Source organism: Spirosoma litoris, from assembly GCF_054776755.1.
Map to the genome: position 1 here is coordinate 57,672 of NZ_BAAHBI010000066.1, position 55,925 is coordinate 113,596.

Consider the following 55,925-nt stretch of genomic DNA (forward strand, 5'->3'; position numbering starts at 1 on the left):
ACCCGTATTGTTGGCAATTAGCAAAGGGGCTTCGGCCAGCAGGCTAATTAATTGTCCAATGGTTAACTGTCCAGCCAGATTAATGACTGGTTCCTCGTCAGAATACAGGCGGATTTGTTCCTGAATCCGGGCAGCCAGACGTTCTTCATTCGCACCTCCCGTCAGCACTAGTTGACAGCCCAATTCCTGCCTGAGCCGAATAAGCGCTTGCGCAAAATCGTCGGCAGGATACTGTCGTTTGGTTTCACTAACACCCGGATGCAGCACTAACCAAGGGCGATCCTGATCGCACCCATTCGCAGCCAGCAGATTTCGTACGTATTGTCGGTCAGCGGAAGGAATCGTTAGTGATAGTTGTTGGTCAACAGTCTGACAACCAATTGCCTTTACTAAATCCAGTTGGCGTTCTACCTCGTGTCTCGTGGCCATCAGTACTTCCTGGTCGGGAACCCAATCAGTCATGAGCTGGTAGGGGTTTTCCCGACAATAGCCCAAAACCCGTGGAATATCAGCCAAATAACACAGCATCGCTGTTGGTAGCGGGCTCTGACTCTGAACGGTAAAGATGATAGCAGCATCGAAGGCAAACGCTTTCAACTGAGTGGCCAAGGGGAGAAGCGTGTTTCGGGCGTTGGTGTCGCTACTCACCCACGGGACATCAAACCGAATGATGTTGTCAACCTCAGATATGTATTCGGCAATAGCCGCCCCTGCGGACGACGTTAATACGGTGAGCTGACAGTTGGGCCAGGTTGTTTTCAGTGCCCGAAAAGCGGGACTTGTCATGACCACGTCGCCTAAATTGTCCAGCCGAACGCATAAGATACGAAGACCATCTCGCCAAAAGTCCGGATTCCTCATACGTTCAGTGGTTGTTTCGTTTTTGCTGTTAGATCGTTATGCGCTACTATATAGGTAGTGGCATCCCATAGGCTTTGGGCTCTGGCATCCGGAAGTCGATGTGGGGTAATTAACCATTCCGTTTCGTTACCACGATCAATGAACATAGTACGGCATCCAGCCCGATTACCAGCCTCTACGTCGTTTAAAATATCGCCTACCATCCAGGAGGCTTTTAGGTCAAGCTGATGCTCCCACGCGGCTTGTAGTAGCAAACCCGGTTCCGGTTTCCGGCACGAGCAGAATTGAGTATAAGCCTTTACCGATCCGTTGGGGTGATGCGGACAGTAATAAAAGGCGTCGGGTTCAGCACCGAAAGGACTTAATAATTCGGTAAGTCGATGCCACACGTCTGCTAACGCCGTTTCGGAAAACAGCCCCTGGGCAATTCCGGCCTGATTGGATACCACAATTAGCTTAAACCCCGCATCCCGAAGTCGGCTTAGGCTTTCCCCCGCATCGGGATACAGCGTTATCCGACTCGGATTGACATTATAAGGGATATCAGGAATCAGCGTACCATCCTTGTCCCAGAAGACGGCCTTATTCATACGTGTTTTTTGGGTTGATAAAGGGTGGGGAGCTGATTCTGACTAGCGCCCAGCCAGATGCCTGTTCGAATTCGCCCATTTGTTATCAGATCGTATAAATCGCTCGTTTGACGTGCGACCTGCTGCCAGGTATATCCGGATTGAACGTGCTGAATGGCGGCTCGGCTGTATTGGTCACGAAGGGTTTTAGATGATAGCAATATGGCTAACCGGGCTGCTAAAGCAGCCGGATCGTTGGGAGGGACTAAAAAACCGGTCTTGTTGGCCAGTACGGTATGTTTGATTCCGCCTACCGCCGATCCAACAACGGGTGTTCCGCAGGCCATCGCTTCCAGGGGCGTAATACCAAAAGGCTCATAAGAAGGCGTCGTGACAAAGGCATCAGCCGCGCTGTAATAATAACGGAGTTCATGACGCGTGCGACTGCCCGTAAACGTGACCTGTTCCTCTATGCCTAAATCCGAAGCTAGTTGCTGTAGGCGGCCAATTTCGGGCGTTAAGGCTGCGTCTGCACACCTGGAGTCTCCGCCAACGATCAATAACTGAGCAGGTATCGCCTGTTTTTGGTTTAGCAGCGCCAGTGCCTGAATAACCGTAGCAATTCCTTTTCGGGGAACCAGGCGACCCAGTTGAAGCAGAAGGGGCGTCTTTGGGTCAAGACCCAATTGTTGGCGAGCTATTACCTGACCGACCGGAAAAAAATCCGCTGGATTGTAGCCATTGGGTATGATGGTCGTTTTACTGGGTGATGCACCATACAAAGTAGTCAGGTCGGTACTGTCCTGCGGGCAAAGGGCTATAATGCCATCAGCGTCCTGTATAATTCGTTTTTCAAGCGTAATACGTTCAGCAGGAAATCCGTCATCAGCTCCTTGGTGCATTCGCCGAACCAGGCCCAGAGCATGAAAGGTGATCACAAAAGGTAACCTGAATTGCTGCTTCAACTTAAGGGCGACTAAACCCGACATGAAAAAATGTGCGTGTACAAGCCGGTAAGGCGTAGCTTGCTCCTGAATAAAGTGCCCCATGTTCTGCGCAAATTCATCCATATAGGGGAGCAGCAGTTCCTTAGCGAAATATTGTTGTGGGCCAGCCACAATGTGAATGATCCGAATGCGAGGTTTCCAGAACACAATTTTAGGTTCACTGGATGAAGTTGATCGGGTAAACACATCCACGCTATAGCCTAGTTGAGCCAGGCCACAAGCTAGTTCTGCCACGGCGATGTTCTGTCCACCCGCATCAACGCCCCCGATTGCAGCCAGGGGAGAGGCATGTTCGGAAATCAGGGCTAGTCGTTTCTCCATTACACTTACTATCACAGGCTAAGATTTATCCCGTAAAAGCAAGATCGTAACTTACCCTCAGCAACGAAGGGCCAACACAAGAGACTATTTTGTGAGACAACGGAACATTTATAAGACAACGGCCCCTGTTCAGTCTAACGAGTTCAAATTCAGTGAAGTCATTAAACTGTTGACTCCCTTAGCCGTTGGAGTTCTTGATTTATCTAACCAACAACCCGGTTCAGCTCCAGGGAGGACAATTTCATGGAACCACTAAATATCTTGATCTGGCATATTCACGGAGCCTATCTCACGGCCATCACCCAAACGGTTCATAACTGGTACGTACCGGTTAAAGCGGAGGGAGGAGAAGGCTATGTTGGCCGGGGAAAAGACTCGACGATGCCTTCATACGTGCGTGAAATTCCGGCAGAAGAAGTACGTAATCTTAAGCTGGACCTTATTATTTGCCAGACTCCCCATAACTATCAATCAGATCGCTTTGAGATTTTGTCCGTAGAACATCGGCGCCTACCAACGATTTACCTGGAGCATAATGCGCCGGAGCCACATCCAACCGATTCACAACATCCGGTTGCTGATAACCCTAACGTTATGTTAATTCATGTGACCCAGTATAATAAACTGATGTGGGATAATGGACAAACTCCTATACGGGTCATCGAGCATAGCGTTGCCATAGATCCGGCTCTTCGGTACGACGGCCATCTTCGGGAGGGGATCGTAGTTGTTAATGAATTGCAGCGTCGGGGCCGAATGGCCGGATTTGATTTGTTCGAGCAAATGCGCCAGCGCGTACCCCTTACGGTAGCGGGCATGAAATCGGCCGACATTGGCGGTATTGGTGAAATCCATTATAGCCAGCTACATCGTCGCGTAGCCGAATATCGGTTTCTGTTCAGTCCCATGCGGTACAGCAGCCTTCCGCTGGCCGTAATTGAAGCGATGACCATGGGTATGCCAATCGTTGCTCTGGCAACGACTGAATTGCCGACCGTCATTCAAAATGGTGTCCACGGATTTGTATCCGCTGACCCGGAGGAACTAATTGACCGAATGCAATTTCTACTCGACAATCCCATTGAAGCAAAGCGTCTGGGCGATAACGCTCGCCATTTAGCCTTGAGTCGGTTTGGAATAGGTCGTTTTATAGAAGACTGGAATGCTGTTTTCGTTGACGTAACTGCCGCTACAGGCTATAACTGATCATCTACTTAACGTCATGATACTCTTTATCAACGGAATTATATACGGAATCCAGTGTAGCCATCTTGGCTACTCGGTTCCCAATCATGAGTCGGCATTCGAGCTGTTGACTCAGTTAGTTGCTGACGGCTGGATGGTGCAGGAGGCCGTGATTGTTGATCGGCAGGAACGCTTTAAGGTACCTATCGAAGCGTTTGACGGACAACCAATTCTGGCTCATATAAGTAACTTACAGCAACAGTGGCATCAGCTTTTGTCCCAGCAACCAACGCCGTCTTATAAGCCTGACAACCAGGAGTTGAAAGGGTGGTATATTCAATTAGAAAACTACTATGAGCAATTAATTGGGCATTTAGAAACCACAATCCTGTTAGCAAAGGCCCGGCTCGTTACCTATCCCGATAAGTCGTTACGCATTCAGTTCCAGAAACAATATAATACCTTTTTGGCCAGTAATCGGCGTATGCGTGATCAAACAAGAAAGAGTCGCCAACTAAACAGTTACCAGCTAAAAAAGCTCAACAACGGCTTGTAGCCTAGACATAAGCAATCAAGTAAGATTAAAGCGACGTATATTTTGTGTGACCCCGATGGGGTCAAATGTTTATAGTAAATAGAGTCTATCTATAAACATCTGACCCCGTCGGGGTCACACAAAATATAGCTTAGTTCAAATTTACATGATTGCTTAAGTGGCTTTGATTGCTTAAGTGGCTTTCTGGATTAAAGCTTATATTGAAGTGGTGGTAGCGTAACGGTTTCCCACCAGTAGGTGCGTAATTCTCTGAAATACGAAAGCCACTCCTGAAAATCAATCGGTTTCACCAGATACGAGGAAATGCCAAGTTCGTAAGCTGTTCTAATGTTGGTTTTACTCATGGATGAGCTAAGCATGACAATTGGAATACGATTGAATGGAGGTGGCATATTTTTAATTTGTTGGAGTAAATCCCATCCATCACTATCCTGGGGTAGATATAAATCCAGAAGAATCAATTTCGGAATTTCCCATTCCTGTGTTTGCCATTCCTCTAATAAGGTGAGTGCCTGGGCTGGTGCCGAAACCCGGACGGTTGTTAGTTCGGGTAAAATCTCCGTAATGGCTTTTTGAATCACTAGCCACTGATCATCATTGTCCTCGATGGCCAATACTTTAGCTCGCCTGAAATTTGCTTTATTTTGCAGATAATCATCGTTACTTTTCATAGTATACAGGGAAGGGGTGATTTATTAAAAGGAATAACAACTTGCTGGGTAGATAGTTACATTAGGCTGTTAACTTTTATTTTTGAAAGACTTAGAGGTTGTCTACTTTGCTGATTAAGGTACTAGTTTGTAAAAAGCACCCCACTAAAAAGCCGTATTGGCTTAGGCTAATACGGCTTTTTAGTACTAAAATTGACACTAGTGTTTTGGCAAACTAGATTCTAGGGGATTCTATAGATTCTCGGGGCCGCCCGCGCGGTTGGTCCTATTGTGCTGATAATCAAAGACGATAGAACCTAAAGAATCTATAGAAACTAAATTGGACGAGTACTAGTGCAGTATTTACAGCTTACTGTCAATTTGTTTCGCTATTTTCAGGGGCGTTTTTACGAGTGGGTGAGCCGCTTTGCCAATTCCTTTCAGACTGGCATCCGACGCAGTCGATTCTACCGTCGACATCACTTTGTCGAGCTTCTTGTGGCCTTTTACACCACTTTCATCCATATATAGCTTGTCCAGAGAGGATCCAGAAGCCCCCTGCTACATCTATTAGGGTGGTGTCGGTTTTGAGAAACCGACACCACATCGGTCATGGCCTGTTATCAATTGGTGTAATGTTCCACCGAAAAAAAGTTTTTGGTATATGGGTGATGCGGCAGGCCAGATCGCATTCTCCCGAAGCCACGACGTAATAATCTCCCGCATCGACCATACCCGTTGTAAAGACTACGTCGGACAGATACAGTTGGTCTTTTATGGGTTCGGTTAGGGCCGAGTTTGCTTCGAGTACGGGTGTTGTATCCTCCAGGTGCAGAATCTGACTTGGATTCTGCGCATCCAGCAATGCCCAGAAGGTGCGGTAAATGCCAACTACTCCCCGTAATTCAACACCGTGATAGAGCATCAGCCAGCCTTGGTCGGCCAGAATGGGCTGCGTACCTCCGCCCAGTTTCATGGTCGAAGCCGATCCTTTACGGGCTCGGATAAACGGCTCATCGAGCGGTTTCCAGTGCAACCCATCGGGCGATTGCGCAACATTGATCGTTGGTCCGGCATAGTACGAACAGCCTGGTGGCGTGGTAAAATATAAATCACCCAGAGGGCGTGTCAGGGCAAAAAACTTTCCATCGACTTTCCCCTCAAAAAAGACCATATCCTTATTCTGATGATCCAGAATAATGCCCTGCAACGCATACGTTAGTCCGTCGGTGGAAGTGTAGAGCGTTGTTGAGTGTCGCTCCGAACTGACCGAGCAGGTGGTCATGTAATACGTACCCTCAATCTTCGTGATGCGGGCATCTTCAACGCCATACTCCTGATACGTTCGCTGGGGCGAAATGATCTTATCGTAGTGAATTTGAAGAACGCTGGTTCCGTCAGGCGTCAGTTCCACCGGCAATAGCCACGATAGGGAAGTAAGGGCCATCACCTTATACAGGTTTCCCAGGAGTTGAAACTTGCGTGGGTCAGCTGCATTCACACTGCTAAGCGGGTAGGTGTCGAGTTGATACCCCACGTCGGCGTCCCAGCGAATGGCATGGATAGTTTCGCCAATGATAGGCTGATTGAGCGCTTCGGCCACCCGAATCATTAGCAACAGATTTCCATTGGGTAACCGCGTCAGTCCCGGATTAAAAGCGCCCAGTACATACGTTTGAGCCTGGATTGTCTGCCGCAATGGCGAGAACTGAAGGTCAATGTCGTTGGGAGTGAAAATGAGCTGATCGGTCGAAAAAGACATACTAACTGCATTTAAATAAGTTGTAGATGGGGGCGGATCTGCACCGAAACAACATCGCAGCGTTGCGGTTGGGTCAGGATGTAATGCACACAAACGGCAATGTCTTCCGCCCGGAGCATATCCCCTTTCTGCTGGCCTTCGCGTTCTGCTTCGGGCGTCGTCTCCTGCATATCCGAACCCACTGCGCCCGGCTCCACCAGGCTCACTTTAATACCCATCGGATTGATTTCCTTCCGTAAACTCTCGGCAAATCCCTGAATGGCGGATTTGGTGGCTACATATACCGAGCTGCCTTCTTCCCGCACGTCGGCGCTCATAGACCCAACCAGCACAATGTGGCCGCGCTGTTGAGGTTTCATCCGGTTCAGGGCCTCTTTGGTCGTGGCCAGATAGCCCATCAGATTCGTTTCGATAACGTAGCGCCAATCGGCATCAGCCATTTCGTCGATGGATTCAGCACCGAGGGCAGCACAGTTAATCAGAATATCCAGCCCCCCCAACGTTTCGTCGACCAGTTGGAAGACGCGCTGAATATCATCCGCTTTGGCACTATCGGCCACAATACCTTCCGCCCGGCTGCCCATTCCCCGAACGGCTGAGAGGACTTCGTCTAACTGCGCCTGATGACGACCAAACATAACAATGCTGGCTCCGTAAGAGCCTACTAAATTGGCAATAGCCCGTCCAATGCCTGTAGTACCACCAGTAATTAAAATCCGCTTATCGGCCAATGACTCGACGGCGGTGTGAAAGGTTGATTGCTCCATAACGTTGGTGATTGATATAACTTCTGCTTATCTAGTTCTTCTTCGACCATTCTATCCGAATTCGAAGGTTGCCTTTTACCTCATATTCCTGATAGGTCTTATCCTGCTCAGTGGGTTTGAAAGGCTTTCTGGCCAAATCATCTTCGTCCATGAGTTGCACCCTGGGCAACTGCCTGCCTTCAGTTAGTAAGCGTACCCGGCAACGATAGTCGGTGGTACCACTTAGGCGCAAAACGGCATACCCACTGTCTTTATCGGTGAGCTGGTATTCGGCCTGATAAACAGGGTATTCACTATAGATAATAACGGGTACACCTTCGAATCGCTTGTACGCATAGGTGGCCAGAATATAGGCCAGAGCGCCCCCGTAAACTTCCTGACCAACCGTTCCGACCTGCTTCCAGCCCGTTGCCATGTCTTCCAGCGGGATGGGCAGCTCCGGAATAATCCGTCCTTCACGGGGCTCCTGGCTGAGCATATCCGACGTAAGTTCGGTTGGAAAATAGTAGCGTCCCCGGTGCAGCAGGTATTTTGTAAACTCGGCGAAAAACACCCGAATCGGTTCGGGGGTATCCATACCTACTTCGTTTAGGTAATTGTGCATGGTTGCCATAATTTCCGCTTCTTCGTAAGCGGCCAGGTATTCGGCGTCCTTGAGCGGAGCTACGCCCATGAACGTACTCCGCGCCTGACCGGAGCCAAAGCTGCATTCCCAGATCCACAATCGGGCAATTACGTTGGCAAGGCTCAGCCGACTCAGGTCGAAATAGAGTCGGTTATCCGTAATTTTCCAGAGTTTGACCAGCGTCAGTGCGCTCATGATGGTTATGTTTGACTGGTAAAGCAGTTCAAACCCTTTACCCCGCAGCCGCTCCGCCGATTGTTTAGCTTCGTCCAGGTAACGGGAGTCTCGGGTCAGCTCATAAGCCTGAATCATCACGTGCGTATATAGACCTGCTACATCCAGTTCGCCACCTTCTCCTTCACTCGTTTCAGCCTTAATAACGGCCAAGGTTCGGCTGTCGTAAAAAACCGGCCAGTTATACTTGAATGTATGGGCGGCTGTTATGACAAATTCCAGTGAGTGAAACAGCAGGTCCTTAGCTTCCTGATCGCCTTTTTCAGTCAACCGGCCCAGGTTCATCAGCGTGTGCAGCAGGTACCAGGAGTCAATTTTATTGTGATCTTCCTCTTCGCTATTCTCTCCCTCCGCAAAGGGCTGACCTGGTAACCACCGCATCAGGGTCGCCTTTTTGTCGTCATAAAAGGTTGGTATGTTTTTCTGCAACAGGTCTACCAGCGGCACCGTCTTTCTGGCCCATTGCTGATATTCCCACAAGGGCACCAGAATGGCCAGTTGCACCATGCTTTCGGGTGGCTTCCTGGTGGCGCTTACATAAGCATTCACGTAAAAGTGGTTTTTAATCCGCCGGCCACAGTCGGGTGATTCTTCCAGAGCCTTAATGGTTCGTTCGGCGGCTTTGGGCCAGTCGTAATAAGCCGTTTCGGGCTTAGGCAACTGGCTGTAAATGCAGGCAACAGCTTCCAGGAAACAGTCGGCTGCTTCAAATTCATTGGCGGGGATAGTTTCGCTCAGATACAGAAACGCATCGGACAGCACGACTTCTTTGCCCGCTTTCAGCGGTTGTTCGGCGGTTGGCAGTGAAAACCCGACCTCGGGCCACTGGGCTGTCACGCTACCCGATGGGTCGGTATGGGTCATCTGGCAATAGTCGTTGAGCGCCGTCAGGTTCTGGAAATAAAGTAGCGTTCCTTCAACCGGTTTGGTTACGGACAGATAGGCCAGTCCAGCCGTGGGGCCGCTCTGTGTTACATAGAGCATGCCTTCGGTAGTTGTAGGATTATACTGCTCATCGAGAACATACACATCCCTAGGAAACGCCTGAACGCTAAAATCCTGCTTAGGTTTCAGCGACGTAGTGTACCGGAGTACCATCGGCTCCTCCAGGCTATGTTCGATGTTGACGCGAAAAACGCCCAACGATCCGTCGATTTGGTATTCGGCGGAGGAATCTGTTGTTCGGGAACGTTTAACAGACTGAATGGTTTGTGGATCGAAACAGGTACGGATCGCCAGCTTTCCCGCCGTTCCGAATGAGTAAATGATCCAGAATGAATTGGGTGTCAGGCTAGTCTGTAGCTGGCCCCGGCCAAACTGCCAGGGAACATCCTGTACGTCTGTTGCCTGTTTAAAATGATCTTGAAGGCCGACAACCCATTGAGAGGCTTGTTCTGGTTTAGTGAGGGGCTGCCAGTAATCAGCTTTATCTGTTGCTGCCATTTAAATAAGAGGTAATTTGATAACTGCTTAACCCACTGACCCACCTGTCTGTACTATAAAGTAAGACAACGGCCATGTGAAGTAATTATCAAGAACTGACAGGCTCCTACAGTTTGCCTAAGCGTACGTGATTTGTACACAAAGGTCTACTCCCTCACTATTGACCGTAATCCTGCCAATGTTTTTCCCACTGTAAGTTAAACGGCAACGTGTGAGTCCGTTTAGACGCTAAACATCGCGTTTCAGCTCCGGCAGGGTTTGTAGATGTATCCAGATGTCTTTACTGTTCTCACTAAAATCAGGTTTAAACTAGTACTCGTCCAATTTAGATTCTAACTGTTTCTATAGATTCTTTCAATTGCTATTTTGCTTATAATCAGGAATGATAGAATCAACCGCGCGGGCGGCCCCGAGAATCTATAGAATCTAAATTAGAACAGCACTAGAAGCCCACGAAAAAGGTCCTAAATCAGCTTATTGGCCAGCAGGATAGTGCGCTGCTGAATAGCAAGCAGAATAATACTTACGCCTAAGCCACAGATAAAGGAACCAATCAGGGTAGTTGAAATAGCTTCATCGTCGGACGATAGTATTGCATACGCAATTCCACCACTCAGGAGGACGTTAAACATATGAAGTAGATTGCCCAAAATGTTTCGAGGTTGTTTTCCACCCAGGAGCATGAAAATATAGATCGCCTGCACCACGTGGATAAAGGCATACACCACCGCCCAGAACCCAAGAATATCGGCAGAGCGAGGCTCGCTACCTGCTGAAAAAGCCAGCAACGCGATGCCAAAGCCAATGTCGAAAACACTTCTAAGTAACTCCCAGAAATAGTTTCGATCAGTTCGTAGTATGTAAACGGCATAAATACACCCGCAAAGCCCGGCTGCAATCAGCAGACCGCCAGGAAGTTGTGCTGATTGATTGGGGAAGGAGCCAGTGCGGATCAGTATGCTGCCTCCCAGCAGTATATAAAGTAAGCCTCGTAGTACGAGTAACCACCAGTGCTTTACCGGGCTTGAGCGATTGATGTTCATTGCTGAAGGGGTTTTCGGGTATTGTTGTGGGTCAGCCCTTCGGACTCCATGGCCAGCTGGCGTTTTCTCTTGCCTCTCTTTTTTTTAGTTGGCCGATTCGTAGCCAGGAATCCGATCTGAACCATGCGTTAGGTAGGTTAGCAGCATTGAAACTGGCTTCACCAAGTGAGTAGCCAGAACTTCCGCCAATTGTGAGGTAAGGGAACGTACGTAACGTAATTATTCATCGAAAGCGATAGCTGACTGAACCGTGCTGTATTTCGCCAGGATCGGGTCACCAGCGGTGACCCCCCGGCTGTAACTACAGATCAGATACCCCAGATCATTTTTAAAGATGGCGATGACGATTTCGCCTGTAAGGGGGCAGGGATGACCCACCGTATCGGTAACCAGTAGCTCATCGCGGTAAAACACAACCTGGTACATCCGATTTTTCAGGGGTGAAAAACCCATACCGATCAGGCGTTTTTCAACCCGCTGACAGATTCGTTCAGCCTGTTCAGTATTCGTAGAGAAAGGAACAAAAAACTTCATGTGCAGAAAGGTATAGCATGGTGATTAGTCGCAAGTACCATTGGCAGGCCAGGGGATAACCTCTGTAACGCTAGCGACATTAATTCCCAGGAAAACGTATTAACAGTATGGCCCGGAAAGTGAAGTAGAGGATTAGTGAGGAAGCGGACTAAATGGATAAATACGCAAACGATTGGTGTGCTACCGGAGCTAGAGAATTAATTGAGTCATAGGCTTGCCTATGATCAATACCTCATCAACTAACAGCCGTTTCCTTACTTTCCGATCAACTTTTCAGCCTTTTCACAAAAGGTCTGTTCCTCCCTAAACGCGGTCCTCTGCTAATGCCGATGGCAGAGACCCATCAATAATGGGCTAGTCGATAGTCATGAACTCAACGTTTTATCCGATTATGAACAATCTACAGAAATGGTTAAACCACTTTACTGCCTGTAAACGAGCTTCTTTTGTCCACTACCTCATGTGCCTCCTGCTGCCTGGGGCAATTATGGCTCAACCCATTACGGGGAAAGTGACCAGTGATGCCGGGGAAGCGCTTCCCGGCGTAAGTGTTGTGATAAAGGGAACTTCGTCGGGTACGGTCACCGATGTGAACGGAAACTATAGCCTTAACGTGACGGCCGCCAATGCGACACTGGTGTTTAGTTATATCGGCTTTATATCGCAGGAAATCCCCCTGAATAATCGCACAACACTCAACGTAACGCTGGGGACCGACGTTCACGCCCTGAACGAAGTGGTTGTGGTAGGCTATGGCACCCAGCGACGGCAGGAATTAACCACCGCCGTTACGTCGGTGAGTAGCCGGGCCCTTGAGCGACAGCCCGTTGCCGGTTTCGATCAGGCATTGCAGGGGCAGGCTCCAGGCATTCAGGTGACGGCGCCTACCGGCCAGCCTGGTGCGGGTATCAACGTGCGTATTCGGGGCAACAACTCCATCAGCTTGACCAACTCACCCCTGTACGTGATCGACGGCGTGCAGATTCTGCCAACCTACGATCAGGAACTGGGTATTGGGAATCAGCGACCAAATCCGCTCAACAGCATCAATCCCAATGATATTGAATCCATCGACGTGCTGAAAGACGGAGCGGCTTCGGCGATTTATGGATTACGGGCGTCCAACGGAGTGGTCGTGATCACAACTAAACGGGGCAAGTCGGGGAAGGCGCAGGTTGGCCTGAGCGTGTACTACGGGGTCCAGCAGTTACGTCGGAAAATTCCAATGCTCAATTCCCGCGAATTTGCTCAGTATTTCAATGATGCCCAGGCTGCTGCCGGAAACCCGCCCGCGTTTGCGAACCTGGATTCGATCCCGTACAACACCGATTGGCAGGATGCCATTTACCGATCAGGGCCGATTCAAAACTATCAGCTTAGTGTAAGTGGAGGCAATGAGCGGACAAAATACTACATCTCTGGAGGCTATTTTAAGCAGACGGGTATTATGCTCAACTCGGGCTTCGACCGGTACAGTTTTAAGCTTAATCTGGATCAGCAGTTGAGTAACCGCTTTCGGGTGGGTACCAGCCTGACTTTGAGCCGCACCTACAACAACACCAGCGCCCGGAGTGAACTCGGACTCCAGAACTCCGGTACGGTACTGGGCGCTTTGGCGCAGATTCCAACTATCCCGATCCGAAACGCGAACGGTACGTACGCTATTAATCCCTTTCAGCAGCTGGATAATCCTGTAGGTAACCTGCTGGAAACGCATAATGCGGCTACCATTTATCAGGTGATTGGCAATTTCTACGGAGAAGCCGATATTCTGAAAAACCTGACGCTTCGGAGTGCGATCAGTCTGGATTTTCGGACGCAGTTGGAAAACCAGTTCATCAGTCGCGATTATCCCGGCACCCAGAACGCCAGTTCGGCCACGCGGGGAAGTGCTCGCACGGGTACTAATCAGCAGGTAGTTTGGCTGTGGGAAAACACACTGACCTACAACCCTGACTTAGGTCGAGATCATGGGCTAACGCTGCTGGCGGGCCAATCCGTTCAGGCATCGGATCGGTTTACGTCCAGTGCCTCTGTAACGGGTTTCCCGTCGAATGCGGTGCCGTACCTATCGGCGGGTACGCAGTTTACGCAGCCGTCGAGTTACCAGGATCAGTGGGGGTTGATGAGTTATTTTATCCGGGCGATTTATAATTATCAGGAACGGTATCTGGCTACACTCAGTGTAAGGGCTGATGGCTCCAGCCGATTTGCGCCGGGAAGCCGATTTGGTTATTTCCCAGCGCTGTCGTTGGGCTGGCGCCTGTCTCGTGAAGCCTTTTTCCCAAAAACAAACTGGTTGGGCGAAACGAAACTGCGGCTCAGCTATGGGGCCAACGGCAACCAGGAAATTGGGGCTTATCAGCGATTCAGTACGTATAGTTCAGGCTATAATTATGCTGGAACGAGTGGAATTCAGGGAGGCATAGCGCCGAGTCAGATTGGAAATAATCAACTACGCTGGGAAACCACCGGGCAGTACAACGCGGGTTTGGATGCCTCGCTGGTGAATAACCGCATTACGCTGACCTTCGATGCCTACCTGAAACGTACTACCAACCTATTGACCAACGTACCGTTGCCCTTTAATGCAGGAGCGCAAAACCCTCAGATTATTCAGAACATCGGTACCGTGCAGAATAAAGGAATCGAGATTGGTATCAACAGCACTAACGTGCAGAGCCAGGAGGGCGGGCTTAACTGGACCACCAATTTCAATTTCAGTCTGAACCGAAACAGTGTTGTCGATATCGGTACACTGCGGAACGAACAGGGGCAGGATGTCGACCGAACGATCATCGGCGATTATACCATTACCCAGAAAGGAGCACCCCTCGGTTCATTTTATGGCTATAAAGTGCAGGGTATTTTTAGCTCGGCGAGTGAGATTTCGCAGGCGGCCACCCAACCCAACAATCCACAACCGGGCGATATTCGATTTGCTGACCTGAACGGTGACGGCGTTATTGACGCCAATGATCGGACCATCATCGGTAATCCAAACCCGAAATTCTTTGCGGGATTAACCAATACATTGACCTATAAAGGTTTTGAGTTGAGCGTGTTTTTCCAGGGCAGCTACGGCAGCGACATCTACAACCAGAACCGGGTCAACATTGAAGGGATGTCAGACCCATTTAATCAGACAACGCGTGTCCTGAACCGCTGGACACCAACCAATACGAATACCGACATTCCCCGCGCCGTTCGGTACGACCCCAACCAGAACAACCGGTTCTCGACTCGGTTCCTGGAAAGCGGTACCTATACCCGCCTAAAAAACCTGACCGTTGCCTACAATTTTCAGTCGAAGCTATTGCAACGACTGAGCATCAGCAGTGCCCGACTCTATCTGACTGGGCAAAACCTGCTCACCTTCACCAGCTACACCGGCTACGATCCCGAAGTAAGCGCCGATCCTTTCTCGTCGGTCGGTTTCGGCCGTGACTACGGTGTATACCCACAGGCCCGTACGTACACGGTTGGGGTTAATGTCAATTTTTAAGAAAACGGTTCTAAGTTCCTAAATGCCCTGAGAGGAGGGCTGTTATAGCCCCTCTCCCGCAACGGCGGACCGCCCAAAACGGGAGAGGAGAGCAAAGCGGATTTAGGAATTTACAGAGCCCAAAAACGATACTCAACAAGATATAAGTCATGAAAAATTTAGCGATTATATTTCTTCTTTTCGCCGGTCTGGCAAGCTGTACCGTGCTTGACAAGAACCCATTACCCAGTATTACTCCGGAAAACTTTTTTCAGAATGCCGATGATGCCGAATCGGGTCTGACGGCAGCCTATGATGCGTTGCAACAAGCCGGGCTTTACGGGCAGGATCTGAACGTAGTGGGCGAAATGCCGTCAGACAACACTACCAGTACCAATGGCGACGTGAACGCCATGGAACGGATTATCTGGACACCGCTGACCAGCCAGGTAAACAACGTGTTTCAGGCGTCCTACATTGGTATTAACCGGGCCAATGCGGTGCTGAAGTACGTTCCTGCCATCTCGATGGATACTGTTCGGCGGAGTCAGATTCTAGGTGAAGCATATTTTCTGCGGGCGTTGCATTATTTCAATCTGGTTCGTTTATACGGTGGAGTACCCTTACGTTTACAACCCACCGAGTCAGGTGAAGGGAGCGTGGTTACGTTGGCGCGTGCATCGACGGAGGAAGTCTATGCTCAGATTCTCAGTGATTTGCAGCAGGCTCAGCAACGAACGAATAGCAACTATGGCAGTCAGTCCGCTAATCGAACGCGGGTTATCAAGACGGCCGTTAATGCCCTGCAAACCAAAGTCTATCTGAACCAACAGCGGTGGGCTGAGGCTATTGTTGCCGCTACGCCAGTGATCAACAGTTCATTGTATCAACTGGCACCGACGTTTAACGAGTTGTTTCCGCCTGAAAACAAAATTGAATCCATTTTTGAAGTGCAGTTTGCGGGTGCGGCCGACGGCGGATTCATCCTGCCCGATCTCCTGCTGCCGTCGCCACCCGCTACGTATTCTTTTCCCAAATTTAACATCCCAACGGCCGAATTACTAGCCTATGCCGATACACTCAACGATCAGCGCTGGAAGTTTACGGGTGAGGTAACGCAGGCGGGGCGTAATCACGCCAGTTTTGTTATGAATCGTTCTACGAGCGCGAACGACAACGGCCCGTTTGTCTACAAATGGCGGAGTAATCCCAACGCCTTCAATAGCCCTGACAATTACTACGTAGTGCGGCTGGCCGATGTGCTCCTGATGTATGCTGAAGCTATGAACGAACAAAGTGGCCCAACCCAGGATGGACTTAACAAACTGAATATGGTTCGTACACGGGCGGGCTTACAAGCTTTGCCGTTGTCAGGTGTTGGAACGCAACAGGCGTTTCGGAATGAAGTTGACCGACAACGGCGGCTTGAACTAGCCTTCGAAGGTGAGCGCTGGTTTGACCTGCTCCGGTACGCTCGTCAAACACTGGCAAATCCCAGTCAGGTACATTTAGTAACGGCGCTGGATATTATTCAGCAAATGCGTGGCAGCCGAGATGCCAATTATCTGCTGTTCCCTTTTCCGCAGACAGAGATTAACAACAACACGTTGCTCAAACAAAACCCAGGCTATTAAGGATAGACTATTGTCAGGAATGGCAGGGGTATGGTCAATATAATACAACAATTTGTTTTGGCCCATTAGGGCCTTCACAGCGCAGCGTCGGTAGGGAGTTCGGTTTCAAATTTCTACCGACGCTACGCTGTGAAGGCCTTACGGGCCATTTTTCATCCCGAACCTACGTTAGTTAAAAGAGAAAAGGCCTGGTCGATTATTATTGGCGTTTAAAGCGGCCAGCGTTCAACTGCGTTGGCTATTGTTGGCGCTCACACTTTCTTCTTTACAATACTAATTTCCCCATTTCGCTCAATAAATGCACTGTCTATATCGTCCAGAGTGGCTTCATTACTCATCAGCCGGATAGCTGCGTTTAGGTCTTGTTCGCTAACCTGCATACGGGCCAAATTTCTCCGATGGAGTTGGCCATTCTCATATAGCACGTTGGTGTTTCCACCTACCAGACGGCTTATGAAGCTGCTATGGAGGCATATGTAGGCCAGCAATCGATGGAGGATAACTAAGAGGAAACAAGCTCCCAGGGTACCCGTAAAGGAAGAAGCCCCGACAATACCCCGACTGAGTGTGGCTCCCAGTAACAGTGAAATAACGGAATCAAAAGGAGAGCGTAAACCAAAGGCCCGGCGGCCAGCCAATCGAACCAGAATAATAGCCAGTAAGAAGGTAACCAGGGTTCGACAAGCCATTTGCCCATCGGTTAGTGAGTCATCTTTGTGAAATAAATCACCGAACAGTTGGTGTACCATACACATAGAAAGCTAGTACTGGATTGCCCAGTTATGGTTTATCACTCACCCGATAAATGACGCCGTTGTTGTCATCTGAAAAGAGCAAAGAACCATCTGGCATTGTTGTAATCCCGACCGGTTGCCCAAACTGCGACTGGTGTCAAATGGCTCATCTTTACTACAGGCAATTTATTCACGCTGAGCAGATGCTTTTGATACTGAAGCTGTTTAAACTTTTATAAATAGACCTAAAATTGATTTTTTTGTCATTCCGACGCAGTTGAGGGATCTTCGGTAGAGTGTTAGTTTATGAATTCTACCGAAGATCCCTCCTGCGTCGGAATGACAAAAACGCTAGTAAAAAGAAAAGTACTAACAGTCTATACGAGTACCTACAGAATTTACAGATGCACCAGATAGTCGGTCAGGAGTTTCCACTGAATTTTTTGATAAAACAGCCAGCCCGTTTCGGCGATAATTGTATTGATAACCCCTCGCTCGCCAGCCTGGGGTTGCTGGTTATTGATAGATTCATGCTGGCCAATTTCAAACGCGCTGAGTGTATTGCCGGATAACTCAACCCGAAAGGTGCTGCGGGCCTGTTCGGAGAAAAAATGGTCAATCTTGTCTGGCTGATTGGTCAATGGGTCTGCGCAGGGTTGAACCGTAAACTCAACTCGTTTCTCGTCAGCACTGGTATGAATAACCTGTACCCAATTGTCAGGCGTAGGGCCGGGTAAGTTAATCTGAATAAAATCCCCCGTCTCGACGGGGCCAGCGGGTTTTGTCCTGCCAACTGGATCATACAATATGAAATCGGAGGAAAGGCTTGAAAGATCCGACCAGCTGTTCACATTCAGTAACTTACCTACCGAACTCGCAAATGCCTCTCTAGCCGCCGACTCATCTGGGTATGAATGATGGCTTTCATAGACCATATCCTTAGTAGCCTCCCCCTGTATAACTTTGCTTTCGTATTGAATCTGCTCAACAATACCTTTCAGGTTCATAGGTAGTTAGCTTAAGTAGGTACTTATTGTTGTTTAGTTGGCTTTGCGGAAGTGCTCCCTTTTTTAGGGTTGTCTTTATGCCCAACACTCCTTTCTCGCTGAGAAACGTGGCTTCCGGGAGTCGTTGCCTTTTGTGCTGTATCAGATACATCCGGTCCACTGCTAACCGAAGAAGGGGGGATCGGGCCTTTTTTGCGATTGGCAGTTGATTTGCCAGACTGTTGTTTATCCTTAGTGTAGGGTACTCCCTTTCCTTTAAGCTGACTGTTATTCGCCCTACTGGCCTTGTTTACGGATGACGAATTCTTCGTGTCCGTATTGCTCGATGAGTTCGTGCTTGACTGAGCCCATACGCTCGAAACGCTGGCCAATAGGCTTAAGCCCGTTATTATAAGTAGCTTTTTCATACGTTGAATTGAGTTTCTGTTTCTGGAACCTGTATGTATAACGCAACCAGTTTGCTGACTATCAACAGAAACCAAATGGAAGTAAGGAAACGGTACCTCGCTACTGGATGGTAGTCTGTAAAAACTCACTTTCCCAGTTTTCAAAGACGGCTTCGATGCAATGGCCACTGGTCAGGTAAGCTGGTAGCGTGATAGCGGGCTGCCCATAATCGCTCAACTCGTCATTAAATTCGTGCCAGCCTACGATGATCTGACCGGCTAGGGTTATTACTGTCAGGAAAACAAATAAAAGCGAAAGGCTATTCTCGCGCAGAAATTTCTTCATTAGATAAAAAATAGAATGACTCAGCCCTGTACTACGCCATGCAGTGATTCTGCCTCGGCTAATTCTGTGTACAGCGTTAACGCCTACGCCACGACCTGATGTAAAGTCAACATAGAGCCTCAATGAACGGGCCTGATAACAGGTTGGCCTGTGAGGAAACGGCCATGATCAAGGTCACGCTCTTAAGCCAAGCTGTTTTTCAATAGAAAAAAGCCGTGACATTGTAAACTGACCACGGCTTCATTGGATGTGCACTAACTGATAATTAGTTATTTGATGCTACTCGATGGAGGCTAATCGCTCCCCTCCAGTTTAACTAATTTATTGTAGAGGCCCAATAGCAGAAAAGGGGCCGCCCACTGGCCCACAAACAAACTACGTTTTGGGTTAGTAGTAAACTGTAAATAGGCTGAAACACCCATGGATGCCAGAGCCGCCCATAGAAATAGATCTGACGGGAGCTTAGCGGTTTGTTTTTCAATGGTTTTGGCGACGGGGCCTTCTTTGTGTTCTGGATTTTTCGAAGTTGCCATACGAATTTAATTTAAGTAATTACCTGGGGGTTTATTGACTACTTATTGATTTTTGCCGGTTCCCGCCGAAGCACTTCCTGGCTTAGTCCCCGATTTCTTGCCCGATTTTGTATTCCCCTGACCCGATGGAGCCGAACCACTGCTGGTTGAGGAGCCACTAGCGGCTGACGTTCCGCCCTTTGGTTCTGCACGGCTCTGCTGCTGCTCCTTGTCTTTTGAGTAAGGCACCCCTTTACCCTGTGTCTGGCCTGTGTTGGCTTTTCGGGCACGGCCTACAGGGCCAGCACCTGCCTGCCCTTTGCCCGCTCCACCCGACTGAGCCTGAACATTGGCTTGCGCTGTCAGGAAAAGCAAGACGATTAGAATTGCAATCTTATTCATACGTTGAGTTGTCAGTCTAGACTGATAATTGATTGTGCGCTATTCGTAAACTACCTTTCAGACGATTGAATGGGGCTATGAAAAACAAAGAAGTAAGGGAACGGGGCCAAGGATTAACGTATACATGGCGCACTAGACCAATGGCATAGACTAACAGCAGGAACTAGCTAATCTTTCTTGAAATCGGCCAGGATTCCTCGAATTACGGTTCGCATCTTGCTATTTTTGAATGACAGATTTCCGCTTTTGTCGATTAGTTTACAGCGAAGCGTTACCAGAAAAGGCGTGTCCTTTTTGTCAAATAGCATTTTGGGGAATAACCTCAGCGTTTGACCGGGCTTGACCGTAACGGGATACAAAACTGGCGTGGTAGCCTGCTTTTTAATCAGAATCGGTTCGGGCTGATAACCCTCAGCAATCTCTTTTCCGTCAATCGACACGGTGTAATGGGTATCGGTAAACGTGAACGGAAAGTTGTTTTTGTTCGTAATGGCTACTTTGGCGGCAACATCGGTTCGTTTTAGGCCCAGTTTGCCAAAATTAAGGTCCTCAATTTTGATTTCTGGCAGGTAAACCGTTGGTAGCCGACGGGTAATAGTTGGGCTAAACGTGCGCTCACCCAGAATGGGAATATCCAGATTAAAGCGGTAACGGATTGTCGATGAGCAGCTTTACGTTCATATTGATCCGGTCGTCATCGATCTCAGTAATTGCCAGGGTACTCATCTCTAGCCGGGGTTTGAGCGTATTATCATACGCACCGCCTTCGGCCGCAGCGTTATTTTTCAATCGGTTGTACCAGATATAAGCGCCAATAAAGCCAATCAGCAGGAGCGCCAACGCAATAATCCATCCCTTTTTCATCCCGTTTCGTAGTCGTAAAATGGCGATATGCCTTTATAATTGATCCATCAACGTGTAGTCGCCAACCTGTTTCAGATATAGTAAATGGCCCAATACACCATGCAGGTTGGCAACCCGTTGCTGAGCTTCCGGGAACGTGGCGATGTGTAGATGCGTGTGTTCATTCTCACCTTCATGGCCCGTCGATTTACCCTCCAGGGCTTTAATGGCAGCTAACGCCAGCCTGTGCTCATAGTAGAAAAAATGCAGGGCTTCATCGCTGGTGGCTGTAGCCGAAAACAGTGGCCGGCTGAATAGCGGTTTTACGTCGGCAGGGTTGACCGCTAAACCTGTTTCTTCTTTCAATTCCCGCACCGCTACCGCCTGGGGGGAGGGGTCGTCCTCATCAATCATCCCGGCGGGGTGTTCATACGTTAATGACCCGTCGCAGGTGCGTCGCTGGCGAACCAGAAGGACATATTTCTCTTCCGTTTCCTCATCGATTAAAACGACCAGAATGGATACGGCATCGCCCTTTAGAAAACAGATGGGATTTAGTTTGGTCCCTTCGGGCGTTTTCCCATCCACCTGAAGCAGCGCATATAAAACGCTTCCGTCTTGCTGGGCTCGATGAACATAAATCGGATCGATACTGTCCAGTATAATTTGATTTTCTTCCAGATGTCGATGCCAGTTTTGGTACTTCGCCATCTGATTCAGGGGTTTTGATTCACTCATGCCCAGCCAGTTTTGCTTTACTTTCCATGCTTGTTCGTTCTGCCTAACGGGCCTCCCGTTGAGCCGCCTGCACTACTGCTCCCTTTCGACGAATTTTTGTGGGAGGTAGAACTTCGGCTTCCTTTGCTGCCATGACCGGTGCCATTATCCTGATTGTCGGTAATGCGTTGGCCTTCGTATTCTTTTTCAACTTTTTCAAGCGTTTTGTCTGCCATGACGTTGTGTATTTACTGGTTAACTAAACAGGTTTACAGCCGAAATACCAGAATCTAGTTGCTGGTGTTTCGCCAAAACGGGCGATAGCGAGGTACCGGTTCTTAGTAATAGGCCAGACATCCTTATCCTGAAGAGCAGAGTATTCTCGGCGAACGTGAGAAAAAAGAGTTCCGAGTTGACGTGATGCCTGGCGAGCTAAGCAACTAATCCAGCACATAGTAAAAATCAGTTAACCTGGGATATATAGCCCTTTTGGCCCAGTTGGTTTAACCACATTGCATTCATAGTTATTTATGGTTGAATTTGACTATACGGTACGATTAATCTATTAATAAAGGCTTTCTTCAGGATAGTCCTGTTAGTAGGCTAAATTGTGAGGATATGGTTTATCGACTGGCGAGTAGGAGCTGATTGGTCGATTAGAAAGCCAGGCGAAGGCTCAGCCATTTCCTCACTTCCTTTGGCTGAATAGACCAACCCTTGATTCTCCGTGGTTGTATCACAAACGATCTTCGGCTCCATCACTAATTCCATAAGAGTCCATTCAAGTAGCCCGTCATCAGCCCTCACCGAATTATGAATTCTATTTCGTTGCGCTTTTATCAACAATTGCTCGCCCGGCTCAATCAGATGAGCATACGGGGTAATCGCCACAAAATGGCCGTCTACGTCAACCTGAATCCGGATCAACTCCCAGCCGATGAAAACATGCCGGTGGAATTAGCTCAGGAAGACCTTGTATTTGCCTTTCACATTATGTTTGAACGCAACAATCCCGACTCTGGATGGCGATTAGTAACGCCCCTTCGATTTACCGATTGAGGAGTAATGGGTCTGATTAGTAGATAGTTAAATGATTAAATAGTTAGTCCAACCCAATTTCATCCCATGAACGCAGTAAAACAAGTGCACGAGCTCGGTCAAAGTATCTGGCTGGATTTTATTGATCGGCCGCTGATGAACTCAGGTCGCCTTCAACAACTCATCGAGGAGGATGGTATTCGGGGCATTACCTCCAATCCGGCTATTTTTGAGAAAGCCATTACGGGTGGCACGGATTATGACGAAGATATAAGACGGCTGGCTTCGGAAGGCCTCTCGAACGAAGACCTGTTTTACCGACTTGCCATAGCCGATATTCAACAGGCCGCCGATTTATTCTTACCGGTCTACGAAGACAAAGTCAGCGGGGCTGACGGCTTCGTTAGCCTGGAAGTATCACCCCGCCTGGCACTGGATACCGACAAGACCCTGGAGCAGGCCCGCGCCTTGTGGAAAGCCGTTGACCGACCCAATGTCATGATCAAGATTCCGGGAACTCAGCCAGGTTTGCCCGCAATTCGTCAGGCCATCGCCGAAGGTATTAACGTCAACGTCACCTTATTATTCAGTCTGGATCGCTATGTTGCCGTAGCCGAGGCTTATATTGCCGGGCTTGAAGATCGTCTGGCCGCTGGTCAACCCATCGATCAACTGGCTTCGGTGGCCAGTTTTTTCATCAGTCGAATCGACACAGCTGTCGATCCGGTTCTCACCGAGCGTGGGTTGACCCAGTTAAAAGGGGAAACGGCTATTGCGTTGGCCAAACAGGCTTATGCACTTTATAATCAACTGTTTGACAGTGAGCGTTTCAGGTTCCTGGCCGCCCAGGGAGGTACGCCCCAACGCTTACTGTGGGCGAGTACGGGCACAAAAGACCCCGACTTTTCACCCGTCAAATACGTGGATGCCCTAATCGGCCCTAAAACCGTTGACACCGTGCCGATGGATACATTGAATGCCTACCGGGATGCTGGCCAGCCAGCCGCTCGATTAGCTGGTAACGATGCAGAAGCCCTTCAGGTGCTGGAAAAGGTGCAACAGGCGGGTGTCGATCTCAACGCGGTTGCCGAGCAACTGGAGCGTGAAGGCGTCGCCAAGTTCAATCAACCCTATGATAAGCTCCTGGAAGCCATCGACACCCAGAAGCATGCCTTAACGTAAGACCTCACCTCATGAAGTAGCTACTGCACCGGTGGGGCCACTACGCTTGCCTTTACCTCACTTATTGACCAGCGCCCTCATCAACCGAGTTGGCCAGGGGGTTAGTAAACTAATGTCACACGGCAGGTAGGCCTGTGTACGTAGTTCGCTAACCAGCTAAAACGTTATGAAAATTCTAGTCATTAGTATTGGTTTGGCCATTGACCCGTACGGTGGCTACCAACAATGGCCCGTATGGCATGTATGGGCCCTATTATGGCTGGGGCCGCTGGGGTTATCGGGGCTGGGGGCCGTCCTGGTGGGGCTGGAATAGCTGGGGACCGATGTACACTCAGGAAAAGTATGAAGCCGGTACCGTTGTTGTCGATATGGTCGATGCCCGAACCAAGCAGTTGATCTGGCGTGGTTCGGTGCAGAACGCCATCAGTAATCCAGCGCATATTAAAAATCAGTTAGCCAAGGAGATTCAACGCATTGTCGAGCGGTTTCCGCAACGAACCAGTTAAGTTGAAAACAGGGAATTCTGCCGATAACGACAGCGCCGTTGGCTCACTTCCAAGTTACCAGAATAGGTGCCTGGTAACTATAGGGAGTTAGAAACGTAATCGCTTTTTTCGACAGGATTAACAAGATTTCCTGGGTTACAATCTTGTAAACCCTGTTAATCCTGTCGAAAAAACTTGTTCTACACCCTTCTAGTGGACACGCGACTTGCTTTCTTTTTTACCGTTATGAATGATCTTTTTTCTTTCGACAAGCGCACTATTGGGGTGACTTTCCCACAAGAAAATGTAGCGCAGGTAGTTTTATGGGCTCCTTTGCTCGAACAGGTAGCCATTAAGATTTACGGACAACCGGAATCACTGCTCCTTAAGCGGGAAGAAATGGGGTTCTGGCGGCTGACAACGGATCGGATTCAGCCTGGTGACCTCTACACATTTTTGATCAATGGCCACGACGAGCGGCCCGACCCGACCTCGCTATCACAGCCGCAGGGAATTTATGGCCCTTCCGAGACGATTGATACGAACCATTACACTTGGAGTGATCAGGACTGGCGTAACCCGGAACTGGAAGATTATCTGATCTATGAGTTGCATACGGGTACCTTTACACCGGATGGTACGTTTGCCGCCATTGAGGAAAAATTGAACTATCTGAAAGGACTGGGCATCAATGCCATCGAAATCATGCCCATCGGTCAGTTTCCCGATGGCCGGAACTGGGGTTATGATGGCGTGTTTCCCTTTGCCGTCGAAAATGCCTACGGTGGACCAGATGGTTTACAACACCTGGTGAATGCCTGCCACCAGAAAGGCATAGCGGTGATATTGGATGTGGTGTATAACCATCTGGGGCCCGAAGGGTCTTTTGTAACCGAGTTTGGCCCCTTCCTGACCAATAAATATTGTACACCCTGGGGCGATGCGGTTAACGTCGATGATACCTGGTGTGATGGTGTTCGGCAGTTTATTCTCCAGAACGCCCTGATGTGGTTGCGGGATTATCACATTGATGCCCTGCGGATGGATGCCGTTCACGCCATCAAGGACTTAAGCGCAAAACATATCCTGGCCGAACTTCGCCAGCAGGTTGACCAACTGATGGAAGCAACCGGTCGGCGGCATTATCTGCTGGTTGAATGCGATCTCAATGACCCTCGTTACATTAATCCCTGTTCCGAAAACGGATATGGTATGGATGCCCAGTGGATGGATGAGTTTCATCATGCGCTACGGGTCGCGGCTGGCGAAAAGCGGCAGGGGTACTACGTTGATTTCGAGGGGGTTGGTCACCTGGCTAAAGCATATCAGAATGCCTATGTCTATGATGGCCAGTTCTCGGCTGTCCGGAAGAAGCGGTTTGGCCGAAAAGCCGAAGCCAATCCGGGACATCAGTTTATTGTGTTTTCCCAGAACCATGATCAGGTTGGCAACCGCAAACTGGGTGAGCGCTCCAGCCAGCTCTATAGTTTCGAGATGCAGAAATTGCTAGCGGGTGCGGTGCTGATCAGCCCGTACATCCCCCTGCTGTTTATGGGCGAAGAATGGGGCGAAACAGCACCCTTCCAGTATTTTGTAAGCCACTCGGAGCCAGAGCTGGTCGAATCCGTGCGTCAGGGCCGACAGGAAGAGTTTGCCGACTTTCATGATGGTAGTGAGGTACCAGACCCTTTCAGCGAAGAAACGTTCCTGCGCTCCCGGCTACAGTGGGAACTTCTGGAGCAGGAGCCCCACCAAACGCTATTCCGGTACTACCAGACGCTGATTGCCCTGCGCAAACAGCATCCGGTTCTGCACCATCTCGACCGGCAGAACCTGAACGTGATGGTTCACGAAGACCAGCAAATGCTAGTTATACATCGCTGGCATGACGATCAGCAGGTGCTTTGCGGGATGAATTTTTCTAAACAAACCCAGACTATTTCGGCACCTAATGTTGGTGAACACTGGCAGAAATTGCTGGACTCAGCCGATCCGCAGTGGAAGGGGCCGGGTACGGATGCTTCGGCCGACTCCTTAACAAATCCCGAATCGCTGGTTCTACCGCCCGAATCGCTGCTTATTTATTCTGTTTCTCATGACTAATTCGATTGCTACGTACCGCATTCAATTTCATAAAGAATTTACATTCAGTCAGTTCGAATGCATCATTTTTCCGGATTAACTACCGCCGGTTCTTTACCGTCAATAGCCTGATTTGCCTGAACATTCAGAACCCGGTTGTGTTTGAGCATGTGCATGAACACGCGAAAAATCTGCTCAAAACAGGTGTATTTCAGGGGTTACGCGTCGATCATATCGATGGGCTGCACGATCCGAGCGTAGGATTTTGGATGCGTAAAAAAGCTTTAGTTTTTGCTCATCAGTGGCAAGCGAAACACCCCGGTTAGGCAAATGAGCAACATTGAGCTATTTCCGATAATTTTGCCAGATGGGTAAACAAGCAAGTCAGTACGACAAAATATTTAAAGAAAACATCGAAGCCGTTATTCCGACGGGGCCGCCCGTGCGGTTTGATGCAAAATATACTCGGAATAACGGCAGTTTTGTCAGAAGAACTGCCTGATGACATTCAACACACAAAAGAACGTAAGCCAGATGTGTTGAAGAAAATTGCAGATAATCAAGGCTGTACGTTTGTTCTTCATCTCGAATTTCAATTGGTTGACGAGCCGGAGATGGTCTATCGGATGGCTGATTATCATATCATGCTGGCGCGCAAGTATAAAATGCCTATTCGCCAGTATGTGTTGTTTCTGGGCGCTGGCGTACCTAAGATGGATACAAGATACGAAAGCGAATTGATGCGTTATGAATTTCCGCTGATTGCCTTCGCTAACCTTGACTACCATTTATTCCTCAAGTCGGAGCAACCCGAAGAAGTGATTTTGGGCGTTCTTGCTGATTTTAAGGGCGAAAGCCCTGAAACTGTACTGCAGGGTTGAAGAAACGACTCAGGGTGATTTGGCGTTAAAAAGATATTTCAGTCAATTGCGGGTATTAGTGCAGTTGCGTAACTTAGGGCAAATACTTAGAGACCTCGCTATGGATAGCATTAGCAAATTTGTGAGCATTGAGAAAGATGCAGCCTACATGATAGGTCAGGAAAAAGCGGAGGAACGCTTTGTACAAAATTTACTTGCCAAAATGTCTCTAACAGTTGAACAAATCGCTGACATCGCTGGCGTATCAGTTGAATTTGTCAAGGAGATTAAGCAAAAATTTTCCACTAAGGAATAGGCCCTTTTTATTTGTTCGCCATTAGGTAAATTCCGAGTGATAGCATATATGAATCGATAAGTATGGCGTCGATGAAGATTAGCTCTAAGCAGCCGTCGCCACTACCTGAGTTGAGCCGTCCCCTTTTACGAAGGCTCCGGCAACGGGCGCTACGGTAATGATCACAAATTTTGAGGTGGGCGTGTTGCTGATATAAGCCACACTGGCCACCGGTACCAGTACGTTCGCTTCGGGATAATAGGCCACCGTATTGCCTTTCGGGATGTTGTAAGGTATCGCAATCATGTTCTCCATCGTACGGGTCTGCCCCTCAAAATGGCTGGTAATGGTGACCAACTGCCGCTCCTGAATGTTCCGCTCGGCCATGTCCTGCGGATTCATGAAAACGACGCGCCGTTCGCCGTGAATGCCCCGGTACCGGTCATTGTACTCATAAACTGTCGTGTTAAACTGGTCGTGGCTGCGGATGGTCATCAGCACCAGTTGGTCGGGTTCGAGGTGGTGCATGACCATGTCGGTGACCGTAAAGTTGGCCTTGTCATTCTCCGTCGTGAAGTTCCGCTCGCGGGGACCGTTGGGCAGGTAAAATCCACCCGGTTTTCGAATCTTCTCGTTGAACTGTTCACCCGACCGCTGCCGATCAATGTCCAGATGCGTAAAGCAGGGTAGGAGCAGGGCAGTTTTTCCGGTGGTGAGGTGACCACGATTCAGCTTAGTCGCTACAAACGCCGTCAGTCGCAGCTCTCGCATACAAGCCGCCGTAAATTCCGTATCCGGCCCGGCCGACAGCAGGTTCCCTCCCAGACTTACGAACGCCTTGATTTTACCATCGTGCATTGCTTTAATGGTTTCTACCGTATCCAGACCGTGCTCGCGGGGCGGATTGAATCCGTATTCCCGTTCCAGCTCATCCAGAAATTCCTTGTGGGGCCGCTCCCAGATGCCCATCGTGCGGTCGCCCCCGGTAGTTGATCAGTGCAATTGCCAATGCGACCCCCATAATCAGGACGATTAATCGTAGTGGGCGTTTGTTACTGATCATTCTACTGAAGGGCATTGGCCCAGATTGAAATTCGGTCTACTCAGCTATCTTCTCAGAAAGAGCTTCATCGAGTTCACGGTTCGTCAATTGTCTCCAATAGTTCATGTATGTTTCCCGATCTGTACTTTTCTGGATGGGGTGGCAGTCAGGAGCTACTTGCCGAATGGCTTCCAGCAGCACATCATACGGACGATAGCCGACCAGCATGACTTTTTGCCCCGTCGCCCCCTGTATAATCAGGGTAGGGAATCGATTGATCCGCTGAAAACGCACCTGCTGAATGTCATCCCGAAAACTATCCTGTCCTGCTCCAGTGGCTATGTGCTCTTCAAATAACTGGGCATTAAAAATCGACGGATGCAGTTGCGTAAGCTCCCAGGCCAGATCAACCAGAACCGTATGCTGAGCAATGTTACGCCCCTCCAGCATAACCGCTTCCCGCAATCGACGCAGGTAGTATTCGGCTGCCTGGGCCGACTGCAACTGGGCGCATTTAACGGCCATACAGGCCGGATACGAGGATGCGGGCGGGTTATCCAGCCAGATTCGGTCCTGAATGGGTTGCCCGGTTCGTATACGGGCTTCCATCCAGACCGGGCCCATTTGCAACGGTTTATCAACCGCATAAAATGGATCGTGAAAATGCTGCCAGTTAGGAATCAGGCCGCCCATTCGGTAACGCCAACGGATTTGGTCAGCAAATTCAAAGCGCAGTCGGCGCCATTGGGGTTCAAAAGCCCAGCTCCAACAGCAGAGTGGATCCGTATAATACTCAATCCAAATCTGATCCACCTGCCATTGGTTATCTGGCCCTTTCGGGTTTATCGCGTCTATCATTACTACACTAATACGTACTCCACTGCATGTCAGTCATAGGCGTAGCGGCTTTGATGGTATCACTACGCAGGGAACTCAGTTCCTCATTAACCTGCTCGACGTTATTCATGGTGCGATCGGTCCCTTTCGGCTGATGTGTTGACAAGCCTTGGGTTTCCATCACGTGTTTGATCGGATCATCGACAAATTGCCAGGTTTCACCTAAACCAGGACTCACTCCTTCGTTCCAGGGACCCCGATAATCGCCCCCACTCGACATATTGTAGTACGTATTGCTGTGCCGGGGATCGCCCTGCAAAATACCGGGGGGGAAATTGGGCTGAATCGTATCCAGAGCGGCCTGAAACATCTGGAAGTGTGCTACCTCCCGTGTCATCAGAAACCGGAGCGTTTCTTTCACCGACGGATCGTTGGTAAACTGCATGAGGTATTCGTAGACAATTTTAGCCCGCGATTCAGCCGCAATATTCGAGCGCAGGTCAACTGTCAGGTCGCCATTGGCATTGACGTATGAGCCCTGCCAGGGAACACCCTGACTATTGGTCACTGTTGGTCCTCCGCCACTCAGTACCAGAAATTGTGGGCTGGTCATGGCCTGATGGATGAAGCTTTCTTTGGAGGCTTTACCATCGAGAAGCTGCATAATTTCGGATTCTTCTGCGGCATTTTTCAGATCGCCGTTTACTCCGCTGAGCAGCATCTGAATCGTAGCACCCACAATTTCCAGATGGCTAAACTCCTCAGTGGCAATGTCCATCAGCAGATCATACTTATCCGGATAGGGTTGCTTGGCCGAGAAAGCCTGGGTAAAATACTGCATAGCGGCCTTCAGTTCGCCATTGGGTCCTCCAAACTGCTCCAGTAATAAGGTAGCAAAGCCAGGGTCGGGCTTGGAGACCCGAGCGTTAAACTGTAATTCTTTGACGTGGTAAAACATAGATAAATCGGTTAATCCTTCGATTGATTTTGTACTATAGTGATAAACACAGTCGGCCTGAACGGCTCTGTTAATTTTGTCAGATAATGAGGGAGCGGGTTGGCTTAAAAACTAGCCGACAGGTTTACGAAATAATAGCCGCCATTAAAGCCAAATTGCGTGGCGCTTCGGTTGTAGACGAATCGACCGAAGGATGAATTGTCCAGTGCCGCCGAGCCATACCGCTCCGGTGTTGCGTAGTTGGTTACCCGCAATGGGTCAGGATACACGTCGAATAGATTGTTAGCGCCTACCGTGATGTTGAGATTTTTCAGGATTCGGTACGATAGACTCAAATCGGTAAGGAGTTTGGGGTTTTGAATCTCGTCCAGCGCCGGATTGGCGGGGTCGTAGGCCTGAATTGTACCGAAACGCGAGAAACGCAACACCGCATACATGTATGGGTTAGTTGAGCTGATTGGCCTGAAAGGCGGCTATAGCGCCCATCAATAGGATCGTCAAACAGATCAATAAATTGGCGGTGACACCCATCTGCCAGCGATCGGCACCTGGCGCAAATAGCATCATCAAGCCAACTAGTATATTGACCCAGATGAGCAGGAAGCGTGCAATCGTATACATATGCCCTGAAGCCCGCATCTGCTGTGCTGTGAGGCTTGTCGACGTGAATCGGACTGGTAACTGATCGGGCATGATACTATAAATCAATCCGGCTTCTCCCAGGGCCATCAGGATAGGGAACGTGTACGCATAGACGGCTGTCTGATACATACCCTCTGTAACATAAAGCCCGGTTAGCACACACACAAAACCCGCAGATAGCCAATAAAACAGAAGGAAGCGCCCCCGGTGCTGACGCGTATACGAACGAAGCAGCAAGAATAGAATATGGCGGGTGAGCATCAACAGGATAGCAATGCAGGCAAAATGGACCAGCCACTCTTGTCGGGATGTAACTTTTTCGGCTTCTCCCGGTTCCGTACCCTGAATAGCTACAGGGTCTGGTATCCTATTCCAGCCCACCAAAAGAAAGAGTGCAGGCAGACTCATAAGAGCGTAGCTGAGCCAATTAGAACGGCTTTTCATACTGAATACCAATAAAAATAAAGTAATGCTTCCCTGATAAGGAAGTATCAATAGTTTAATCAATGGGGTGGGGTGTGCCTAGGCTCTGGGTCCCGATTATCATTTAACGAGTTGATAACCACCTTTGCCAGCCCGATTGCGCCTTGTTTTATCGTTGCCGAATCGCCGGGCATGTGGGCCACTACGCTAAACACATGGTTGTTGAATAAAACACGTAAGGACTTTTTGCCCGGCTCCCAAATGGCTTTGTCTCCCACGTCGGTTATTGCTTGTCCGGTAGGGGTGTTGTGGGCAGGAGCCGTAAGGGGTGGTGTTGGGTGCGTGATCCCTCTGATAGGTCCTGAGGGGTCAGCGCCACGGGTCGAATCCTGCTTTGGCGTAGTGCCTTTCATATCGGCTGACACTTCTGCTCCCGTACCCTGCGGTTCTGGACCAGACAGGGGTGGTTTACTTTCCGTGTTCTGATCCGCAGCTTGGTTGGCCTTCGGCTCGAATAACTTGTTGAAGTAATATTCGGATTGGTAGACGGATTCAAAAGGCTTGTTGCTTTCCAGGTAAAAACCAATCTTGTTGGCTCCCCACCGTAGCTCACAGCTATTTAGTTCGCTCACTTTTTCCAGTTCTACCTCCTTATTTAATTTGAACAGGTTCTTTACAAATTCTTCGGGTAGGTAATTACAGGGCTCCTGGTAATGGTAATCGGTGCTGAGTAGGTAAACGCCCGTAACTCGTCGAGCCAGATGGTCATTTCCCTCGCCAAGCTGGCTGCTCTTGTCTTTATCTCCTGGTGAGCAGGCTATCAAACTAATGCCTAGCAGGAATGCGATTATTTGTTTCATCATCATGTGTATATCATTAATCCCTAAGCGGCCGATTAGGTGGAACTATAACTTCCTTGCAGGCTGGCTAACCAAATTTTTTACCTCTATTGTGAGCATTCGGCCTTCGTTCGTGTAGGTGTTGCTAACCACTGTTCCGTTGCCTCATTTCAGGCACATATTCATAATCAGATACTCAGAACGGAGGTAGTGTAGCCACTTACCAGCCTGAACACATTGTATGAAACTGGGCGAACGACTGCTGAAAGTCCTCAACAAGAAATATGAACCGGCTAGAATGGTCGCTTTACAGTTTGGTCGCTATGATGTAGCCCTGAAAACCGATGAAGAGGGAAACCCCATACTGGCGTTTGTTGGCAAGGCAGATGAGCGGGGTATTATCAAAGGTGATCAGTTCGCCAGACGCTTACTGAAAGACGCTACTGGGGTAATCGTTAAAGACCATTGGGATTACAAGGGTACCGTATAGCTCCTTTTAAAACGAATCGTATGAACGTAACACTGAAAGTCTGGCGGCAGAAAAATGCCAGCACACCCGGCAAGCTAATCCAGTACAAACTGGCTAATCTTGATCCGGATATGTCGTTTCTGGAGATGTTCGATGTACTCAATGGTGAACTAACCCATAAAGGAGAGGAACCGGTTACGTTTGACCACGACTGTCGGGAAGGTATCTGCGGTGCCTGCTCAATGTATGTCAATGGCCGGGCACATGGACCTCAGACGGGTGGTGCCGTTTGTCAGCTGTTTATGCGGAGCTTTCGTGATGGGGAAACCATTGTTGTAGAACCCTGGCGGGCACGGGCGTTCCCGATTATCAAGGATTTATCCGTGGACCGATCCGCTTTCGACCGGATTGTTCAGGCGGGGGGGTACATTTCGGTAAATACCGGTTCGGCGCCTGATGCCAACGAGATTCTGGTGCCCCGGCAAACGCAGGAATCAACGATGGATGCAGCCGCCTGTATTGCTTGTGGAGCCTGCGTAGCCGCTTGTAAGAATGCTTCGGCCATGCTGTTCGTGGGCGCTCAGGTGTCGCGGTTTGCCCTGTTGCCACAAGGTCAGGCAGAACGACGGCAACGGGCCGAGCGCATGGTGGCCCAGATGGATGCGGAGGGCTTCGGAGCCTGTACATTTACCGCGGCCTGTTCGGTCGAGTGTCCGGCCTCTGTGCCGCTGGAAGTCATCACCCGGCTAAATCGGGAGTATTTAGGGGCAAAACTCATTTCGCCGGGTGATGCTAGTTAATTTCTGGTTTTGCCAAGCGCCTTACTGATCGGGCTCATCTTCATCATGATAAGCTGTACCCGTTGTAACGGTGCCTCCACTGGTCCATAATCCTCCGCCGTTCTTGCCGCCGTTTTTCATGTTTTCTCCACTGGGGCCGTCCTCTGCCGGATTACGCTCCGGCGACTCATCGGGTTTGTAGTTATCGGCATGACTGCCTGTATAAGGCGTTTCGCCCGGACTACTGCTTACAGGTGACTTCCCAGAGCGTGTTTTCTTCAGACTCTCGCTGTTTTTCGGGTCATACTTGGGCGAAATGTCGTCCGAATCGCCTGTGCCGCCAGGACAACGCTGAATAATTGATTGATGCATACTGATCGGTGTTTAGTTTAGAGCGAGATGATCTATTGATCTATCAACCTGTCAACGCAAACGTGAACCTTACTAAATAAGCTAACGGACCTTCGGCAAATTCAGCGTCTCCATTGCCTCATTCATCCAACATACAGTGTGCCAGAACAAATGTCGCGAGGTTAATGGAGCGAGTATAAGAAAACACTTAATACCAACTCAACGCATGAAAACAACAGGAATGGCGGTGGCGCTGCTGATAGCAGTGGCCTCCGTAAGTGCCTACGCGCAGGCTGGTGGCAACACACCCGATAGACGCCCTACTTCTTCTGCCCAGGGTACGGTCGGACCGAAGCAGAGCAGTGCCGCCAATACGGATCGGAATAAATTGAGGAAGGGAAATGGCACAACCTTCTCCGAGTCTGGCTCTGGGACTGTGGGTAGTCAGTCGTCTGAGCAGCGTCGTAAAGGCAAAACCGTCAATCAACAGGCCGCCGGTGTGCCAACCAGTGGTAGTGCCAGTACCAGCCGATCCAGTAAGCCAAATCGCAACCAATAATCCTTTCTATCCCGATTAAACTAGTTAGTTCAATGTATGTATGCATCACATACGTGCTACCACCTGGAGCCAGTTGATGGACTATTTGTATGAAGATGCCTGGATGCCAAGCCTCCAGCGATTTCGACCATTACCTCATTAATGAACGAATATGGGGCCAATCAATGCCTACACTCTTTCTAGCCACTTCACGATTCATTGAAAAATAACCTGGTTTCTGTCAATGAATAGGCATTTCCGTTTTACAGATTAGCCTAACATCAACCAATTTTTTACTAACCTTTTTCTAATAAGTAGTTCGTAGCCTATGGTCTGAGGTTGTCAACAATTAACTTATAATCAGAGCCTTAATTAAGGAAATTTCAAAGCGAAATTAAGTGAGGTACTTAAGTAATCAAGCAAATTTAAACTGGCTTATGCCGCTTTATAATATGACGGCAGCGGCCGACCGTCCCTTCAGGGTCACATGTTTATAGTAAATAGAGGCTTTCTATAAACATGTGACCCTGAAGGGATCATACAAAATTTATCTATTTTAATTCTGCGTAATTACTTAAATCTAAATCGTGTAGAACGGTAAGTGGGATGGCGAAGATTTATAGAGTAGGGCAGTCGGGGGCACGTGCGTCCGCCTGCCTGTATGGACGACATACGTTTTGGATATATCTGGCGATCAGTATTAGTCTGCTGAGCCTGCCAACGCTGGCCCAGCCGGTAACCGTTTCAGGAACGGTGAAAGAAACCGATGGGACGCCCCTGCCGGGGCAACGGTGCAGGTGAAAGTGACAACCACCGGGGCGTGGATGGGCGTTATCAGGTTAGTGCTCCAGCAAATTCCACGCTAGTCTTTAGTTTTATTGGCAAGACGACGCAGGAGATTGCCATCGGCACTCGCACAACCGTCGATATAACCCTGCCCGACGATTCAAAGTCGTTACAGGAAGTGGTCGGCTACGGGTCCCAGCGTCGGCAGGATGTAACGGGGATAAGCCGTCAATGGCGTCGACTACGGGAACGGCCATTTGGTTGAAGAGTCGCCGGGTATAAGGGGAGACTGATTCCAGATATCGGCGTTGGGCTTCGGCGTAGAGGGTACCGAACGCCAGAGATGATTTACCGGAACCCGAGATGCCGGTAAACACCACGAGGGCATCCCGGGGGGATGGCTACGCCAATATTCTTAGGATTAGGCTACCGGGGTCCGCGTACGCGGATGAAGCCCTGATGGTCCTGTTCAGATGGAGAATTCGCTATGCTTGTGGGTGACTTCTCTTGGGTAACCGCTGCTGGTTCGTCGTTGTTAGCTTGTGAATCGAGTTTCTGATTCGGTATTCGGTTTAAACTTTTGCCAGACAAGTCAGAAAGTAGGTTCTTCGTCATTCCAACTGGTCTGCCGGTCGAAATGACTAAAACAGCTTCATTTAGGTAATCAAGTAAATTTAACTTAGGTTATTTAAAAAAGGCATTTTTGTCATGCTGACGCAGGAAGCATCTTCGGTAGCAGGCACTATCTCAATTACCGAAGATGCTTCCTTGGTCAGTATGACAAACAATAACCTACTTATTTTGAATTGATTTCTTAAGGCGAGCGAAACCCGCCTTAAGAAATCAATTTTACTATTGCGGAGCAAAAACAACCCGCATTGTTTCTTTCTTATTGAACAGATCGTAGCCTGCCATGCCCTGATCGAGCGACATTTTGTGTGTTAGCATGAAGCTTGAGTTCAGTTCCCCTTTTTGCAGATGCTCCAGCAACCGGGGAATGTACCGCTGCCCGTGTTGCTGACCCATTCGGAAGGTTAGAGCTTTGTTCATGGCCGCCCCCATCGGGATGCTGTCTACTAAGCCGCCATAAACACCAATAATCGAAACGGTTCCGCCTTTCCGACAGGCCAGGATGGCTTCCCGCAGCACAATCGGTCGATCGGATTCCAGCCGGACAAACTGCTTGGTTTTGTCGTAATAATAATCCAGCCCTTCGCTGACCGCTTCCATGCCTACGCAGTCGATGCAGCGGTCGGGGCCACGCCCACCGGTCATCTCCCGCAACGCTTCCTGAATATCGACTTTCGAGAAATCCAGCACTTCGGCTCCGCTGATGTCTTTCGCCATCCGCAGCCGGTCGGGTTCCCGGTCGATGGCAATCACGCGGGACGCACCCAGCAGAAAAGCACTTTGAATGGCCATCTGACCAACTCCTCCGCATCCCCATATGGCCACTACGTTGCCCGGCTGGATGTCGGCTAAATCCGCAGCCATAAAGCCCGTCGGGAGAGCATCCGACGCAAACACAGCGGCTTCGTCGGGCAACCCTTCGGGAATGACAAAGCAACCCCGGTCGGCATACGGTACGCGAATGTAATCGGCATGGGAGCCGGCATAGCCGCCAAAAGCGTGCGAGTACCCGAAGATCCCGGCTGGCGAATCGCCATAGGCTTTTTCCGGTATCCAGGCGTGGGGATTGGAGTTGTCGCAGAGCGACCATTGCGTACTCTGGCAATATTGACACTCGCCACACCCCAGAATCGAGCACACCACTACGCGGTCGCCTTTTTTCAGGTTCTTCACCTCGGAGCCTATCTCGATCACTTCACCCATAAACTCGTGGCCGATGATGTCGCCTTCGCGCATCGTTGGCACGTAGCCGTTGAGCAGGTGCAGGTCGGAGCCGCAAACCGATGACAGAATAACCCGCAGAATCGCATCTTTGGGGTTGATGAGGGTTGGGTCGGGAACCCGCTCTGTGCGCAGGTCGCCAACACCGTTATAACATAGCGCTTTCATGTTTTTTGTCTATTTTGGCGTGTTCAGGTACAGGTTTCTTACCGGATTGTTGCTCAGGTTGCCGACCGGACGGCTGCCCTGCGATGGTCGTAATTTCGCCGGTTTCCAGCAATTGCTTGAACCGGCGCAGGTCCTGTTTGACCATCTCCTCAAAAGCCGGGTTAAACAGCTTCATGATCGCACCACCCAATTGCCCGGCTGGTGGACGATACTTGATCACCGCGTGAACTTCCGTACCCTGACCATTGGGCGCATCGACAAAACGGACTTCGCCCGCGTTGTCAATCCGGGCATCGGCAACTGATTTCCAGACCAATCGCTCGTTTTTTACCTCCTCAAGAATCTCCGCATCCCACTCCACCGTTCCCAGCGTTTTAGCGAGGAGACCATCCGAGAGTTTCGCTACCCAGTGCGACCGTTTGTTGTCGAGTTGCCGTACCTCGCTCAGATGAAACATAAACTGGGGCAGGTTCTCCAGTTGCCGCCAGAAGGCGTATACCTCTTTGCGCGGTTTATTAATCGTAAGGCTTTTGGTGATTTCAATCGAATCCATCGCCTTGTCTTCAACCTTTGGCTCGGCCGTATTTCGCCCCAGCGCCTGGTTCATGGGGCAATAGCCCGACGCCCCGCGGTAGACCATAAATCCGCCCAGCGTGGCTAGTACTAACCCGCTAAACGAACCCCGCCGTAAGCCATACATGGCTAACAACGCTCCACCAGCCGCCGACCAGATTCGTTCCGTATCGTCAACATTAATTCGACTGGAACTGCTGGTGTCTGGTTCAATCTGTCCCATGCCCAGTACACTCGACACGGGCTGCTTTTTGTTTGCCATAGTTTTAGGGAGATATAAGGTTTGTTAAGCAGGCAACTTCATTCGGTAAATGGAATACGGGGTTGTTCGTTTGTTTTCGCCTTCGTTGTAATCGGGTTGCTTGTTGATCTGGGAGCAACTGATGTACAAATAGTCATCCGTCGAAATGGAATAACTATCCGGCCAGATCAGCCTTTCATCGGCCACGACGTCTTCCAGCTTGTGTTCAGGCGTTATTCGGACCATTTTGTAGTTTTGGTAATCGCCCAGATACAGGTTGCCGTTTTTGTCGAAGATCATCCCGTCCGTAACCGCAAACCGGCCCAAGTCTTCCACCGCAGCCTCCCGTTGATCGTCCGACAAAGCTTCGTCCCGCAAATAGTCCGTTCGGATGCGGTAGAGCTTATTGTCAGTGAGCGGTTTGTAATACAGCCATTCGCCATCCGGTGTTAAAGCGATGCCGTCGGATTGAAGGTGTACCGGCTGCCCCTGCTTTTTAAATTCCTTCCCGTCCACGATCAGGGTAAAGGAAGGGTCATGTTTCACCGAAGGGTGGTTGCGCAATACCTCCCGGATTGTTCCCGTTTCCAGATTAACCACCACAATCCCCCCTTCATTGGAGTTCGTCAGATACGCTACCTGTCTACGGGTATCGACCCGCACATCGTTGATGTAGCTTTTGTTGCTCAGTACGCCCTCAAACCGGTACACGTCTTCGATGCTGTCGGTCGCCAGGTTGAACTTGACCAGCTTAAAACTAGTGTCATACACCTGTTCCATGTTCGGGCAGGCCGGGTCCACCACCCACAAGTTGTTCTCCTCATCAACATACACGGCCTGCACACAAACCCATTTGTTCGTTCCGTCGTCCCCTTCGTGCCAGCTGTTCCATCGCTCGTCTGGATACGGTTTCACCTGGTTATTGGGGAAGATTTCGACAACACTGTACTGGTGTGGCCCGGGCCATAACGGATAACAGCTAAACAAACGACCGTCTTTTGTGATCGCCACACCGGTTAACTGGTAGGTATCGTCTGAAAAGACTTGTTCCAGTTGATGACTGCTTGTACTCATAATTGGATTGGATTGGTTTAATTGATAGGGTACCTGTAGAGAGGTTGTTTTGGGAACAACTTGGGGGCCTTCAAATCGCCCTTCCTGTCATCCCGACGACAGGAGGGATCTTCGCTAACAGGCGGCTCTGTTCGCTCATACCGAAGATCCCTCCTTCGTTGGGCCGGGTGGCCGGAGCCATGACAAAAAACAGTTACCCGTTACTGACGCTTGTTTTTCCGTTTCAGCAGCAGGATACCGGCCGTGATCAGCAAGCCCGTAGTCGCGGCCTTTCGGATAAAAGCAGGGCGGTTGTACTTCCATTCCGCTCGCCAGCCCCGCTCAAGCCAGGGGTTGGGAAGAATGCCGTGTGCTAAGTCGGTTAGCTTTCCCTCAATGGCGTTGACCCGGTCGGCCAATATCAGCGTCATCCAGTGCGTAGCAGTCGCTTCGCTATACTGATAGGCATAGCGACGGATAGCCCCACTTAGGCCCGAAGGCGGTGATGACGTGCCAAAGACCCGGGTAACGCCTGGTCGCTCCACCGAATGCAGGACCTCGATGTCGATGGGCTGCTGGGGCGCTTTTACATAATTGAGCCGTTCGTGGTCCGCCCCGTTCCAATGCTTCATGGGGTAGGTGGGATCATTTTCCGGATCGGCATCCATGCCCCAGCCGGGGATGTCTTTAGTGCGGGTATCCAGGTTTCGGTCCGCAATTGTACGGTCCTGAAATTCGGCTATTGTATCTTCTAATACGGTTTGCATAAGACAAGGGGTTAAGCCGCACTGGCGCGTGGCGGAATGAGTAAGGGTTTGACAATGTGGTCCAGCTTACTGGAAAACATGCGGTAAGCATCCGACACTTCTTCCAGCGGTATCCGGTGCGTGATAATTTCCTTGGGATTGATGCGACCGCTCATGATGTGATCAATCAGTTTGGGCAGCAGCCGTTTTACCGAAGCCTGGTTGGCCCTTAGGGTAATGCCTTTGTTCATGAGACTGCCAACGGGGACCAGGTTCCAGGGAGGACCGTATACGCCAATGATGGAAACAATGCCGCCTTTTTTTACGGAGTTGATGGCCCAGTGCAGGGCCGTGGCATCGCCGGCTTGCAGCATGAGTCCTTTACCGGTGATAGTTTGTAAGGCACTGCCGGTGCCATCGCAGCCTACCGCATCGATACATACGTCAGCGCCAAAGTAATCGGTGGCTTTTTTTAGGAACAACACCGGGTCTTTCATTTCCCGGAAGTTGTAAGCCTCGGCATAGGAAAACTTGCGGGCAAACTCCAGGCGGTAGTCGACGTGGTCGATCACAATGACCCGGGCAGCCCCAAAAAACCAGGCAAAGCGGGCTGCCATCAGACCGATCGGACCGGCCCCAAATACCACCACGGTATCGCCTTTCTGTATGCCGCCCTGCTCGGCAGCCTGGTAGCCTGTAGGCACTACGTCCGTCAGCAGCACCGCATTTTCCAGGTCCATGCCGTCGGGGATTTTGGTGGGACTCACATCGGCGTAGGGTACCCGAACGTATTCGGCCTGTCCGCCATCATAGCCCCCGCCTGTGTGTGCATAGCCAAAAAAGCCGCCGACGGCGGTGGCTTCCGAATTGGACTCATTGCAGTTGCCATAGAGTTCCTGCTTGCAATGCGGGCAGGTGCCGCAGGCAACGTTAAACGGGACCAGCACATGGTCGCCCACTTTGAGTTTTTGCACGCCTGAGCCTATGGCTTCGACGACGCCGGTGAACTCATGGCCAAAGGTCATACCCACCCGGGTATCGGGCACACGACCGTGATACAGGTGCAGATCTGAACCGCAAATCAGGGATCGGGTGACCCGGACAATGGCATCATAGGGATGCTTGATCTCAGGTTCGGGCTTGTTACGGTCTAGTCGGATTTGACGGGTCCCGCGAAAATTCATTGCTAACATAGTAGCCTGGGGTTAAACGTAAGTAAACGAATTGACTAAAGACCTCAAGCGGTCATGCCGCATTGAGGCAGCCTAAGCGCTTGCCATACTGGCAAAACGCCAACAAGTACCCATGCCCACGATTGTAGCGTAAAGCGTTTGGGTTTTCAGAGGGGAATGTCGTGGGTATCGGGCAAGCCAGGCCACCCGTTACGTATAATTTTTCCCTTCAGGCTGAGCAACATCACCTCACCGTATGCTCTAACAGATCTGTTGTATCGACTGTCAGCAAGCATATTCATCTTGTCGCCATATAGCAGAATGGTTATCCTTCTGCAGGCTGCACATTGTTGTTCTGATAGGGGGCTATCAGCATCGTTCAGACGTTACCAGCAAGTCTTACTATAGGTTTCCTCACCGAGCGAGCTGCATCGGTCAAGCACTCGACTTGTTCCCAAAAGACTCTTTTGTCCTGAAGGCAGTTAAACATATGAATAGATAATGAGGTATTGGACCCACCGGCAGTAGGGAACGGTGAGAGTGGGTTACCTTGCTACCTTGTGATTCAGAAGGTTATGCGGGTAAGCCTTACGCGAGCAATGGCTCCCATTTGATAGATGATCCTGGCAAAGTACTCACTAACCAGCTTATACAACTAGTCGTGTTTTGAGCGCTACTTATTCACCTAATTTTTCGAAAGAATACGAGACAACACTGACGAAAACCTGTAGTCGTACATTTTCTTGATCTCATAAAACCCTCCCACCAGAAACGAATGAGTGTGTATAATTCGGGTCTTTCTTGACGCAAACCAGATATGGGATCATAACCCTTAATTGAATGTCGATCTGAATTGCACAGGTGACATCTGTGTTTTCATTTTGAACAGCCTGCTGAACGATTGAGGATAGTCAAAGCCTAACTGGTAAGCCACTTCGTTAATGGTCAGAGTCGTGGTCGATAGTAATTCCTTGGCTCGTTCGATCAACCTTTGGTGAATATGCTGCTGGGCGTTTAACCCCGTCAGCGAACGCAGCATATCGCTCAGGTAGTTAGGCGTATAATTTAATTGATCAGCTACGTATTGTACCGTGGGCAGGCCTTGACTAAGGGGCTTGGCTTCGTCAAAATAAGTAGTTAACAGTGCTTCCAGTTGCTCAAGCAGATCACTGCTAACCGCCTGCCGGGTTAAAAACTGGCGCTTATAAAAACGCTTGGCATAGCTCAGCAACAACTCGATTTGGGCGATGATCACTTCGTGACTAAAGTCGTCAATCCGGCTGTTTAATTCCTCCTGTATGATGTGATAAATAGCCAGCATCGTTGACCTTTCCTGCTGGGACAGATGTAATGCCTCGTTAATCGCATAGGCGAAGAAACCATAGTTTTTAATCTTCTGGGCTAAGGGATAGCCTTGCAGGAAATCCGGATGGATAATCAGCGAATAGCCCTCATTATCTGCATAACGTTCTGTACCGCCTATAACCTGGTTGGGTGCCGTGAATAAGAGGCTGCCCTCATCAAAATCATAATAGCCCTGACCATACCTGAATTGGCCATTCAGTTTGGTAATGAACGAGATCTTATAAAAAAATGAGACATAACTGGCAGGAAGTCGGCCCATATCAATCTGCCCTTTTGTCGCATCCAGTAAACTAATTAAGGGATGAATAGGACCCGCAAGCCCAAGCATACGGTGTATTTCAGGGATGGACTCCAGTTTAGTGACCTTTGACGTTTGATTTTTCATACGATAGTAACGATGACCGGTGGCTGAATCAGCCACCGGTCATCAACTTGATGGAGCAACACGTTCCTGGCAGATAAATCTTAAGCAGTACTTACTACCACGGCAAAGGACCGTCAGGCCCCGTGAAGGTCAGCGTCGGTCCGTCGGAGTCGAGCGCTACCCGAACCGGTTCCCGGGACCCTACTTCAACACTATCGGTGCCCTGGAAGTTGTTGAGGGCCGTGGCCGTAAAACCGGGACTTACGGCATTGACCTTAATCTGTTCCTTTTCCAGTTCGATGGCAAAGGCCATCGTAACGGCATTCATGGCCGTTTTAGATGCCGCATAAACCACATCAAAATGCTCCCTTGCCCAGTAGGTTGGATCTGCTACCAAGGTTAGTGAGCCCAGTCCGCTTGATACATTGACAATCCGAGCTGCGGCTGATTTTCTCAGCAAAGGCAGCATGGCCTGTGTAACGGTAATGACTCCGAAAACATTTGTTTCCCATACGGTCCGTACCTCATTGAGGGAGGCCGTACTGGCCCGATTGGCCCTGGTTACCTCTTCCAAGGTGCGACCTGGTTTTCCCGCATGGGCTATAGCCGCATTATTGACCAGCAAGTCTAAACGACCTTGTTCCTGTTCGATACGTGCTGCGGCTGCCTCAATGGTTGATGGCTGCGTAACGTCCAGCTCTATGGCATAGGCAGAAGTGCCCATTTGAGTAGCCGCCTTCTCTCCCTTGTCCAGGTTACGCGATCCGACATATACGTTATAGCCAGCTTTTACCAGCGCTTTGGCAATCTGAAAGCCTACGCCTTGGTTAGCACCGGTAACTAAAGCGACCGGCTGGCTGTTTTTGGATGCTTCGATTTGATTCTGCATACGAATGATGTTTGATAAATGAACAATGCAAAACTCAGCATGTATAGTCTTAAGATACTAACCGAATCAAGGAGGATTATAACCAAAATGAGACGAAAAAGCATTCATGTATCTGTAAATGGGCGTTTGAAGAGACGGTGAAACTAAGGCTTAATTAGCGACTTACCGGGTCGTTTGATAAAGAACTCTTCCTTCTGGCCATTCCCATCCGTTAATGCCTTAGCTTTATTCTGCGGCCCAGACATCTACTTACAACGCTATGGCATTTTCTTCTCAACCCAATGATCCAAGCGAGCAACGGGCCGACGGCCTGCAAGCGACCCAAAAGCTACTAAGAGCTACCCTGGACGCTTCCATGGACATGATTCAGGTCTTTGAAGCGGTACGCAATCAACAGGGCCAGATTATTGATTTTACCTGGATACTTAATAACCATACCTCCGAAAAAATCTACGGCGATGTGGTGGGTAAAAGCCTGTTGCAGTTCCAGCCCGGCGTGGTGGAAGAAGGCATTTTTGACGCCTTCAAACACGTGGTGGAAACCGGTGAGCCTCAGCAGTATGAGAACCAGTATGTGCATGAGCAGTTTGATGGCTGGTTTCATCAATCGGTGGTCAAGCTCAATGACGGCGTAGCCACTACAACGGCCAATATCACCTCCCGCAAACGGGCCCAAGAGCAGCTTCAGCAGAGTCAGGCATTTTTGCAATCGGTTATCGATAGCTCCCTGGATGTGATTCAGGTATTTAAAGCCGTGCGGGATGAGGCTGGTGCCATCCTGGACTTTGTTTGGGTCATGAATAACCAGAAAGCCGTTGTCCAAAACGGGGAGGTTATCGGCAAAAGCTTATTGGAACAAAACCCCGGTGTGGTGCCGACCGGCATTTTTAACCACATGGTCGAGGTCGCCCAAACCGGGGTCGTTTATGAGCATGAGCAGTACTACAACCATGAGCAGTTTACTGGCTGGTTCTATCAGGCACTGGTCAAAACCGACGATGGGGTGGCCATGACCACCCGCGACATTAGCCGCCAGAAACAAGCCGAGGGAGAAGTGCTTCGGCTGAAAGACGAAATCGCCCAAAAAGCAACCGATAAATACCAGGCGCTGTTCAATTCTATTGACCAGGGGTTCAACATCATCGAGCTGATTTTTGACGACCGGGGGCACGTGATTGACTTCTGGCAACGCGAGCATAACCCAGTGTTTACCCGATTGACGGGGCTGAACGATGCCATTGGTAAGCGAATGAGCGAATTGGTCCCCTATGTCGAACCAGAATGGCATCAGATGATCGAGACTATCTATTACACTGGTGAGCCCATTCGGATTGAGTATCCGGTTAGGGCGCTTGGTCAGTGGTTCACGGCGTATATGTCGCGGGTAGGTGAGGCAGGCAGTCCCTTTATTGCCTGTCTGTACGACGACATTACCGAGCGAAAACAACGGGAGCAACACCAGACATTTCTGCTGCACTTTTCCGATGTCTTGCGGACCGAATCGGATGCGGATGCGGTCGCTAACCGGGCCCTTCAACTGCTGGCCGAGCACTTGCAGCTCGACCGTTGCTATGTGGGCGTTGCCCTACTGGCTGATAACCGCGGCCTATTCCCCTACCAGATTGGTAATGACCGGGTACCCCCCATGCCTCAAGAAGGCGTACGCTTATCAGATTTCCCCCAGGCACTGCGTAAAACCTTTGACCAGACGCTGGTGATTACCGATTTTCAACACACAGAAGGCTTAACCCAAGCCGAAAAACAACATTTTGCCGCGCTTGGCTTTGGTGCCCTGGTGGTTGCCAATGCTCGGAAAGAAGCCAAAAAACCGGATTGGTCCATCAATGCCGTATCGGCCAGGCCAAGACGTTGGACACCGGGAGAGATTCAGTTGATCGAAGAAGTAACCGAGCGCAGTTGGTCGGCGATGGAACGAGCCAAAGCAAACAAAGCCTTACTGCATTCGCAGGAACGGTTTGAATCGATTGCTAATCTGGTGCCCGATCTGCTGTGGGATAGCGGGACCGATGGAGCCACCAACTGGTATAACGACCGCTGGATGGCCTACACGGGGCAAACCTTTGAGGAGGCCATTGGCTGGGGCTGGACCGACGCCATTCACCCCGACGACCGGCAAGCTTCGGTCAGGCGCTACCGCGAGGCCGTGGCAGCGGGCCAATCCTTGCGACTGGAGGAGCGGATACGGCGCTACGACGGGGTCTATCGCTGGTTTGTGGTGAATGCCTCCCCGCTCCAGGACGAGACCGGTCAGGTGGTCAAGATGTATGGTGCTGCCACCGACATCCACAAGAGTAAACAAGCCGAAGAAGCCTTACTAAAGTTGGAGCAACGCAATCGACTAGCCATCGAGGCCGCTGAGCTGGCCACCTGGGAATGGGATCTGGTCGGAGATCAAGTGTACTGGAATGAGCAGCATTTTCATCTGTTGGGCATGCGCATTCAGCCCAATCCGTTGCCTGCCGAAGTCTTTATGCGCTATTTGCATCCCGACGATGCCGCATCGATCCAGGACCAACTCGGGCAGGCCATTACCCAGCGCACCTTCTACGATGCCGAGTTTCGTATGGTACGGGAGGACGGCGTGGTTCGCTGGATGAGTGGGTATGGTCGGGTAACGGGGGAACAGGACGGCAAGCCAGTACTGGCCAGTGGGGTGATGATGGACATCACCGATCGCAAACAAGCCGAACTAGCCCTACAAGAAGCCGATCATCGCAAAGACGAGTTTCTGGCCATGCTGGCCCACGAACTGCGGAATCCCATGTCCACGCTGCGCTCGGGGCTACATATCCTGGATTTAACCATTACCGAGGAAATGCTTCGCCCGACGGTGACCATGATGAGTCGCCAAACAGAGCATCTAGTCCGGATGGTCGATGATCTACTGGATGTCAGCCGCATCAGCCGAGGTAAGATTGAGCTAAAAAAGGCACGGGTGAACCTGGTGGCCCTGGTGCAGCAGGCCGTGGAGGGTGTCCAGGCCCAGTTTGAGCAGCAAGGTAAACTTCTTCAGGTGAGTTTACCCGGCACCCCTATTGAGCTAGAAGGCGATGCTACCCGGCTGACGCAGGTCATCACCAACCTGTTGACCAATGGCCTGCGTTATACTGGTGAGCGGGGTCAGGTCTGGTTAAGTTTGACCCACCAAGGCCAGGAAGCGATTCTTCAGGTGCGGGATGATGGGCTTGGTTTAGCCGCCGATCAGCTCTCGGCCATTTTTGAGCTATTTGTGCAGGTGGATAATTCGCTGGCTCGTTCGAAAGGGGGCTTAGGCTTGGGCTTAACGCTGGTCAAACGATTAGTAGAGATGCATGGTGGACGTGTGGAGGCCCAAAGTGATGGGATAGGCCAGGGCAGTAGCTTCAGGGTTCATCTACCCACGTTAACAAGTGCTACTGCTGAACAGGTGGCGAAACCCACACCACCGGCTACCCACTCCACCCAAGCCCGGCGTATCTTAGTCATTGATGATAATGCTGATGCGGGGTTTACCTTAGCCATGCTGCTGAAGCTGAAAGGCTATGAAGCCCACACCCGAACCAGTGGCCGAGAAGGCATCGAAGCCGCCGAAGGCTTACAGCCCGCGGCAATCTTGTTGGATATTGGCATGCCGGTACTGGATGGCTATGAAACCTGCCGTGCTATCCGTCAGCATCCTTGGGGCAACGCTATAGTGGTGATAGCCTTGACGGGGTATGGCCAGGAGGAGGACCGGCAACGAGCTAAAGAAGCGGGCTTCGATGGGCATCTGGTCAAGCCAGTTGATCTTGGAGCATTGACAAACCTGCTTACGGATTTACTCAAGAAGGGCAATACTCATTAGGATAGCACTATTCTCGTAAAAACGCTCAATTAGCATTGCAATTCAGTTATAGTGACGTACGTCACAAAAAATGAAGTCCTTCCTCAAATGTGATGTACGTCACATAATCCCTTTCAGCTCTCGGTTCACTTTTGTGTCGTAATCGACACGATAGCAGCCCACTTTACAGTTGGGCACTATCATTCAAGGCGTCGTTTATCAACACAAAAATGCAAAATAATGTCAAAGACAATTTTTATTCTGGCGCTTCAAAAGGATTTGGTAAAATCTGGGCTGAGGCTTTTTTGAAACGGGGCGATAACGTAATAGCCACCGCCCGAAATCTGGCCAATCTGGACGAATTGACTCAACAATATGGCGAGCGTGTTTTCCCCATCCAATTAGATGTCAACGATCGGGATGCCGTTTTCGCGGCTGTAAACAAAGGCAAGTAGCACTTCGACAGGATCGATGTATTGATCAACAGCGCAGGTTTTGGTCTGTTTGGCGCGGTTGAGGAAACCACCGAACAACAAGCCCGTGATCAGTTTGAAACCAACTTCTTCGGCTTGCTGTGGGTGACCCAGGCGGTTATTCCCATCATGCGTAAGCAAAAAAGTGGCCACATCATTCAAGTGTCGAGTACACTAGTGCTTTGGCAAACTAGATTCTAGGGGATTCTATCGATTCTCGGGGCCGCCCGCGCGGTTGGTCCTATTGTGCTGATAGTCAAAGACGATAGAAGCCAAAGAATCGATAGAAACTAAATTGGACGAGTACTAGGTGCTGGCCAACTTCACCCCTGATTTCTTTGGCGATCCGACCGCTATCACCGATGCGGTGTTGAAACTGGTCGATAGCGAAAATCCACCATTACGCTTGTTCCTGCGTAAAATAGCCTATCCCTTCGTTAAGCAAAACTATGAAGCACGCTGGGCAGAATGGGATGCCTGGAAACACGTTTCGGACGCAGCGCACGACTTCACTCATAGCCAGTCTATAATCGATTAAATATAAAGCAACACGCACAGCATTATGAATTTATCAGTCTGCACCGGCAGGCCAAGCCGTGTTTATGCACTCTTAGGGTAGACTTTTAGTGTGTAGCTACTTTTGGTTCACCTGATAATTCGCCCCCCAACTGGGACAATTAGAAGGTAACCCCATCATAAATGTCCATTACACCTTAGCCAATAGATCATTCAATCCTTCACTCATAGAGGGATTAGTGTAAATGGTATCATCATTCACGTTAACAATGGCTAACGTTTATACTGAATTCCATTTTTCCAAAAGTGGCCCTTCTGTGCCAAAAACGGGATCAGTTTCGGGAAGTGCTAACTGAGGGATTCGCGAAAAAGCAAGAGTTCGTTCCTCTGGATTGCCCTGCATCAAGTCCCAGGTTAGGCCTCCTGGATACCCACCAACGATTTCGTAGTTTCCGCCCTCCGTTAAGGCGCAATGACCGACACCAGCCGGAATGATCAGCACATCTCCCGTGGAAATAGTCAACGCCAAACCGTTTCTTTTTCCGCCAAGCTGTAAACTCACCGAACCATAGCCAACCCCTAAAACCTCGTGCGTTGTGCTGTGAAAATGGTCGTAAGGTAGGATAATGTCGCGCCAGTTATTGGTCCAATTGTTAGCCTTAAAACGGTTTTCCAACCAGGCAGAAAGGTTACTACCTTCTTCTACCCGACGATAGAGAATAACAGGGAGCCGGTTATTGGGAATGACACCATCATCTGAAAAAGAATAGGTTTCAATATGCATAAAGATAATCTGTGTTAGTGGAAGAAACACCCAGTTAAACTTCAAAAGAGGCAGGTGTTATGATTTACTCTACGCTTTAAGCTACAATCAGTTTGTTAGACACTACTGGGATTCTTTAGTAAGACAGTCCTTCAAGAGCGATTCAAAACCCTCCGGTTTGAGTAATTTTCCGATAAATACAATACGGCTGACACGGGCTTCGTCCGGCAGCCAGTTTGCCCCTTCTGCTAAAGTCATTGTACTCCCTACAGATTGAAGAATCATCCGATTGGGTCGTTGGGCATCAGCGATAATGCCCTTGATACGGTAGATTCCCTGCCCTTGGTACAACAACAAGGTTGTTAACTGATTGTATAAACGGGTCAGGTTGAAGGGCTCTTCGAAACGAAAACTTAATGAAACGATAGAAGAATGAGTATGATGATGATGTTGATGGACTGGCCGAACTAATGGTCGATTTGGAATTCCCTTAGCTAAAGGCTGAAATGCATTCGTTGGACTTGGCGGCAAGGGCAGTAGCGTAGCAGGTCGGTCTGTTGCAGCCGTATCACGTTCTATACGCATCAACTCATCGACTGGATAATCCTCTTTGTGGCCCAATAGTACCTGAGCAAACGGATTCAGGCTTTGTAATGTATCCTGTAACTGAGCAAGATAGTCTAGCGATACGCGATCTGTTTTATTTAACAGGATTACATCACTGAAGGAAATCTGCTGGATTGCCTCTTCAGTGTCCCTCAATTGATCCTCAACGTGTTCGGCATCCACCAGACAAATGACTCGTTTGAGCGAAAAGGACCGTTTTACCATAGGCAGCATCAAAAAAGGAACTGCGACTCCCGATGGATCGGCAATGCCTGTTGTTTCAATAATCAACTCATCGAACTTATCACGCCGATCATCCAGCGCTTCCAGCACATTCAGTAGATCGTCGTTTAGTGAGCAGCACAGGCAACCATTGCTTAATTCCGTCACATCCACATCGGGGCGCATGACCAGTTGACCATCAATGGATTCTTCCCCAAATTCGTTTTCGATCAGAGCGAAACGAGTCTGAGACCGGTCAGACAGAATGGCGTTCAGTAGTGTGGTTTTTCCGGAACCCAGAAATCCCGTTAAGAGAGTTACGTCTTTGGGCATTGTAATAGATTTTTCGCTTCGAGTATTTCCAGGAAGTGGTTTAGCTTCTGCTAATCGACCAGGTCGGCACCCAATTGGAACTAGTTACGTTATAAAATAGCCAGGGAAGATAAATATAGCCTTGCATTCAACAACCTGTTTTTGAAAGCCATTCAACAATGAATAATTCCCAACGAAAAATCCTGCTCCTCGACGTTGGAGGAGTGTTACTTTCCGATGGCTGGGGCCATGAGTCTCGTGAGAAAGCTGCCGATGTTTTCGGTATCGACCAAACGGAAATGAGTGCGACCCATAATCTCCTTTTTAGCTTATACGAAGCCGGTAAAATTACGCTCGACGATTATCTGGACACTGTGGTATTCAATCAGCCCCGCGATTTCAGTAAAGTACAGTTTAAGGAATTTATGTTTTCCCAATCGGTGGAACTGCCCAATATGTTGAGTTGGCTGAAAGAGTGGAAGCGTCGAAGTAGTAACGTTCGTGTTATTGCCGTCAACAACGAAGGTCGTGAGTTAAATCAGCATCGTATCGAAACCTTCGGTTTGCATGACGTATTCGATGTGTTCGTCTCTTCCTGTGAAGTGGGCCTGACTAAGCCTGACCCTGCTATCTGGCGACTGGCGATGAGCATTGCCCAGGTAAAGCCGGAGCGTTGTCTTTACTTCGATGACCGACTTTTGATGGCGCAGGCGGCTAAACGACTTGGTATTCAGGCTTATCAACATCAAACCGTTCAAAGGACGCAGGCGATTCTGGAAGATTGGGCGCAGCAGAGCTAATTGTTTTTTACAGGTCAATTCCCCGTATTTCCGACTACGCGCAACCTAATAATTATGTCTACTACTATTTAACGTGAATAATGGGGGAATTTACGAATAGAATTATACTAGTTTTTGTCATCCCGACGCCAGGAGGGATGTTCGGCAAATAACCAGTTGCCGAACATCCCTCCTGGCGTCGGGATGACAAAAAACAATATTATAAATAACTGACAATCAATTAACAATTTCAGATCCCATCCATTATTCACGTTATTTAGGTATTTCTTCTTTAGAAGAATGATAAGGCTATAATTCTATATAATTTCGTTAATTATACTCATTCTAAATAATTTGGCATTATTTTTGGAATTCGCTTATCCTAAGGAGTAGTATGATATGAAAAAAGCGGTTCCTTTTGGTCTATTTGCCCTGTTGCTGTATCACATGCTGGCATACGTGTTGGCGTGTGTCAGTGTATGGTGGCAGGCAGAACAGGATTTGTCGGAACGGCTGTTAGTGTATAGGGCAACGGATAGCCTGATTGAGTTTCAGTTGCCACTGAAAAATAAACCCGATGATGCCCATGCAATAGCTCGAACGACGGAGGATGGATTCAGATATCGGGGCCATTTCTACGATGTGGTAAGTCTGGAAATCCGGAACGATACGCTTTTCATCGCCGGATTAGAGATTAAGCGCAAGCAAAAGGCGTTCTGGCAGGAAGATTTGTTATCATTCCTCAACGATCATGTCGATGGGATGGCTAATTCTCAAAAGAAAGCCAATAAATTTCTAAAATTTCTGTTGACGGAATATTCGCCAAACCCGCGAGCCGTTTTTTGTTTTCTCACGCTGGGACATGACGAAGCTGGTTGCTTGCCAACCCGGCAGATTAGCCTCTCTTCGCGTTCCCTTCCGGTTCATTCTCCCCCGCCCGAAGCCTAATTCCCTTTTTTTGTAACAGGTCAGACCGGATCAGTCCGTCAATCCAAACCCGTTTTAATTGGGTGTTGTCTTGTCGTATCCATTGGGGTAGCCCGCAGCTACGCCCCAATACCACGTGCCTGTTACAAAGAAACGATAAGCCAGCAAACAAACTAGTACTCTTCCCATTTAGATTCTATCGATTCTTTGGATTCTATCGCCTTTGACTATCAGAACAATAGGGCCAACCGCGCGGGCGGCCCGGAGAATCGATAGAATCCCCTAGAATCTAGTTTGGTAAAGTACTAGCAACCAGTTCCACTGTTCGAACTGGTGAGTCAACCAGGCTTGGAGAAATCAGCCAATATCAAGCATTTAATTAATTCATGGAAAAACGCAGTTTACATATAGATACTAGAATACCCAGATGGTTCGTCGTGGGCCTATTGAGTTCTGTTGCCTTCATTCAGTCCGTATCTGTTGCCATTGGTCAAAGTAAATCCACGAGCGACTCCTTACGTTCGCATACCCTAAACGCCGTTACCGTAAAGGGCGCCCGCTCTGTCGTTGTTGAGACACTGCCGGAAATACACGGGACCTACCTGATGGGCGGCAAACGGAGTGAAGTTATTCGGCTTTCTGAGATTGATGCCAACGTGGCCGAAAAGAATCCCCGACAGATTTTTGCCCGAATTCCTGGCGTGTTTGTTTACGACATGGATGGAACGGGTAATCAGGTCAACATTTCGACGCGTGGACTAGACCCACACCGATCCTGGGAAAATAACATTCGTCAGAATGGGGTTATCACCAACTCGGATATGTATGGCTATCCCGCCAGCCATTATTCGCCACCCATGGAAAGCATGGAACGTATTGAGTTTGTGCGGGGTATGGGCTCGCTTCAGTACGGCGCTCAATTTGGCGGTATGCTTAATTACATTACCAAAAAGGCCGACACAACACGCCGTTTTGGCTTCGAGACGATTAACTCGGTAGGGTCTTATGGCCTTCGGAGTACGTACAATGCGATTGGTGGCCGGATTGGCAAGTGGACCTACTACGCTTACTATTACCGGCGGCATTCGGATGGCTATCGCCGAAATAGCGACTCGGATTCACAGGCTCAGTTTGGTTCGTTGCAGTTTCAGGCTTCGAAAAGCGTGGGGATATCGGCAGAGTTGGGTCGTTCGACCTATACCTACCACATTCCTGGTCCACTAACCGACGCCATATTTGTCCAGGACCCACGCCAGTCGAGTCGGAGCCGTAACTATTTCAACCCGGACATCTACATTCCGTCGTTGAAGCTGAATTGGAAAATCTCGGATCGAACCAGCGTGTTGTGGACAAACTCGGCGGTGTTGGGCGCTCGAAACAGTGTTCAGCTAGATGCTTTAGCTACGGTTCTGGACACCATTAATCGGGCGACGGGGCAGTATAGAACCCGGCAAGTGGACATCGATAACTTCAATAGCTACACCACCGAAGCCCGGATACTGCATCGGTATAAATTAGGGGGTATCGGGGGCGCTTTAGCCGCAGGTGTTCAGCTCATGAGTACCGACCTGCATCGTCGTCAGCTAGGTGTGGGTACTACAGCCAGTGATTTTGATCTGACTCTCACAGCTCCGTTCAAACGCGATTTACACTTTCGAACGAAGAACTTCGCGGCTTTTGCCGAAAATCACTTCTATCTGACTGATCGCCTGACGATTTCGCCGGGTATTCGGGTTGAAAGCGGCAAAACCGAGATGCGGGGCACGATCTCGTATTACGATAATGCCACGCTGCCTCGGAATATCAGCCACCATTTTGCCTTATTGGGCATCAATGGCCAGTACAAACTATCTAATGAGGTAAAACTATACGGTGGTTGGGCGCAGGCTTATCGCCCTGTGGTTTTCAAGGACATTATTCCAGCATCGGTTTATGAGCGCATCGACAATACGCTGAAAGATGCCTATGGCTACAATGCTGAATTTGGCCTCGAAGGTCGCTGGCAGGGTTTGCATGTAAATGTAACGGTCTTCGATCTGTTGTATCGCAATCGGTTGGGTACGGTTCTGCTGACCAATCCAGATGGCGATGGTGTCAATTACATTCTTCGGACGAATATCGGCGATAGCCGGAGTACTGGCGTTGAGGCTTTGCTTGAAACCCAGCTATTTCACTCCGAAAAATTGCTTATCAGCGGCTTTACGTCAACGGCTTTCAACAACGCCCGCTATATCAGCGGTCGTGTTTCGACGGGAACGGAAAACCGGAACGTGACGGGCAATCAGGTGGAGTCCGCTCCGCGATGGACGTCTCGCAATGGCTTAACGGCTCGTTACGGAACTGCTAGTTTGACGATTCAGTACAGCTACGTGGCTCAGACGTTTTCAGATGCGCTGAATACGCCAACTCCTTCAGCCAACGGGGCGGTTGGTCCGGTTCCGGCCTATAGCTTGGTAGACTTGAATGGCACCTGGCGTATTAAACGGCTGCTCACTATCCGGGGTAGTATCAACAATTTGTTGAATCAGCAGTATTTCACCAAGCGTCCTACGTTCTATCCTGGCCCTGGTGTGTGGCCGTCCGATGGTCGGAGTGCGCAAATTACAGTTGGTCTTACTCTCTAACTGGAAGTTCAGGGTAATAACCAGCCAAGCCAACCCATTGCGGTTGGCTTGGCTGATTTTATCAATGGGTACGCAACCGATCACTCAACTAACGATACCGTTTCAGGCCACCTATGGCGTGCTCAACCCAAATCCTACTTGAGCTGATTTGTCGATTCACGGTGAATGTGGTGGATGATCTGACGATGAGCTATGATAGCAACCTGGCCAATAATGGTTACGCCCGAATTATCAGTGGGTTATAAAGGGAAATAAGTCTACCTTATAATTGATAAAATTCATATTAATCATCCTATTCGCTAATTTCGAATTACTGACTATAACAATTTAGTCATCCTAATTCGTCATTTCTATGATTCCTTCACGACCTGGCCACAGACGCGTTGCCGCCCGTCGGGTTCCCTTCATTACATCTTCTGGAGGGGCAGCCCTGCCAGCAGTGAGTGGTAGGCCACAGCAAATTGCCCAGGCGAGGGCCGCTGCGGTTGCGGCTCCTCCACGTGTTGGCGCGGAGAGACGAGTGGCAGCATTGCCGGGCAAGGTCGCTTCAAACGGTTACTGGGCCGCAAAAAAGCTCTACCAACAGGGAGATGAGACCCGAGAGATGCGGTATTGGAATCCGGGAATAGGTGGTGGGAGCACACGACGGGCCGGTTGGTATGGTCGGGATTTCATGGGCGGCTGGAGTGATGCATCAACTCCGTTGATCAGTAGTTCCGCTTTAAATACCAGCGAAGCCGGGGTTGAAATCATCTCAAGATTTGATCAACCGTCAGCACCTGTCAGTCAACTTGCTTCGGTAACAGAGCGCGAGGATCACTTTGGCGCAATAGAAGGGAGATCACGCGGTCGTGGGGTTACGAGTATGCCCGTGAGCCTTCAGGTTGAACGTTTCGGAGAAATAGCTAGCTGGTGCCAGAAGGTTGATGATCTAATTGACCTGTTCGAGAGAAATGAGCAAGATGTAACCAAGTGGCGAAACCGCCTTGGGGCATTAAGCGGGGCACAAATAGCGCTCGGGATGGTTGCCGGTGGAATCATGATTGCGGGGATTGTTGCAACTGGCGGTCTGGCGGCAATTCCAATGGCGGCTGGCGCCATCGCCATTGGGGCGTCTTCGGCCGCAGTTGGTGTAGGGGTGGGCGCTGCACGGGCAGTTGCAGAGAGGGGCCTGGAAAACGCACAACATGAAAGTGGAGTCCAACATGGCAGAGCCGCTATTGCAGGCAA

59 protein-coding genes and 1 pseudogene (2 of these 60 cut by a window edge) are annotated in these 55,925 nt (G+C 49.7%); 24 read left to right on the forward strand and 36 right to left on the reverse strand.

Annotated elements, in window-relative coordinates; all coding sequences use genetic code 11:
- The 3 genes in view from ACYVGR_RS32265 to ACYVGR_RS32275 are tightly spaced (each overlapping or abutting the next) and all read right to left on the reverse strand, a layout consistent with a single transcriptional unit that may run on beyond the window.
- On the reverse strand, positions 1-861 hold the 5' portion of the coding sequence (locus ACYVGR_RS32265; RefSeq protein ID WP_460964247.1) for a glycosyltransferase family 9 protein. 264 nt of this gene lie to the left of the window's left edge; the window shows 861 of its 1,125 coding nt (coding positions 1-861); the start codon lies at positions 859-861; its stop codon lies beyond the left edge, outside the window.
- Complete coding sequence (locus ACYVGR_RS32270; RefSeq protein ID WP_460964249.1) at positions 858-1,451, reverse strand: D-glycero-alpha-D-manno-heptose-1,7-bisphosphate 7-phosphatase; 594 nt, start codon at positions 1,449-1,451, stop codon at positions 858-860. Before ACYVGR_RS32270 ends, ACYVGR_RS32265 begins: the two co-directional genes overlap by 4 nt.
- Positions 1,448-2,758 carry a glycosyltransferase gene (locus ACYVGR_RS32275; RefSeq protein ID WP_460964250.1) on the reverse strand — a complete coding sequence of 437 codons (1,311 nt, stop codon included), beginning with the start codon at positions 2,756-2,758 and terminating at the stop codon, positions 1,448-1,450. The genes ACYVGR_RS32270 and ACYVGR_RS32275 overlap by 4 nt, the downstream gene beginning before the upstream one ends.
- Positions 2,759-3,001: 243 nt before the next feature.
- Here ACYVGR_RS32275 and ACYVGR_RS32280 point away from each other — a divergent pair, with 243 nt between their 5' ends.
- Positions 3,002-3,964, forward strand: a complete 963-nt coding sequence (locus tag ACYVGR_RS32280) for a glycosyltransferase family 4 protein (protein ID WP_460964252.1) — start codon at positions 3,002-3,004, stop codon at positions 3,962-3,964.
- A 16-nt stretch (positions 3,965-3,980) separates the two neighbouring features.
- Positions 3,981-4,499, forward strand: coding sequence for a hypothetical protein (locus ACYVGR_RS32285; protein ID WP_460964254.1), 519 nt, complete (start codon positions 3,981-3,983; stop codon positions 4,497-4,499).
- Between the two features lie 188 nt (positions 4,500-4,687).
- Here ACYVGR_RS32285 and ACYVGR_RS32290 read toward each other — a convergent pair whose 3' ends face one another.
- From ACYVGR_RS32290 to ACYVGR_RS32320, 7 genes are all read right to left on the reverse strand, one after another.
- Positions 4,688-5,170: a response regulator gene (locus ACYVGR_RS32290; RefSeq protein ID WP_460964256.1), complete on the reverse strand. Its 483-nt coding sequence runs from the start codon at positions 5,168-5,170 to the stop codon at positions 4,688-4,690.
- A gap of 342 nt (positions 5,171-5,512) precedes the next feature.
- A complete protein-coding gene (locus ACYVGR_RS32295) occupies positions 5,513-5,674 on the reverse strand; it encodes a hypothetical protein (protein ID WP_460964258.1) in 162 nt (53 codons plus the stop codon).
- Positions 5,675-5,759: 85 nt separating this feature from the next.
- Positions 5,760-6,911 carry a glycoside hydrolase family 130 protein gene (locus ACYVGR_RS32300; RefSeq protein WP_460964260.1) on the reverse strand — a complete coding sequence of 384 codons (1,152 nt, stop codon included), beginning with the start codon at positions 6,909-6,911 and terminating at the stop codon, positions 5,760-5,762.
- An 11-nt stretch (positions 6,912-6,922) separates the two neighbouring features.
- Complete coding sequence (locus ACYVGR_RS32305; RefSeq protein ID WP_460964262.1) at positions 6,923-7,678, reverse strand: SDR family oxidoreductase; 756 nt, start codon at positions 7,676-7,678, stop codon at positions 6,923-6,925.
- Between the two features lie 31 nt (positions 7,679-7,709).
- Positions 7,710-9,980 carry a hypothetical protein gene (locus tag ACYVGR_RS32310; RefSeq protein ID WP_460964264.1) on the reverse strand — a complete coding sequence of 757 codons (2,271 nt, stop codon included), beginning with the start codon at positions 9,978-9,980 and terminating at the stop codon, positions 7,710-7,712.
- A 464-nt stretch (positions 9,981-10,444) separates the two neighbouring features.
- Positions 10,445-11,023, reverse strand: coding sequence for a hypothetical protein (locus ACYVGR_RS32315; protein ID WP_460964266.1), 579 nt, complete (start codon positions 11,021-11,023; stop codon positions 10,445-10,447).
- A 219-nt stretch (positions 11,024-11,242) separates the two neighbouring features.
- Positions 11,243-11,557 carry a hypothetical protein gene (locus tag ACYVGR_RS32320; protein WP_460964268.1) on the reverse strand — a complete coding sequence of 105 codons (315 nt, stop codon included), beginning with the start codon at positions 11,555-11,557 and terminating at the stop codon, positions 11,243-11,245.
- A 391-nt stretch (positions 11,558-11,948) separates the two neighbouring features.
- On the opposite strand from ACYVGR_RS32320, the gene ACYVGR_RS32325 reads away from it, so the two are divergent.
- Positions 11,949-15,062 carry a SusC/RagA family TonB-linked outer membrane protein gene (locus ACYVGR_RS32325; RefSeq protein ID WP_460964269.1) on the forward strand — a complete coding sequence of 1,038 codons (3,114 nt, stop codon included), beginning with the start codon at positions 11,949-11,951 and terminating at the stop codon, positions 15,060-15,062.
- Positions 15,063-15,211: 149 nt separating this feature from the next.
- Positions 15,212-16,675 carry a RagB/SusD family nutrient uptake outer membrane protein gene (locus ACYVGR_RS32330; protein WP_460964271.1) on the forward strand — a complete coding sequence of 488 codons (1,464 nt, stop codon included), beginning with the start codon at positions 15,212-15,214 and terminating at the stop codon, positions 16,673-16,675.
- Positions 16,676-16,926: 251 nt separating this feature from the next.
- Here the strand turns inward: ACYVGR_RS32330 and ACYVGR_RS32335 are convergent, their stop codons facing one another.
- From ACYVGR_RS32335 to ACYVGR_RS32380, 10 genes are all read right to left on the reverse strand, one after another.
- Entirely contained in the window at positions 16,927-17,424 is a 498-nt protein-coding gene (locus ACYVGR_RS32335; protein ID WP_460964272.1) for a DUF421 domain-containing protein, read from the reverse strand.
- Between the two features lie 383 nt (positions 17,425-17,807).
- Positions 17,808-18,416: a hypothetical protein gene (locus ACYVGR_RS32340; RefSeq protein ID WP_460964274.1), complete on the reverse strand. Its 609-nt coding sequence runs from the start codon at positions 18,414-18,416 to the stop codon at positions 17,808-17,810.
- Positions 18,417-18,439: 23 nt separating this feature from the next.
- Positions 18,440-18,823, reverse strand: coding sequence for a hypothetical protein (locus ACYVGR_RS32345; RefSeq protein WP_460964275.1), 384 nt, complete (start codon positions 18,821-18,823; stop codon positions 18,440-18,442).
- A 100-nt stretch (positions 18,824-18,923) separates the two neighbouring features.
- Complete coding sequence (locus tag ACYVGR_RS32350) at positions 18,924-19,148, reverse strand: DUF6766 family protein (protein ID WP_460964277.1); 225 nt, start codon at positions 19,146-19,148, stop codon at positions 18,924-18,926.
- Between the two features lie 293 nt (positions 19,149-19,441).
- A complete protein-coding gene (locus ACYVGR_RS32355; RefSeq protein ID WP_460964279.1) occupies positions 19,442-19,681 on the reverse strand; it encodes a hypothetical protein in 240 nt (79 codons plus the stop codon).
- 42 nt (positions 19,682-19,723) lie between these two features.
- Complete coding sequence (locus tag ACYVGR_RS32360; RefSeq protein ID WP_460964280.1) at positions 19,724-20,062, reverse strand: hypothetical protein; 339 nt, start codon at positions 20,060-20,062, stop codon at positions 19,724-19,726.
- A gap of 167 nt (positions 20,063-20,229) precedes the next feature.
- Entirely contained in the window at positions 20,230-20,502 is a 273-nt protein-coding gene (locus ACYVGR_RS32365) for a hypothetical protein (RefSeq protein WP_460964282.1), read from the reverse strand.
- A gap of 199 nt (positions 20,503-20,701) precedes the next feature.
- Positions 20,702-20,926: a hypothetical protein gene (locus tag ACYVGR_RS32370; protein WP_460964284.1), complete on the reverse strand. Its 225-nt coding sequence runs from the start codon at positions 20,924-20,926 to the stop codon at positions 20,702-20,704.
- A 33-nt stretch (positions 20,927-20,959) separates the two neighbouring features.
- On the reverse strand, positions 20,960-21,643 hold the full coding sequence (locus ACYVGR_RS32375) for an NUDIX hydrolase (RefSeq protein ID WP_460964286.1): 684 nt from the start codon (positions 21,641-21,643) through the stop codon (positions 20,960-20,962).
- Positions 21,644-21,660: 17 nt separating this feature from the next.
- Entirely contained in the window at positions 21,661-21,858 is a 198-nt protein-coding gene (locus ACYVGR_RS32380) for a hypothetical protein (protein WP_460964287.1), read from the reverse strand.
- Positions 21,859-22,435: 577 nt separating this feature from the next.
- On the opposite strand from ACYVGR_RS32380, the gene ACYVGR_RS32385 reads away from it, so the two are divergent.
- From ACYVGR_RS32385 to ACYVGR_RS32415, 7 genes are all read left to right on the forward strand, one after another.
- Complete coding sequence (locus tag ACYVGR_RS32385) at positions 22,436-22,681, forward strand: hypothetical protein (RefSeq protein WP_460964289.1); 246 nt, start codon at positions 22,436-22,438, stop codon at positions 22,679-22,681.
- A 66-nt stretch (positions 22,682-22,747) separates the two neighbouring features.
- The gene (tal, locus tag ACYVGR_RS32390) at positions 22,748-23,842 is read left to right on the forward strand and encodes a transaldolase (protein WP_460964291.1); all 1,095 of its coding nucleotides are present in this window, start codon (positions 22,748-22,750) and stop codon (positions 23,840-23,842) included.
- Positions 23,843-24,042: 200 nt separating this feature from the next.
- The gene (locus ACYVGR_RS32395; RefSeq protein WP_460964293.1) at positions 24,043-24,348 is read left to right on the forward strand and encodes a DUF4136 domain-containing protein; all 306 of its coding nucleotides are present in this window, start codon (positions 24,043-24,045) and stop codon (positions 24,346-24,348) included.
- A 225-nt stretch (positions 24,349-24,573) separates the two neighbouring features.
- Positions 24,574-26,430: a malto-oligosyltrehalose trehalohydrolase gene (treZ, locus tag ACYVGR_RS32400; protein WP_460964295.1), complete on the forward strand. Its 1,857-nt coding sequence runs from the start codon at positions 24,574-24,576 to the stop codon at positions 26,428-26,430.
- A gap of 5 nt (positions 26,431-26,435) precedes the next feature.
- Positions 26,436-26,735: a hypothetical protein gene (locus ACYVGR_RS32405; protein ID WP_460964376.1), complete on the forward strand. Its 300-nt coding sequence runs from the start codon at positions 26,436-26,438 to the stop codon at positions 26,733-26,735.
- Between the two features lie 126 nt (positions 26,736-26,861).
- Positions 26,862-27,290, forward strand: a complete 429-nt coding sequence (locus tag ACYVGR_RS32410; protein WP_460964297.1) for a hypothetical protein — start codon at positions 26,862-26,864, stop codon at positions 27,288-27,290.
- Positions 27,291-27,390: 100 nt separating this feature from the next.
- On the forward strand, positions 27,391-27,585 hold the full coding sequence (locus ACYVGR_RS32415) for a hypothetical protein (protein ID WP_460964299.1): 195 nt from the start codon (positions 27,391-27,393) through the stop codon (positions 27,583-27,585).
- An 84-nt stretch (positions 27,586-27,669) separates the two neighbouring features.
- Here ACYVGR_RS32415 and ACYVGR_RS32420 read toward each other — a convergent pair whose 3' ends face one another.
- The 6 genes from ACYVGR_RS32420 to ACYVGR_RS32445 all read right to left on the reverse strand — a co-directional run bounded on the left by ACYVGR_RS32420 (position 27,670) and on the right by ACYVGR_RS32445 (position 32,332).
- Positions 27,670-28,533 carry a molybdopterin dinucleotide binding domain-containing protein gene (locus ACYVGR_RS32420; RefSeq protein ID WP_460964301.1) on the reverse strand — a complete coding sequence of 288 codons (864 nt, stop codon included), beginning with the start codon at positions 28,531-28,533 and terminating at the stop codon, positions 27,670-27,672.
- A 130-nt stretch (positions 28,534-28,663) separates the two neighbouring features.
- Positions 28,664-29,464 (reverse strand): DsbA family oxidoreductase, encoded by an 801-nt coding sequence (locus tag ACYVGR_RS32425; protein ID WP_460964302.1) that lies wholly within the window; start codon positions 29,462-29,464, stop codon positions 28,664-28,666.
- Between the two features lie 7 nt (positions 29,465-29,471).
- On the reverse strand, positions 29,472-30,401 hold the full coding sequence (locus ACYVGR_RS32430; RefSeq protein ID WP_460964304.1) for a manganese catalase family protein: 930 nt from the start codon (positions 30,399-30,401) through the stop codon (positions 29,472-29,474).
- Positions 30,402-30,505: 104 nt separating this feature from the next.
- Complete coding sequence (locus ACYVGR_RS32435) at positions 30,506-30,838, reverse strand: hypothetical protein (RefSeq protein ID WP_460964306.1); 333 nt, start codon at positions 30,836-30,838, stop codon at positions 30,506-30,508.
- A 7-nt stretch (positions 30,839-30,845) separates the two neighbouring features.
- The gene (locus ACYVGR_RS32440) at positions 30,846-31,487 is read right to left on the reverse strand and encodes a hypothetical protein (protein WP_460964307.1); all 642 of its coding nucleotides are present in this window, start codon (positions 31,485-31,487) and stop codon (positions 30,846-30,848) included.
- Positions 31,488-31,546: 59 nt separating this feature from the next.
- Positions 31,547-32,332, reverse strand: a complete 786-nt coding sequence (locus tag ACYVGR_RS32445; RefSeq protein WP_460964309.1) for a hypothetical protein — start codon at positions 32,330-32,332, stop codon at positions 31,547-31,549.
- Positions 32,333-32,546: 214 nt separating this feature from the next.
- Between ACYVGR_RS32445 and ACYVGR_RS32450 the strand changes: the two genes are divergently transcribed.
- Together ACYVGR_RS32450 and ACYVGR_RS32455 are read left to right on the forward strand one after the other, a co-directional pair.
- A complete protein-coding gene (locus tag ACYVGR_RS32450; RefSeq protein WP_460964310.1) occupies positions 32,547-32,795 on the forward strand; it encodes a hypothetical protein in 249 nt (82 codons plus the stop codon).
- A 20-nt stretch (positions 32,796-32,815) separates the two neighbouring features.
- Positions 32,816-33,574: a succinate dehydrogenase/fumarate reductase iron-sulfur subunit gene (locus ACYVGR_RS32455; protein WP_460964312.1), complete on the forward strand. Its 759-nt coding sequence runs from the start codon at positions 32,816-32,818 to the stop codon at positions 33,572-33,574.
- Between the two features lie 21 nt (positions 33,575-33,595).
- On the opposite strand, the gene ACYVGR_RS32460 is transcribed toward ACYVGR_RS32455, so the two are convergent.
- On the reverse strand, positions 33,596-33,925 hold the full coding sequence (locus tag ACYVGR_RS32460) for a hypothetical protein (RefSeq protein WP_460964313.1): 330 nt from the start codon (positions 33,923-33,925) through the stop codon (positions 33,596-33,598).
- 205 nt (positions 33,926-34,130) lie between these two features.
- Between ACYVGR_RS32460 and ACYVGR_RS32465 the strand changes: the two genes are divergently transcribed.
- The 3 genes from ACYVGR_RS32465 (at position 34,131) to ACYVGR_RS32475 (ending at position 35,493) form a co-directional block, all read left to right on the forward strand.
- The gene (locus ACYVGR_RS32465; protein WP_460964315.1) at positions 34,131-34,463 is read left to right on the forward strand and encodes a hypothetical protein; all 333 of its coding nucleotides are present in this window, start codon (positions 34,131-34,133) and stop codon (positions 34,461-34,463) included.
- Positions 34,464-35,048: 585 nt separating this feature from the next.
- On the forward strand, positions 35,049-35,243 hold the full coding sequence (locus ACYVGR_RS32470; protein WP_460964317.1) for a hypothetical protein: 195 nt from the start codon (positions 35,049-35,051) through the stop codon (positions 35,241-35,243).
- Entirely contained in the window at positions 35,209-35,493 is a 285-nt protein-coding gene (locus tag ACYVGR_RS32475; protein WP_460964318.1) for a hypothetical protein, read from the forward strand. The genes ACYVGR_RS32470 and ACYVGR_RS32475 overlap by 35 nt, the downstream gene beginning before the upstream one ends.
- Before the next feature lie 587 nt (positions 35,494-36,080).
- Here the strand turns inward: ACYVGR_RS32475 and ACYVGR_RS32480 are convergent.
- The 7 genes from ACYVGR_RS32480 to ACYVGR_RS32510 all read right to left on the reverse strand — a co-directional run bounded on the left by ACYVGR_RS32480 (position 36,081) and on the right by ACYVGR_RS32510 (position 43,650).
- Positions 36,081-37,247 (reverse strand): zinc-dependent alcohol dehydrogenase, encoded by a 1,167-nt coding sequence (locus tag ACYVGR_RS32480; RefSeq protein ID WP_460964320.1) that lies wholly within the window; start codon positions 37,245-37,247, stop codon positions 36,081-36,083.
- A complete protein-coding gene (locus ACYVGR_RS32485) occupies positions 37,228-38,082 on the reverse strand; it encodes an SRPBCC family protein (protein WP_460964321.1) in 855 nt (284 codons plus the stop codon). The genes ACYVGR_RS32480 and ACYVGR_RS32485 overlap by 20 nt, the downstream gene beginning before the upstream one ends.
- A 24-nt stretch (positions 38,083-38,106) precedes the next feature.
- A complete protein-coding gene (locus tag ACYVGR_RS32490) occupies positions 38,107-39,135 on the reverse strand; it encodes an SMP-30/gluconolactonase/LRE family protein (protein ID WP_460964323.1) in 1,029 nt (342 codons plus the stop codon).
- Between the two features lie 200 nt (positions 39,136-39,335).
- The gene (locus ACYVGR_RS32495; RefSeq protein WP_460964325.1) at positions 39,336-39,881 is read right to left on the reverse strand and encodes a hypothetical protein; all 546 of its coding nucleotides are present in this window, start codon (positions 39,879-39,881) and stop codon (positions 39,336-39,338) included.
- 11 nt (positions 39,882-39,892) lie between these two features.
- Entirely contained in the window at positions 39,893-41,053 is a 1,161-nt protein-coding gene (locus ACYVGR_RS32500) for a zinc-dependent alcohol dehydrogenase (protein ID WP_460964326.1), read from the reverse strand.
- Between the two features lie 811 nt (positions 41,054-41,864).
- Positions 41,865-42,782: a helix-turn-helix domain-containing protein gene (locus tag ACYVGR_RS32505; protein ID WP_460964328.1), complete on the reverse strand. Its 918-nt coding sequence runs from the start codon at positions 42,780-42,782 to the stop codon at positions 41,865-41,867.
- A 94-nt stretch (positions 42,783-42,876) separates the two neighbouring features.
- Complete coding sequence (locus tag ACYVGR_RS32510; protein ID WP_460964330.1) at positions 42,877-43,650, reverse strand: SDR family NAD(P)-dependent oxidoreductase; 774 nt, start codon at positions 43,648-43,650, stop codon at positions 42,877-42,879.
- Positions 43,651-43,909: 259 nt separating this feature from the next.
- On the opposite strand from ACYVGR_RS32510, the gene ACYVGR_RS32515 reads away from it, so the two are divergent.
- The 3 genes and pseudogenes from ACYVGR_RS32515 to ACYVGR_RS32525 all read left to right on the forward strand — a co-directional run bounded on the left by ACYVGR_RS32515 (position 43,910) and on the right by ACYVGR_RS32525 (position 48,484).
- Positions 43,910-47,494 carry a PAS domain-containing hybrid sensor histidine kinase/response regulator gene (locus ACYVGR_RS32515; RefSeq protein ID WP_460964332.1) on the forward strand — a complete coding sequence of 1,195 codons (3,585 nt, stop codon included), beginning with the start codon at positions 43,910-43,912 and terminating at the stop codon, positions 47,492-47,494.
- A 209-nt stretch (positions 47,495-47,703) separates the two neighbouring features.
- Positions 47,704-48,147 (forward strand): annotated as a pseudogene (locus ACYVGR_RS32520) (SDR family NAD(P)-dependent oxidoreductase).
- A 109-nt stretch (positions 48,148-48,256) separates the two neighbouring features.
- Positions 48,257-48,484 (forward strand): hypothetical protein, encoded by a 228-nt coding sequence (locus ACYVGR_RS32525; RefSeq protein WP_460964334.1) that lies wholly within the window; start codon positions 48,257-48,259, stop codon positions 48,482-48,484.
- 258 nt (positions 48,485-48,742) lie between these two features.
- Here the strand turns inward: ACYVGR_RS32525 and ACYVGR_RS32530 are convergent, their stop codons facing one another.
- Together ACYVGR_RS32530 and ACYVGR_RS32535 are read right to left on the reverse strand one after the other, a co-directional pair.
- Positions 48,743-49,246 (reverse strand): cupin, encoded by a 504-nt coding sequence (locus ACYVGR_RS32530; protein WP_460964336.1) that lies wholly within the window; start codon positions 49,244-49,246, stop codon positions 48,743-48,745.
- A 102-nt stretch (positions 49,247-49,348) separates the two neighbouring features.
- Positions 49,349-50,386, reverse strand: coding sequence for a CobW family GTP-binding protein (locus ACYVGR_RS32535; RefSeq protein WP_460964338.1), 1,038 nt, complete (start codon positions 50,384-50,386; stop codon positions 49,349-49,351).
- Positions 50,387-50,544: 158 nt separating this feature from the next.
- On the opposite strand from ACYVGR_RS32535, the gene ACYVGR_RS32540 reads away from it, so the two are divergent.
- The 5 genes from ACYVGR_RS32540 to ACYVGR_RS32560 form a co-directional block, all read left to right on the forward strand.
- A complete protein-coding gene (locus tag ACYVGR_RS32540) occupies positions 50,545-51,165 on the forward strand; it encodes an HAD family hydrolase (protein WP_460964339.1) in 621 nt (206 codons plus the stop codon).
- Between the two features lie 378 nt (positions 51,166-51,543).
- Positions 51,544-52,092 carry a hypothetical protein gene (locus ACYVGR_RS32545; protein ID WP_460964341.1) on the forward strand — a complete coding sequence of 183 codons (549 nt, stop codon included), beginning with the start codon at positions 51,544-51,546 and terminating at the stop codon, positions 52,090-52,092.
- Positions 52,093-52,457: 365 nt separating this feature from the next.
- Complete coding sequence (locus tag ACYVGR_RS32550) at positions 52,458-54,695, forward strand: TonB-dependent receptor family protein (RefSeq protein ID WP_460964342.1); 2,238 nt, start codon at positions 52,458-52,460, stop codon at positions 54,693-54,695.
- A 113-nt stretch (positions 54,696-54,808) separates the two neighbouring features.
- The gene (locus ACYVGR_RS32555) at positions 54,809-54,940 is read left to right on the forward strand and encodes a hypothetical protein (protein WP_460964344.1); all 132 of its coding nucleotides are present in this window, start codon (positions 54,809-54,811) and stop codon (positions 54,938-54,940) included.
- A gap of 107 nt (positions 54,941-55,047) precedes the next feature.
- Positions 55,048-55,925, forward strand: the 5' portion of a protein-coding gene (locus ACYVGR_RS32560) for a hypothetical protein (RefSeq protein WP_460964345.1). 364 nt of this gene lie beyond the right edge of the window; the window shows 878 of its 1,242 coding nt (coding positions 1-878); the start codon lies at positions 55,048-55,050; its stop codon lies off the right edge, out of view.

Excerpts from the sequence above, each read along its gene's own strand:
- ACYVGR_RS32270 (WP_460964249.1), bottom strand. The coding sequence starts at position 1,451 with ATGAATAAGGCCGTCTTCTGGGACAAGGATGGTACGCTGATTCCTGAT.
- ACYVGR_RS32275 (WP_460964250.1), bottom strand. The coding sequence starts at position 2,758 with ATGGAGAAACGACTAGCCCTGATTTCCGAACATGCCTCTCCCCTGGCT.
- ACYVGR_RS32280 (WP_460964252.1), top strand. The coding sequence starts at position 3,002 with ATGGAACCACTAAATATCTTGATCTGGCATATTCACGGAGCCTATCTC.
- ACYVGR_RS32285 (WP_460964254.1), top strand. The coding sequence starts at position 3,981 with ATGATACTCTTTATCAACGGAATTATATACGGAATCCAGTGTAGCCAT.
- ACYVGR_RS32290 (WP_460964256.1), bottom strand. The coding sequence starts at position 5,170 with ATGAAAAGTAACGATGATTATCTGCAAAATAAAGCAAATTTCAGGCGA.
- ACYVGR_RS32295 (WP_460964258.1), bottom strand. The coding sequence starts at position 5,674 with ATGGATGAAAGTGGTGTAAAAGGCCACAAGAAGCTCGACAAAGTGATG.
- ACYVGR_RS32300 (WP_460964260.1), bottom strand. The coding sequence starts at position 6,911 with ATGTCTTTTTCGACCGATCAGCTCATTTTCACTCCCAACGACATTGAC.
- ACYVGR_RS32305 (WP_460964262.1), bottom strand. The coding sequence starts at position 7,678 with ATGGAGCAATCAACCTTTCACACCGCCGTCGAGTCATTGGCCGATAAG.
- ACYVGR_RS32310 (WP_460964264.1), bottom strand. The coding sequence starts at position 9,980 with ATGGCAGCAACAGATAAAGCTGATTACTGGCAGCCCCTCACTAAACCA.
- ACYVGR_RS32315 (WP_460964266.1), bottom strand. The coding sequence starts at position 11,023 with ATGAACATCAATCGCTCAAGCCCGGTAAAGCACTGGTGGTTACTCGTA.
- ACYVGR_RS32320 (WP_460964268.1), bottom strand. The coding sequence starts at position 11,557 with ATGAAGTTTTTTGTTCCTTTCTCTACGAATACTGAACAGGCTGAACGA.
- ACYVGR_RS32325 (WP_460964269.1), top strand. The coding sequence starts at position 11,949 with ATGAACAATCTACAGAAATGGTTAAACCACTTTACTGCCTGTAAACGA.
- ACYVGR_RS32330 (WP_460964271.1), top strand. The coding sequence starts at position 15,212 with ATGAAAAATTTAGCGATTATATTTCTTCTTTTCGCCGGTCTGGCAAGC.
- ACYVGR_RS32335 (WP_460964272.1), bottom strand. The coding sequence starts at position 17,424 with ATGGTACACCAACTGTTCGGTGATTTATTTCACAAAGATGACTCACTA.
- ACYVGR_RS32340 (WP_460964274.1), bottom strand. The coding sequence starts at position 18,416 with ATGAACCTGAAAGGTATTGTTGAGCAGATTCAATACGAAAGCAAAGTT.
- ACYVGR_RS32345 (WP_460964275.1), bottom strand. The coding sequence starts at position 18,823 with ATGAAAAAGCTACTTATAATAACGGGCTTAAGCCTATTGGCCAGCGTT.
- ACYVGR_RS32350 (WP_460964277.1), bottom strand. The coding sequence starts at position 19,148 with ATGAAGAAATTTCTGCGCGAGAATAGCCTTTCGCTTTTATTTGTTTTC.
- ACYVGR_RS32355 (WP_460964279.1), bottom strand. The coding sequence starts at position 19,681 with ATGGCAACTTCGAAAAATCCAGAACACAAAGAAGGCCCCGTCGCCAAA.
- ACYVGR_RS32360 (WP_460964280.1), bottom strand. The coding sequence starts at position 20,062 with ATGAATAAGATTGCAATTCTAATCGTCTTGCTTTTCCTGACAGCGCAA.
- ACYVGR_RS32370 (WP_460964284.1), bottom strand. The coding sequence starts at position 20,926 with ATGAAAAAGGGATGGATTATTGCGTTGGCGCTCCTGCTGATTGGCTTT.
- ACYVGR_RS32375 (WP_460964286.1), bottom strand. The coding sequence starts at position 21,643 with ATGAGTGAATCAAAACCCCTGAATCAGATGGCGAAGTACCAAAACTGG.
- ACYVGR_RS32380 (WP_460964287.1), bottom strand. The coding sequence starts at position 21,858 with ATGGCAGACAAAACGCTTGAAAAAGTTGAAAAAGAATACGAAGGCCAA.
- ACYVGR_RS32385 (WP_460964289.1), top strand. The coding sequence starts at position 22,436 with ATGAATTCTATTTCGTTGCGCTTTTATCAACAATTGCTCGCCCGGCTC.
- tal (WP_460964291.1), top strand. The coding sequence starts at position 22,748 with ATGAACGCAGTAAAACAAGTGCACGAGCTCGGTCAAAGTATCTGGCTG.
- treZ (WP_460964295.1), top strand. The coding sequence starts at position 24,574 with ATGAATGATCTTTTTTCTTTCGACAAGCGCACTATTGGGGTGACTTTC.
- ACYVGR_RS32410 (WP_460964297.1), top strand. The coding sequence starts at position 26,862 with ATGCAAAATATACTCGGAATAACGGCAGTTTTGTCAGAAGAACTGCCT.
- ACYVGR_RS32415 (WP_460964299.1), top strand. The coding sequence starts at position 27,391 with ATGGATAGCATTAGCAAATTTGTGAGCATTGAGAAAGATGCAGCCTAC.
- ACYVGR_RS32420 (WP_460964301.1), bottom strand. The coding sequence starts at position 28,533 with ATGGGCATCTGGGAGCGGCCCCACAAGGAATTTCTGGATGAGCTGGAA.
- ACYVGR_RS32425 (WP_460964302.1), bottom strand. The coding sequence starts at position 29,464 with ATGATAGACGCGATAAACCCGAAAGGGCCAGATAACCAATGGCAGGTG.
- ACYVGR_RS32430 (WP_460964304.1), bottom strand. The coding sequence starts at position 30,401 with ATGTTTTACCACGTCAAAGAATTACAGTTTAACGCTCGGGTCTCCAAG.
- ACYVGR_RS32435 (WP_460964306.1), bottom strand. The coding sequence starts at position 30,838 with ATGTATGCGGTGTTGCGTTTCTCGCGTTTCGGTACAATTCAGGCCTAC.
- ACYVGR_RS32440 (WP_460964307.1), bottom strand. The coding sequence starts at position 31,487 with ATGAAAAGCCGTTCTAATTGGCTCAGCTACGCTCTTATGAGTCTGCCT.
- ACYVGR_RS32445 (WP_460964309.1), bottom strand. The coding sequence starts at position 32,332 with ATGATGATGAAACAAATAATCGCATTCCTGCTAGGCATTAGTTTGATA.
- ACYVGR_RS32450 (WP_460964310.1), top strand. The coding sequence starts at position 32,547 with ATGAAACTGGGCGAACGACTGCTGAAAGTCCTCAACAAGAAATATGAA.
- ACYVGR_RS32455 (WP_460964312.1), top strand. The coding sequence starts at position 32,816 with ATGAACGTAACACTGAAAGTCTGGCGGCAGAAAAATGCCAGCACACCC.
- ACYVGR_RS32460 (WP_460964313.1), bottom strand. The coding sequence starts at position 33,925 with ATGCATCAATCAATTATTCAGCGTTGTCCTGGCGGCACAGGCGATTCG.
- ACYVGR_RS32465 (WP_460964315.1), top strand. The coding sequence starts at position 34,131 with ATGAAAACAACAGGAATGGCGGTGGCGCTGCTGATAGCAGTGGCCTCC.
- ACYVGR_RS32470 (WP_460964317.1), top strand. The coding sequence starts at position 35,049 with ATGGCGAAGATTTATAGAGTAGGGCAGTCGGGGGCACGTGCGTCCGCC.
- ACYVGR_RS32475 (WP_460964318.1), top strand. The coding sequence starts at position 35,209 with ATGGGACGCCCCTGCCGGGGCAACGGTGCAGGTGAAAGTGACAACCAC.
- ACYVGR_RS32480 (WP_460964320.1), bottom strand. The coding sequence starts at position 37,247 with ATGAAAGCGCTATGTTATAACGGTGTTGGCGACCTGCGCACAGAGCGG.
- ACYVGR_RS32485 (WP_460964321.1), bottom strand. The coding sequence starts at position 38,082 with ATGGCAAACAAAAAGCAGCCCGTGTCGAGTGTACTGGGCATGGGACAG.
- ACYVGR_RS32490 (WP_460964323.1), bottom strand. The coding sequence starts at position 39,135 with ATGAGTACAAGCAGTCATCAACTGGAACAAGTCTTTTCAGACGATACC.
- ACYVGR_RS32495 (WP_460964325.1), bottom strand. The coding sequence starts at position 39,881 with ATGCAAACCGTATTAGAAGATACAATAGCCGAATTTCAGGACCGTACA.
- ACYVGR_RS32500 (WP_460964326.1), bottom strand. The coding sequence starts at position 41,053 with ATGTTAGCAATGAATTTTCGCGGGACCCGTCAAATCCGACTAGACCGT.
- ACYVGR_RS32505 (WP_460964328.1), bottom strand. The coding sequence starts at position 42,782 with ATGAAAAATCAAACGTCAAAGGTCACTAAACTGGAGTCCATCCCTGAA.
- ACYVGR_RS32510 (WP_460964330.1), bottom strand. The coding sequence starts at position 43,650 with ATGCAGAATCAAATCGAAGCATCCAAAAACAGCCAGCCGGTCGCTTTA.
- ACYVGR_RS32515 (WP_460964332.1), top strand. The coding sequence starts at position 43,910 with ATGGCATTTTCTTCTCAACCCAATGATCCAAGCGAGCAACGGGCCGAC.
- ACYVGR_RS32530 (WP_460964336.1), bottom strand. The coding sequence starts at position 49,246 with ATGCATATTGAAACCTATTCTTTTTCAGATGATGGTGTCATTCCCAAT.
- ACYVGR_RS32535 (WP_460964338.1), bottom strand. The coding sequence starts at position 50,386 with ATGCCCAAAGACGTAACTCTCTTAACGGGATTTCTGGGTTCCGGAAAA.
- ACYVGR_RS32540 (WP_460964339.1), top strand. The coding sequence starts at position 50,545 with ATGAATAATTCCCAACGAAAAATCCTGCTCCTCGACGTTGGAGGAGTG.
- ACYVGR_RS32545 (WP_460964341.1), top strand. The coding sequence starts at position 51,544 with ATGAAAAAAGCGGTTCCTTTTGGTCTATTTGCCCTGTTGCTGTATCAC.
- ACYVGR_RS32550 (WP_460964342.1), top strand. The coding sequence starts at position 52,458 with ATGGAAAAACGCAGTTTACATATAGATACTAGAATACCCAGATGGTTC.
- ACYVGR_RS32555 (WP_460964344.1), top strand. The coding sequence starts at position 54,809 with ATGGCGTGCTCAACCCAAATCCTACTTGAGCTGATTTGTCGATTCACG.